The sequence below is a fragment of the Streptomyces sp. NPDC007189 genome (genome assembly GCF_040703635.1).
Classification (GTDB): domain Bacteria; phylum Actinomycetota; class Actinomycetes; order Streptomycetales; family Streptomycetaceae; genus Streptomyces.
In genome coordinates this window covers 111,447-165,910 of sequence record NZ_JBEYEY010000006.1, presented here as the reverse complement: position 1 = coordinate 165,910, position 54,464 = coordinate 111,447, and the positions used below count along the sequence as shown (strand labels likewise).

Here is a 54,464-nt window from a genome sequence, read left to right as displayed (position 1 = left end):
GGCACACCGTCGCGAGCGCGACCACCGCGGCCGACGGCTCCTTCCGCTTCTCCGGGCTGCGCGCCGGCTCCTACACGGTGAAGCTCCCGGCGTCCAACTTCGCCCAGCCCTACCAGGGCGTCTCCTGGCTCGGGCCGACGCTCGTCACCCCGGCGATCATCGGCGCCTACCTGTGGATCTGGACCGGCTTCGCGATGGTCCTGATCGGCGCCGGACTGTCCACACTGCCCCGGGACGCGCTCGAGGCGGCACGGATGGACGGAGCCAACGAGTGGCAGATCTTCCGCAGGATCACGGTCCCCCTGCTGGCGCCCGTCCTCACGGTCGTCTTCGTCACGCTCGTGATCAACGTGATGAAGGTCTTCGACCTCGTCTACATCATCGCGCCCGGACCGGTGCAGGAGGACGCCACGGTGCTCGCCACCCAGATGTGGCTGGTGTCCTTCGGCGGCGGCAACAACCAGGGCCTGGGCAGCGCGCTCGGCGTGCTCCTGCTGCTGCTGGTGATCCCCGCGATGGTCTTCAACGTCCGGCGTTTCCGAAGGAGTCAGCGATGAGGAGTCAGCGATGAACGCGATCAGGCGGGGTCTGGGCAACGGCCTGGTGCAGGCCTTCCTGGTGGTGATCGGCCTGGTCTGGCTGACCCCGCTGGCCGGACTCTTCCTGTCCTCCCTGCGCTCGGCCCAGGACACGGCCAAGGGCGGCTGGTGGACGGCGTTCACCAGCCCCGGCCAGCTGTCCTTCGACAACTACTCGGCGCTGCTGAAGAACTCCGGCATGGTGCAGTCCTTCTGGAACACGGTGCTGATCTCGGTGCCGGCCACCGCGCTGGTCGTGGTCATCGCCGCGCTCGCCGGATACGCCTTCGCCTGGCTGGACTTCCCGCTGCGGGAACCCCTCTTCCTGCTGGTGGTGGCCCTGCTGGTGGTGCCCGTGCAGATCGGCCTGCTGCCGGTGGCCAAACTCTTCGGCGCGCTGGGCCTGTTCGGCACGATCCCCGGCGTCGTCCTCTTCCACGTCGCCTACGGCCTGCCCTTCGCGGTGTTCCTGCTCCGGAACTACTTCGCGGAGATGCCGAAGGAGATGCTGGAGGCGGCCCGGATGGACGGCGGCAGCGAGTGGCGCATCTTCACCCGGCTGGTGCTGCCGGTGGGCCGTCCCGCGATCGCCTCGCTCGCCATCTTCCAGTTCCTGTGGGTGTGGAACGACATGCTGGTGGCGCTGCTGTTCGCGGACAGCTCCTCGCAGCCGCTGACGGTGGAACTCCAGTCCCAGATCCGGCAGTTCGGCAGCAACATCGACGTGCTGGCGCCGGGCGCCTTCCTGTCCCTGATCGTGCCGGTGGTGGTGTTCTTCGCCTTCCAGCGGCACTTCGTGCAGGGCGTGATGGCGGGCTCGGTCAAGTGACCGAGCCCGCCCGGCTCACGCGTACGTCCACCGCCAGGCGCTGCCGCTGTAGGAGCACCTGATCGGCGTGCCGCCCGCGGTCATGGTCGTCGCCCCGTGGTCGCTGCTGCGGCAGAACTGGCCCGCCTGGTAGCAGTTGCCCGCGTTGGAGATGATCGAGCAGGTGCTACTGCCGCTGCCGCCGCCGGTGCCGCCACTGCGCACGGTGCCGGAGGCGGCCCGGGTGACGGTGACGGTCGGTCCGGGCGCCCGGACGGTCTTCGTCCGGGTGACCGTGGGTCCGGGCTCCGGCTCCGCGGTCACGGTGGCCGTCGCCGTGACGGTCACGGTGGGCTGGGGCGTCGGCGCCGACGCCTTGGCCGCGCCGCCGGACTGGCCGCAGCCGGCCGTGCCGGCGGCCAGCAGCGCGACGCCGGCCGCCCACAGGCGCACACGCCGGTACGGGCGCTTGTACGGGTTCACCCTCACCCTCCCCGGGCCGCGCGGGGTCAGCCGTGGAAGGTGATGTAGCCGTTGCCGTCCCGGTCGTCGCGGGACTTGGTGTAGGCGTGCGTGTCCGCGTGGGCGCCGGAGGGCTTGTAGAGGTAGATGGTGTCCTTGTCGTTGTTCCAGAGGAAGTTGCAGTTCTGGCGGTAGACGACGTTCTTCGCGTCCGAGTCGGTGCCGTGGCCGCCGCGCAGCTTCACGTAGTCACCGGGCTCGAGGTAGTGGGTGGACGGGAAGGTGAACCGGTTGCCGGCGGCGTCCTTGACGACGTAGCCCTTGAGGTTGACGGTCGTGCCGTGCGAGTAGTTCTTGATCGTCAGGTACTCGTCGCGGGTGTTGCCCGTCGAGCAGCTGTTGGAGTCCCGCCCCGGGGCGTCGTACTGGACGCCCTTGATCTTCAGGGCGGAGGAGTACTCGGTGGCCTGGGCCGGGGCCGCCACGACGACGGCGAGCGTTCCGGCCGTGACGGCGGCGGCGAGCGCGAAGCGTATGCGCATGATGAGGTCCCCCCTCAAATGGTGCGGATGCAGCGCATGGAGCTTACACAAAAGTTGACCGGTACATGGATGTCCGGTGGAGATTGTGTGAAGTGCCTTCGAGGGGGGACCTCAGTGGATCACGGCGACGCCGGCGGATACAGCGACCTCGGCAGCTGTGAGGCCGCCGCCGAGTCCAGCAGCCACAGCGTGCGCGAGCGGCCGTACGCCCCGGCGGCGGGGGCCTGGATCTCGCCCGCGCCCGACAGGGCGATGGCCGTGGCCTCCGCCTTGTCCTCGCCGGCCGCGAGGAGCCAGACCTCACGGGCCGAGCGGATCGCCGGCAGGGTGAGGGAGATCCGGGTGGGCGGCGGCTTCGGCGCGCCGTGCACGCCGACCACCGTCCGCTCGGTCTCCCGTACGGCCGGCAACTCCGGGAAGAGCGAGGCCACATGGGTGTCCGGGCCGACGCCCAGCATCAGCACGTCGAAGGTGGGCACCGCACCGTGGTTCTCCGGTCCGGCCGCCTTCGCCAGCTCAGCCGCGTACGCCTCCGCCGCCGCCTCGACGTCCGTGCCGTACGGGCCGTCGGAGGCGGGCATGGCGTGCACGCGCTCCGGGTCCAGGGGCACGGAGTCCAGCAGGGCCTCGCGGGCCTGCGTGACATTGCGCTCGGGGTCGCCCTCGGGCAGATAGCGCTCGTCGCCCCACCACAGGTCCAGGCGGCCCCAGTCGATGGCGTCCCGGGCGGGAGCCGCCGCCAGCGCGGCCAGCAGGCCGTTGCCGTTGCGGCCGCCGGTGAGGACCACGGACGCGGTGCCCCGGGAGGCCTGCGCGTCCACGATCTTCGTGATCAGGCGGGCCGCGGCAGCCTGCGCCATCAGCTCCTTGTCGCGGTGGACGACCAGCTGCGGAGTGCTCACTTCGCCGTCGCCTTCCTCGCCGGTGCCTTCTTCGCGGACCTGGCCGCCGCCTTCTTCGCCGGCGCCTTGGCCGCCTCCTCCACGGGCTCCGGCTCGGCGACCGGCTCACTCGCCGGAGAGTGCTGTTCCGGCACCGTGTTCAGCCGCTCCACGCCGTAGCGCAGCGCCGACGCGTAGGTGTCGTCCGGGTCGAGCCGGCGCAGCTCCTCCGCGATCAGCTCGGCGGTGTCCCGCCGCTTCAGCGCCACCGCGCGGCTCGGCTGGCCCTGGACGGACAGCGTGGCCAGCGTGCCGTCCGCGCGGTCCAGGACGATCGGGCCGCAGGTGGTGTCCATGCGGACCGCGGTGAGCCCCGGGCCGCCCGACAGCGACCGCTTCACCGGGACGTCCAGCCGGTCCGCGAGCCACATCGCCAGCAGCTCGCAGCTCGGGTTGAACTCCTCGCCCTCCACCTCGACGGCCCTCACCTCGCACGCGACCTGGTCGAGCGCGGCCGCGAGCATGGAACGCCACGGGGTGATCCGCGTCCAGGACAGGTCGGTGTCGCCGGGCGTGTAGGCCGCGGCGCGGGCGGACAGCTCCCGCACCGGCTGCTCGGCGGCGTAGGTGTCGGTGACCCGGCGCTGGGCGAGCGCGCCCAGCGGGTCCTTCGCCGGATCGAGCGGGGCGTTCACCGGCCACCACACCACCACCGGCGCGTCCGGCAGCAGCAGCGGCAGTACGACCGAGTCGGCGTGGTCCACGACCTCGCCGTACAGCCGCAGCACGACCGTCTCGCCGGTGCCCGCGTCCGCGCCCACCCGCACCTCGGCGTCCAGCCGCGAGGACGTGCGGTCGCGCGGGGTGCGGGACACCCGCTTGATGACCACCAGCGTGCGCGAAGGGTGCTCGCGCGAGGCGTCGTTGGCGGCCTTCAGGGCGTCGTAGGCGTTCTCCTCGTCGGTGACGATGACGAGGGTCAGCACCATGCCGACGGCGGGCGTGCCGATGGCGCGGCGGCCCCGCACGAGCGCCTTGTTGATGTCGCCGGCGGTGGTGTCGGTCAGATCGATCTTCATGGCCGGCGCCAGCTCCGTCCGTCTCGTGCGAGCATCTCGTCCGCCTCGGCCGGCCCCCAGGTGCCCGACTTGTACTGCGCGGGCCTGCCGTGCTTGTCCCAGTACTCCTCGATCGGGTCGAGGATCTTCCAGGACAGCTCGACCTCCTCCGTGCGGGGGAAGAGGTTGGCGTCGCCCAGCAGCACGTCCAGGATGAGCCGCTCGTACGCCTCCGGGCTGGACTCCGTGAAGGACTCGCCGTAGGCGAAGTCCATGGACACGTCCCGGATCTCCATCGAGGTGCCCGGCACCTTCGAGCCGAAGCGGACCGTGACGCCCTCGTCCGGCTGGACGCGGATGACGACCGCGTTCTGGCCCAGCTCCTCCGTCGCCGTGGTGTCGAAGGGGGAGTGCGGGGCCCGCTGGAAGACGACCGCGATCTCCGTCACCCGGCGGCCCAGACGCTTGCCGGTGCGCAGGTAGAACGGGACGCCCGCCCAGCGGCGGTTGTCGATCTCCAGCTTGATCGCCGCGTACGTGTCGGTCTTCGACTGCGGGTCGATGCCCTCTTCCTCGAGGTAGCCGATGACCTTCTCGCCGCCCTGCCAGCCGCCCGCGTACTGGCCGCGGACGGTGTTGCCGCCCAGGTCCTGGGGCAGCCGTACCGCGCCGAGCACCTTCTCCTTCTCCGCGGCCAGCGCGTCCGCGCCGAAGGAGGCCGGCTCCTCCATGGCGGTGAGCGCCATGAGCTGCAGCAGGTGGTTCTGGATGACGTCGCGGGCGGCGCCGATGCCGTCGTAGTAGCCGGCCCGGCCGCCGATGCCGATGTCCTCGGCCATGGTGATCTGCACGTGGTCCACGAAGGACCGGTTCCAGACCGGCTCGAACATCGTGTTGGCGAAGCGCAGTGCCAGGATGTTCTGGACGGTCTCCTTGCCGAGGTAGTGGTCGATCCGGAACACCTGGTCCGGCTCGAACACCTCGTGCACGACCTTGTTCAGCTCCTCGGCCGACTTCAGGTCGTGTCCGAACGGCTTCTCGATGACCGCGCGCCGCCAGGAACCGCCCGACTGGTCGGCCAGACCGTGCTTCTTCAGCTGCTGGATGACCACCGGGAACGAGCGCGGCGGCACCGACAGGTAGAAGGCGAAGTTGCCGCCCGTGCCCTGTGCCTTGTCCAGCTCCTCGATGGTGCCGCGCAGCCGCTCGAAGGCCTCGTCGTCGTCGAAGGTGCCCTGGACGAAGCGCATCCCCTGCAGGAGCTGCTGCCAGACCTCCTCACGGAACGGAGTGCGCGAGTGCTCCTTCACCGCGTCGTGCACGACCGCGGCGAAGTCCTCGTGCTCCCAGTCGCGGCGGGCGAAGCCCACCAGCGAGAAGCCCGGCGGCAGCAGACCCCGGTTGGCGAGGTCGTACACCGCGGGCATCAGCTTCTTGCGGGACAGATCGCCGGTGACCCCGAAGATGACCAGGCCCGACGGCCCCGCGATCCGCGGGAGCCGTCGGTCGGCCGGGTCACGAAGCGGGTTCGCTCCCGAACCGGAAAGGGGTGACAAATCAGCCCTCCGAAGGAGCGAGGCGCTCGAGCTCCGCCTGGGTGGACTTCAGCAGGTCGTTCCAGGACGCCTCGAACTTCTCGACGCCCTCGTCCTCCAGCACCTGCACCACGTCGTCGTACGGGATGCCGAGCTTCTCCAGCGCGTCCAGGTCGGCACGCGCCTGCTCGTAGGTGCCGGCGATCGTGTTGCCGCCGATCTCGCCGTGGTCCTCGGTGGCCTCCAGCGTGGCCTCCGGCATGGTGTTGACCGTGTTCGGCGCGACCAGCTCGGTGACGTACAGGGTGTCCGGGTACGCCGGGTCCTTCACGCCGGTCGACGCCCACAGCGGACGCTGCTTGTTGGCGCCCGCGTTCTCCAGCGCCTGCCAGCGGCTCGAGGAGAAGACCTCCTCGTACGCCTGGTAGGCGAGGCGCGCGTTGGCGACGGCGGCCTTGCCGCGCAGCGCCTTGGCCTCGTCGGTGCCGATGCCGTCCAGGCGCTTGTCGATCTCGGTGTCCACGCGGGACACGAAGAAGGACGCCACGGAGTGGATCAGCGACAGGTCCAGGCCGCGCTCCTTGGCCTTCTCCAGGCCGGAGAGGTAGGCGTCCATGACGGCCCGGTACCGCTCCAGGGAGAAGATCAGGGTGACGTTGACGCTGATGCCGAGGCCGATGGTCTCGGCGATCGCCGGCAGGCCCGCCTGGGTGGCCGGGATCTTGATCAGGGTGTTGGGCCGGTCCACCAGCCAGGCCAGCTGCTTGGCCTCGGCGACGGTGGCGCGGGTGTTGTGGGCGAGACGCGGGTCGACCTCGATGGAGACCCGGCCGTCCTTGCCGCCGGTGGCGTCGAAGACGGGCCGCAGGATGTCGGCGGCGTCGCGGACGTCCGCCGTGGTGATCATGCGGATGGCCTCTTCCACGGTGACCTTGCGGGCCGCGAGGTCCGCGACCTGCTGGTCGTAGCCGTCGCCCTGCGAGATCGCCTTCTGGAAGATCGTCGGGTTGGTGGTGACGCCCACGACGTGCTGCTGGTCGATCAGCTCGGCGAGGTTGCCGGACGTGATCCGCTTGCGCGACAGGTCGTCCAGCCAGATCGCCACGCCTTCCTCGGAGAGGCGCTTGAGTGCGTCTGTCATGGAATTACATCTCCTACGTGTCGTATATGAGCGTCAGCGCTGGGCGGCGGCGATGGATTCCCGGGCCTTGGCGGCCACGTTCTCGGCAGTGAAGCCGAACTCGCGGAAGAGCACCTTGCCGTCGGCGGAAGCACCGAAGTGCTCCAGGGAAACGATGCGGCCTGCGTCCCCGACGTACCGGTACCAGGTCAGCCCGATACCCGCCTCCACGGCCACGCGGGCCTTCACGGACGGCGGGAGCACGGAGTCCCGGTACCCCTGGTCCTGCTGCTCGAACCATTCGACGCACGGCATCGACACCACGCGCGTCGGAACGCCCTCGGCCTGGAGCTGCTCCCGCGCCTCGACCGCGAGGTGCACCTCGGAACCGGTGGCGATCAGGATGACCTGCGGCTCGCCGCCTTCGGCCTCGAACAGGACGTAACCGCCGCGCGCGGCGTCCTCGTTCGGCTCGTACACCGGCACGCCCTGGCGGGTGAGCGCGAGGCCGTGCGGCTGCCCCTTGCCGAACTCCTTGGTCCAGCGGCGCAGGATCTCGCGCCAGGCGATCGCGGTCTCGTTGGCGTCGGCCGGGCGCACGATGTTCAGGCCCGGGATGGCGCGCAGCGAGGCCAGGTGCTCGACCGGCTGGTGGGTGGGGCCGTCCTCGCCGAGGCCGATGGAGTCGTGCGTCCACACGTACGTCACCGGCAGGTGCATCAGGGCCGACAGGCGCACCGCGTTGCGCATGTAGTCGGAGAAGACGAGGAAGGTGCCGCCGTAGACCCGGGTGTTGCCGTGCAGCGTGATGCCGTTCAGCTCGGCGCCCATGGAGTGCTCGCGGATGCCGAAGTGGATCGTGCGGCCGTACGGGTTGGCCTCGGGCAGCGGGTTGCCCGCCGGCAGGAACGAGCTCTCCTTGTCGATGGTCGTGTTGTTCGACCCGGCGAGGTCGGCGGAGCCGCCCCACAGCTCGGGGATCACCGCGCCGAGCGCCTGCAGCACCTTGCCGGAGGCGGCACGCGTCGCGACGCCCTTGCCCGGCTCGAAGACCGGGATCTTCTCCTCCCAGCCGGTGGGCAGCTCGCCCCGGCTGATGCGGTCGAACTCGGCGGCGCGCTCGGGGTTGTCGTCCCGCCACACCTGCAGGGTCTTCTCCCACTCGGCGCGCGCCTGGGCGCCGCGCTCCAGGGCCTTGCGGGTGTGGGCGATCACCTCGTCGTCGACCTGGAAGTGCTTGTCGGGGTCGAAGCCGAGGACGCGCTTGGTGGCCGCGACCTCCTCCTCGCCCAGCGCCGAGCCGTGCGCGGCCTCGGTGTTCTGGGCGCTCGGGGCCGGCCAGGCGATGATCGAGCGCATCGCGATGAAGGACGGCTTGTCGGTGACCTTCTTCGCCTCCTGGATCGCGGCGTGGATCGCCTGCGGGTCCAGGTCGCCGTCGGCTTTCGGCTCGACGCGCTGCACGTGCCAGCCGTACGCCTCGTACCGCTTGACGGTGTCCTCGGAGACGGCCGTCTCGGTGTCGCCCTCGATCGAGATGTGGTTGTCGTCCCACAGCAGGATCAGGTTGCCGAGCTTCTGGTGGCCGGCCAGCGAGGAGGCCTCCGCGGAGATGCCCTCCTGCAGGCAGCCGTCGCCGGCGATGCAGTAGACGAAGTGGTCGAAGGGCGACTCGCCCTGCGGCGCCTCGGGGTCGAACAGGCCGCGCTCGTAGCGGGCGGCCATCGCCATGCCCACCGCGTTGGCGACACCCTGGCCGAGCGGACCGGTGGTGGTCTCGACGCCCTTGGTGTGCCCGTACTCCGGGTGGCCCGGGGTCTTCGAACCCCAGGTGCGGAAGGACTCCAGGTCCTCGAGCTCCAGGCCGAAACCGGCCAGGTAGAGCTGCGTGTAGAGGGTCAGGGACGAGTGGCCGGCGGACAGCACGAAGCGGTCGCGCCCGACCCACTCCGGGTCGGCGGGGTCGTGCCGCATCACCTTCTGGAAGAGGGTGTACGCGGCCGGGGCCAGGCTCATCGCCGTACCGGGATGGCCGTTGCCGACCTTCTGTACGGCGTCGGCGGCCAGGACTCGGGCGGTGTCCACGGCCCGCTGGTCCAGCTCGGTCCACTCAAGGTCTGTGGTGGTCGGCTTGGTGCTCACCCTGGGTCAGGGCTCCTCTCCACATGTCGGTCGCCGGTCGTCGGGGCATACGCCCACCCGGCCGCCGGCGTGCTTGTCGCCCGCCGGCCGCTGACGAGCCTACCCCCGTGAGGACGTGCGTTTTTTCGAGTGTTTACAGACTGCCGGGACTCCGCGTCATCCGCCTCCCGACTGGCCGACAGGGGCATTTGGCACATGAATACGGAGGTGGTCATCTGAGCGCTCAATCGAGTGCCGTGTCCCCTCTTATGGCGGGTGTGCCAACACGACCCCACCCCCGCGAAGGCCGGGGTATGGGCAACGTCTAAAGTGGCGTGGTACGCGCGAGCCTTTACCGGCACTTCCCAGGGGGAGGCTCGCTGGGAGTCTCTGTCAGGGGTGTGCGTGACGGCCGTCGAATCACGTCCAGCGGGCGTGCTGGGTGGTGCGAGCCAGGGCCCGGTTCACCGGCCGTTCGGGGCCCGTGTCAAGGCGTTCGTGGCTCTGACCAAGCCGCGGATCATCGAGCTGCTGCTCATCACCACCGTTCCGGTGATGTTCCTGGCCCAGCAGGGCGTGCCGGACCTGAAGCTGGTCCTGCTGACCTGTGTCGGCGGCTACCTCTCGGCGGGCGGCGCCAACGCGCTGAACATGTACATCGACCGGGACATCGACGCCCTGATGGACCGCACCTCGCAGCGGCCGCTGGTGACCGGCATGGTCAGCCCGCCCGAGTGCCTCGCCTTCGGCATCACGCTGGCGGTCGTCTCGACGCTGCTGTTCGGACTCACCGTCAACTGGCTGAGCGCGTGGCTCTCGCTCGGAGCGCTCCTTTTCTACGTCGTCGTCTACACGATGATCCTCAAGCGGCGTACGTCGCAGAACATCGTGTGGGGCGGCATCGCGGGCTGCATGCCCGTGCTCATCGGCTGGTCGGCCGTGACCGACTCCCTGTCCTGGGCCCCGGTCATCCTCTTCCTCGTCATCTTCTTCTGGACCCCGCCGCACTACTGGCCGCTGTCCATGAAGGTGAAGGACGACTACGCGCGCGTGGGCGTGCCGATGCTGCCGGTCATCGCCTCCAACAAGGTCGTCGCCAAGCAGATCGTCATCTACAGCTGGGTCATGGTCGCCGTCTCCCTGCTGCTCACCCCGCTCGGCTACACCGGCTGGTTCTACACGGCCGTCGCGCTGGCCGCCGGCGGCTGGTGGCTGTGGGAGGCGCACGCGCTGCAGAACCGGGCCAGGTCCGAGGTCACCGGCGCGAAGCTGAAGGAGATGCGGCTGTTCCACTGGTCCATCACCTATGTGTCGCTGCTGTTCGTGGCGATCGCGGTGGACCCGTTCCTGCACTGACGCACACCGGGCGCACGTCACAGAGCCCTGCCCTCGCCAGTCGATCTACCCGCGAGTAGCATCCTGGCCATGGCAGACACGCAGCAGGTTGACGCGAGGGCCGAGCGCAAGGTGGCCAAGCTCGCCCGGGAGATCAGCGCCTTCGCCAGGGCCCACGGCGGCGCCGAGGGCCAGGTGGCCTACATCGGCGAGCGCGGCGCCCGCATCGTCCTCGTCGGCGAGGACGGCGGCTGGGGCGACCTCGTGGCCCCCACGTACGCCGTCGCCGAGCAGGCGGTGGAGAAGTCCGGCATCACCCGCCACGAGTCCTTCGACGGCGAACTCGCGGCGAAGGTGAAGACGAGCACGTACGAGTGGAAGCGAATGGCCGGCATTCAAGTAGGCGGCTGAACAGCGCGCCCCAAAGGGGCGCGGGGCTGTGCCGATGTGCGGCTCCGCCGCGTGGGCGCGAGAATCCAGCGACGGCCCGCAGCCGGCCGATGAACGCGCATTCCCGAGCCGAACCGCCACCTGAAACCCCGTTCACCCGTTAGGCCGTTGAAGCCGAGCGCAGCGGGGAGGCCGGGAATGATCGAAACGCCGTCCCTCGTGGACCAGTACTGCCACGGCGTACTGAGAAAGGAGCTGGGCCTCGGCACCTTCGAGGCCCAGCTCGCCCGCACCGAGGGACCGCCCGCGCCCGGCACCACCCTCTTCGACACCCAGACCGGCTTCGCCGTACGGCGCTGGTGCCCGCCCCTGCTCGGCCTGGAACCGCACTGCCCGCCCGCCCGCTATCTGGCCCGGCGCCGGGAACTGGGCGTGCTGGAAGCGGGCCGCAGGCTGCTGCGCGGCAGCGGCATCACCACCTACCTGGTCGACACCGGCCTGCCCGGCGACCTCACCGGCCCCGGCGAGATGGCGTCCACCGGCGAGGCCGAGGCCCGCGAGATCGTCCGGCTGGAGCAACTCGCCGAGCAGGTCGCCGACACCTCCGGCACCGTCGAGTCCTTCCTCGCCAACCTCGCCGAGTCGGTGCACGGCGCCGCCGCGAGCGCCGTCGCCTTCACCTCCGTCGCCGGCGTCCGGCACGGCCTCGCGCTGGTGCCCGAGCCACCGGGGCCGGGGGAGGTGCGGGGCGCGGCGGGGCGCTGGCTGGCCGGACGCCGGGTCGGCGGGCCGCTCACCGACCCGGTGCTGCTGCGGCACCTGCTGTGGATCGCGGTCGCCTCGGGCCTGCCCCTGCAACTGCACGCCGGGCTCGGTGAGCCCGGCTCCCGCATCGACCGCACCGACCCCGTGCTGCTCACCGACTTCGTGCGGGCCACGGCCGGTCTCGGCACCGATCTGATCCTGCTGCACGGCTATCCGTACCACCGCAACGCCGCCCACCTGGCCGGCGTCTTCCCGCACGTCTACACCGACGCCGGCGCCGCGCTCGTGCGCACCGGCGCCCGCGCGGCGACCGTCCTCGCCGAGATCCTGGAGCTGGCGCCCTTCGGCAAGATCCTCTTCTCCACCGGCGCCCACGGTCTGCCGGAACTGCACGTCGTCGGCGCCCGCCTCTTCCGCGAGGCCCTGGCCCGCGTCCTGGGCACCTGGGTCGCCGACGGCGCCTGGTCCCTCGAGGACGCCCAGCGGGTGGCCCGCATGGTCGCGGCGGACAACGCGCGCCGGGTGTACGGGCTGACCTGAGGTGCCCACACTGGGCGGATGCCGACCGCATCGCTGCTTCACCGGTTCCTGGACGAACTGCTGCCCCTGCGACCGCGCGGGGTGTGGGCACACGGCTCATTCGCCGGCGGTGACTACCAGGAGGGCCGCAGCGACCTCGACCTGATCGCCGTACTGCCGGGCCCGATGCGCCCGGCGACCGTGCGGCGGCTGGTCGGCCTGCACCGCAGTCTGCGCGCCGTGCCGCTCGCCGGGAAACTCCATTGCACCTATCTCACCCCGGCCACTCTGGAGGACCCGGACCGCTCGCATCTCACGTGGGCACACGGCCGCGTGCTGCGCCGCCCGGTCACCCCCGTCACCCGCCGCGAGCTGCGCGACTTCGGCCGGGTGCTGCACGGTGAGCCACCGGCCGGGCTGATCCCGGCCGTGCCGGAGCGGCAGCTGAGCGACTTCGTCGTACGGGACCAGCGTGACTACTGGCGCCCGGCGGTGGACCGGGCCCGGCTGTGGCGGCAGGACGTGTGGGTGGACCTGGGACTGCTGACCTTCGCCCGTGCCACCGTGACGCTGCGGGACGGGCGGCTGATCTCCAAGCGGGAGGCTCTCGCCGAACTCCCGGCGCTCGGTGCTCCCGTCGAGGTCGTGGAGGACACCGCCCGTCGGCGCTACGGCGCCGCTCCCGCCCCGGCCGGCGGGGACTGGCTGGTCCGCCGTGCGGAGCTGACCCGCGCCTACCTCGCCCCGGCGATCGACACGCTGGTCGCCGCCTACGGGTGACTCACGCGCGCGTGCCCACCGTCACCTCGGCCGAGGGGCCGGGGAGGCTCACGTCGTTCCCGGGACGTTCGCGGAGGGCCAGCAGGACGCGCAGGACGCCGATCCACACCAGGCAGGAGCCGAGCATGTGCAGGCCGACCAGCAGCTCGGGCAGGTGGGTGAAGTACTGGACGTAACCGATCACGCCCTGGGCGAGCAGGATGAGGAACAGGTCGCGGGTGCGGGCGAGCGGTCCCTTCGGCGCGTCCACCGCCTTGAGCACGAACCACAGCGCGAACGTCAGCGTCACCACGATCCAGGCGAGCACCGCGTGCAGCTTGGCCACGGTCTCCCAGTCGATGGGGATCCGCTTGACGTCACTGGAGTCACCCGCGTGCGGCCCCGCTCCGGTGACCACCGTGCCGACCGCGATGAGCAGCAGGGACGCCGCCACCAGGAACCACACCAGCTGCTGCACGGCCTTGCCGACCAGCGGCCGGGGCGCGCCGTCGCCCTCGCGGGTGCGCTGCCACATCACCGCGGCGACGGTGACCAGGGCCGTCGCCAGCAGGAAGTGGGCCGCGACGGTGTACGGGTTGAGGCCCACGAGCACCACGACGCCGCCGAGGACCGCGTTGCTCATGACCAGCCAGAACTGCGCCCAGCCCAGCCGGGTCAGGCTGCGCCGGCGCGGCTTCTCGGCGCGGGCGGCGATGATCGCCCAGCCGACGGCGGCGCACAGCACGTACGTCAGCATGCGGTTGCCGAACTCGATCGCGCTGTGATAGCTCAGCGCGGTCGTCGGGGTCAGCGAGCCGTCCGTGCACTCCGGCCAGGTCGGACAGCCGAGGCCCGAGCCGGTGAGGCGGACGGCGCCGCCGGTGACGACGATGACCACCGACATCACGAGTGCGGCGAGGGCCGCCCGCTGGACCGTCCGGGGGGCCGGGGTCCAGCGTTCGGCGATGAAGGCGAGTGGGTTGCGCACGGCCGCTGCGGCGTCCGCGGGGTTCAGCTTGGGCACGCCCACCATCGTAGGCCGCCGCTTGTGCACGCGTTCACGAGGGTCCACTGTGCACGCGTTCACGAGGGTCCACCGTGACGGCTCACTCCCAGCGGAAGAACTTCCCGGCCGCGGCGAGGGCGACGACGGCCCAGACGGCCAGGATCCCCAGGTCGCCCCACGGCATGCCGGCGCCGTGCTGGAGGACGTCCCGCAGGCCGTCCGACAGCGCGGAGATGGGCAGCAGTCCCAGGACGTGCTGCGCGCCCGGGCCGAACTTCTCCAGCGGCACGATGACCCCGCCGCCGACGAGCAGCAGCAGGAAGACCAGGTTGGCGGCGGCCAGGGTCGCCTCCGCCTTCAGCGTGCCCGCCATCAGCAGGCCCAGGCCGGAGAAGGCGGCCGTGCCGAGGATCAGCAGGAGCAGGACGGCGGCCACGCTTGTCAATGTCCCAGCCCCGTGCGGACTCCAGCCCAGCGCGAAGGCGATGACCGTCAGCAGGACCACCTGCAGGACCTCCGTGACCAGCACGGACGCCGTCTTGGCGGTCATCAGGCCCCAGCGGGGCAGCGGCGAGGCGGCGAGTCGCTTGAGCACGCCGTAGCGGCGCTCGAAGCCGGTCGCGATGGCCTGCCCGGTGAACGCCGTCGACATCACGGCGAGGGCCAGGACGCCGGGGGTGAGGAAGTCCACCGCCTTGCCCTTGCCGGTGTCCACGATGTCGACCGAGCTGAAGAGCACCAGCAGCAGGGTCGGGATGACCACGGTCAGCAGCAGCTGCTCGCCGTTGCGCAGCAGCATCTTCGTCTCCAGCGCCGCCTGCGCCGCGATCATGCGGGAGAGGGGCGCCGCACCCGGCTTCGGGGAGTAGGTACCCGTGGCGGTGGTCATGAGCGCAGCTCCTTGCCGGTCAGCTCCAGGAAGACGTCCTCCAGCGTGTGCCGTTCCACCGAGATGCGGTCCGGCATCACGCCGTGCTGGGCGCACCAGGAGGTCACGGTGGCCAGCAGCTGCGGGTCCACCTTGCCGACGACCCGGTAGCTGCCCGGGGTCAGCTCGGCGGCGGTGCAGGAGGCCGGGAGGGCCTTCAGCAGGGAACCCACGTCGAGGCCGGGGCGGCCGGTGAAGCGCAGGGTGTTCTCGGCGCCGCCCTTGCACAGCTCCTCCGGGGAGCCCTGGGCGATGACCCGGCCGCCGTCGATGATCGCCACGTCGTCGGCGAGCTGCTCGGCCTCTTCCATGTAGTGCGTGGTGAGGATCACCGAGACGCCGTCGGCGCGCAGGTCCCTCACCAGGTCCCAGGTGGCCCGGCGGGCCTGCGGGTCCAGGCCGGCCGTCGGCTCGTCGAGGAAGACCAGCTCCGGGCGCCCGACGACGGCCATGGCGAGCGCCAGCCGCTGCTGCTGCCCGCCGGAGAGCCGCCGGTAGGAGGTCCGGCCGCAGCTGCCCAGCCCCAGCCGCTCGATCAGCGCGTCCACGTCCAGCGGATGCGCGTGCAGCTTGGCCACGTGCCGCAGCATCTCGTCGGCCCGGGCGCCGGAGTACACGCCGCCGGACTGGAGCATCACCCCGATCCGGGGCCGCAGCTCGGCGGACTGCCGTACCGGGTCGAGGCCCAGGACGCGCACCGTGCCGGAATCCGGCTTCCGGTACCCCTCGCAGGTCTCGACCGTGGTCGTCTTCCCGGCCCCGTTCGGACCGAGTACGGCGGTCACGCCCGCCTCGGCCACCAGGTCGAGGCCGTCCACCGCGGTCTTCGTGCCGTACCGCTTCACCAGGGCGTGGACCTGGACCACGGGCTCACTTCGCATGGGTCCAGAGTCTAGGGAGACCGCTTGCCGGTCAGGCGGCCGGGTAGGAGAACTCACTCCTCCCGGGGCCGGTGCACCGGCAGCCACCGCTCGGCATAGGCCACGGCGTCCGCCACGGGGAACAGCCGTACGTCCGCCGCGCCCACCTTTCCGCGTACGACCGGCCGGTCCCGCTCGAAGTCGTGGCCCAGCTCGTCGAAGCGGTCGGAGCTGATCGACACCTCCGTCACCGTCTCCCAGCCGCCGCCCGGCGCGGGCCGGCCCACCTGGACCAGCGGCGCGGGGATGCGGTACTCGGCCAGGTGGAAGCTGGTGCAGGCGTCGTAGCCCGCGCCGAGCAGCAGCACCCGGGCGCCGAGCTTCTCCAGCCGGGCCAGCGGGCTGCGCTCGCCGAGCCGGCAGTCGGGGGCGTGGCCGTCGGTGATCTCCCGCGCGTGCGGGCCGAGTGCCGCGAAGGAGGTGTGCGGATGCGCGCTGCGCAGGGCGCCCGGCCAGGTCCGCACGGTTTCCGGGATCACGCCGACCCCGCGCGAGGGCGTGATCAGCGGGTCGTACGGCGGCATGGTGGCCCGGATCCGGTCCCACCACTGCGGCGGCACGGGCGGCCTGCTCCACAGCGCGGGGTCGGACAGGTCGGCCGACTGGGTGGGGACGACGAGGGTGCCCGAAAGGCCGAGGGCGTCGAGGAGCCCCTGGACGACGGCGACGGCGCCTCCGTTCACCCAGCCGAGTGAGCGGAGCGAGGAGTGCACCAGGAGGATCTCGCCGGGCCCGACGCCCAGCAGGCGCAGCTGTGCGGCGACGGTGTCCCGGGTGACGAGAGGGCCGGTCGGAGGGGGTGTCGGCATGGTGGGGAGTCTTCCCGGACGGGTGGCGGGGTGTCACCCGGTTATCGGACGACTGATCGATCAAAGATCGTTTCCGCAGGTCGCATTAGGCATGCCTAAGTGACGCAGGGCACCGCCCGGTGATCCGGACGCCGCTTGTCAGGCTCTCGGGAATTACGCAACAATGGCGTTGTGAAAAACGTCGGCGAGGCTCGGGAGACCCCCCTGGGGGCCCCTCAGGAAGAGTTCGCGACCGGTGAGCGCTCCACGCGCAACCGCGTCGCGCGCTCCATCCTGGACCACGGCCCGTCGACCGTCGCCGAACTCGCCGGCCGGCTGGGACTCACCCAGGCGGCCGTACGGCGCCACCTGGACGCGCTCGTCGCGGAGAACGTGGTGGAGGCCCGCGAACAGCGCGTGTACGGCACGCGCACGCGCGGGCGCCCCGCCAAGGTCTTCGCGCTGACCGACTGCGGCCGGGACGCCTTCGACCAGTCCTACGACAAGCTCGCCACGGACGCGCTCCGCTGGATCGCCGAGCAGGGTGGCGGACCCGAGGCCGTCGCCGCCTTCGCCCGCGCCCGCATCGCGGCCCAGGCGAGCGCCTACCGCAAGGCGATCGAGGCGGTCGGCCCGGACAAGCGGGCCGAAGCGCTGGCCAAGGCCCTGAGCGTGGACGGGTACGCTGCTACGGCGCGCAGCGCACCGGTCGGCGAGCAGCTGTGCCAGCACCACTGCCCGGTCGCCCATGTCGCGGAGCAGTTCCCGCAGCTGTGCGAGGCGGAGACGGAGATCTTCGCCGAGCTGCTGGGTACCCACGTCCAGCGACTGGCGACCATCGCGCACGGCGACGGCGTCTGCACGACGTTCATCCCCAAGACATCCACCGACGCACCTGCAAGCACGGCCGGGAGGAACCCCGCATGACTCTCCCCACGGAGACTGCCCACCCCGAACTCGAGGGCCTGGGCAAGTACGAATACGGCTGGGCCGACTCCGACGTGGCCGGTGCCTCCGCCAGGCGTGGCCTGAATGAGGACGTCGTCCGCGACATCTCGGGGAAGAAGTCCGAGCCGGAGTGGATGACCAAGCTGCGCCTGAAGGGCCTGAAGCTCTTCGAGAAGAAGCCGATGCCGAACTGGGGCTCGGACCTCTCGGGCATCGACTTCGACAACATCAAGTACTTCGTGCGCTCCACGGAGAAGCAGGCGGAGTCCTGGGAGGACCTGCCCGAGGACATCAAGAACACCTACGACAAGCTGGGCATCCCGGAGGCCGAGAAGCAGCGCCTGGTCGCCGGTGTCGCCGCCCAGTACGAGTCGGAGGTCGTCTACCACCAGATCCGCGAGGACCTGGAGGAGCAGGGCGTCATCTTCCTCGACACCGACACCGCGCTGAAGGAGCACCCGGAGCTCTTCAAGGAGTACTTCGGGACCGTCATCCCCGCCGGTGACAACAAGTTCGCGGCCCTGAACACCGCGGTGTGGTCCGGGGGCTCCTTCATCTACGTGCCGAAGGGCGTCCACGTCGAGATCCCGCTGCAGGCCTACTTCCGCATCAACACGGAGAACATGGGCCAGTTCGAGCGGACCCTGATCATCGTCGACGAGGGTGCCTACGTGCACTACGTCGAGGGCTGTACCGCCCCGATCTACAAGTCGGACTCGCTGCACTCCGCGGTCGTCGAGATCATCGTCAAGAAGAACGCCCGCTGCCGCTACACGACCATCCAGAACTGGTCGAACAACGTCTACAACCTGGTCACCAAGCGCGCCGTGGCCTACGAGGGCGCGACCATGGAGTGGATCGACGGCAACATCGGCTCCAAGGTGACGATGAAGTACCCGGCCGTCTACCTGATGGGCGAGCACGCCAAGGGCGAGACCCTGTCCATCGCCTTCGCGGGCGAGGGCCAGCACCAGGACGCCGGCGCCAAGATGGTCCACATGGCGCCGAACACCTCGTCCAACATCGTCTCCAAGTCGGTGGCGCGCGGTGGCGGCCGTACCTCCTACCGTGGTCTGATCGAGATCGGCGAGGGCGCCGCCGGGTCGAAGTCGAACGTGCTGTGCGACGCGCTGCTCGTCGACACCATCTCCCGGTCGGACACGTACCCGTACGTCGACGTCCGCGAGGACGACGTGTCCATGGGCCACGAGGCCACCGTCTCCAAGGTCTCCGAGGACCAGCTCTTCTACCTGATGAGCCGTGGCCTGTCCGAGGACGAGGCGATGGCGATGATCGTGCGCGGCTTCGTCGAGCCGATCGCCAAGGAGCTGCCCATGGAGTACGCGCTGGAGCTCAACCGGCTGATCGAGCTGCAGATGGAGGGCGCGGTCGGTTAGTCACCGGCCCGCAGTCCCCCCGTCAAGCCACTGACCTGAGAAAGCGAGCAATACGACAGCCATGGCTGAGGCCCAGAACATCCCCGTGGGTTCCACCACCGCGGGCTCCATCGCGGTCGCCGCGGAGTCGACCGTCGTCTCGCGCATGAGCGCGCCCCCCTCCTTCGACGTGGCGGACTTCCCGGTCCCGCACGGCCGCGAGGAGGAGTGGCGGTTCACCCCGCTGGAGCGCCTGCGCGGGCTGCACGACGGCACCGCCGTCGCGAACGGCGGGGGCGTGAAGGTCACCGTCCAGGCCCCCGAGGGCGTCGTCGTCGAGACCGTCGGCCGCGACGACGCGCGGCTCGGCAGGGCGGGCACCCCGGTGGACCGGGTCGCCGCCCAGGCGTACTCGGCGTTCGAGAAGGCCGGCGTGGTCACCGTCCCCAAGGAGACGGTGCTCACCGAGCCGATCCGGATCGCCGCGCACGGCGAGGGCGGGGTCGCCTTCGCCCACCAGGTGATCGAGCTGGGCGCCTTCGCCGAGGCCGTCGTCGTCATCGACCACACCGGTGACGCCGTGCTCGCCGCCAACCTCGACTACATCCTGGGCGACGGCGCCAAGCTGACCGTCGTCTCCGTCCAGGACTGGGACGACAAGGCCGTCCACGTCGCCCAGCACAACGCGCTGATCGGCCGGGACGCCTCCTTCAAGTCGGTCGTCGTCACCTTCGGCGGTGACGTGGTCCGCCTGCACCCGCGCGTGACGTACGCCGGCCCCGGCGGCGAGGCCGAGCTGTTCGGCCTGTACTTCACCGACGCCGGGCAGCACCAGGAGCACCGCCTGCTGGTCACCCACAACACCCCGCACTGCAAGTCGAACGTCGTCTACAAGGGCGCGCTCCAGGGCGACGACGCGCACGCGGTCTGGATCGGCGACGTGCTCATCGAGGCCAAGGCCGAGGGCACGGACACCTACGAGATGAACCGCAACCTCGTCCTCACGGACGGCGCGCGCGTCGACTCGGTGCCGAACCTGGAGATCGAGACCGGTGAGATCGTCGGCGCCGGCCACGCCTCCGCCACCGGCCGCTTCGACGACGAGCAGCTCTTCTACCTGATGGCCCGCGGCATCCCGGAGCACGAGGCCCGCCGCCTGGTGGTCCGCGGCTTCTTCGCCGAGCTGGTCCAGCAGATCGGTGTCCCGGACATCGAGGAGCGCCTGCTCGCCAAGATCGAGGAGGAGCTGGAGGCTTCGGTCGCATGAGCTTCGTACGCGTCTGCGGGCTGAGCGAGCTGGAGGAGGACACCCCGAAGCGGGTGGAGATCGACAGCACGCCGGTCTCGGTCGTGAAGACCGAGGGCGAGGTGTTCGCCATCCACGACATCTGCTCCCACGCGAACGTCTCCCTCTCCGAGGGCGAGGTCGACGACTGCCACATCGAGTGCTGGCTGCACGGCTCGCGCTTCGACCTCCGCTCCGGCAAGCCCGACAGCCTTCCGGCGACGCGCCCCGTCCCCGTATACCCCGTCAAGATCGAAGGGGACGACGTTCTCGTCTCCCTCACCCAGGAGTCCTGAGGCACCCATGGCAACGCTTGAAATCCGAGACCTGCACGTCACCGTCGAGGCCGACAACGCCACGAAGGAGATCCTCAAGGGCGTCGACCTCACCGTGAAGCAGGGCGAGACGCACGCCATCATGGGCCCCAACGGCTCCGGCAAGTCGACCCTCGCCTACTCCCTCGCGGGTCACCCGAAGTACACGATCACCAGCGGCACCGTCACCCTCGACGGCGAGGACGTCCTGGAGATGTCCGTCGACGAGCGCGCCCGCGCCGGTCTGTTCCTGGCGATGCAGTACCCGGTCGAGGTCCCCGGCGTCTCGGTCTCCAACTTCCTGCGCACCTCCGCCACCGCCATCCGCGGCGAGGCCCCGAAGCTGCGCACCTGGGTGAAGGAGGTCAAGGAGGCCATGGAGCGCCTTCACATGGACCCGTCCTTCGCCGAGCGCAACGTCAACGAGGGCTTCTCCGGCGGTGAGAAGAAGCGCCACGAGATCCTCCAGCTCGAGCTGCTCAAGCCGAAGATGGCGATCCTGGACGAGACCGACTCCGGCCTGGACGTCGACGCCCTGCGCATCGTCTCCGAGGGTGTCAACCGCATCCGCGAGACCGGCGAGGTCGGCACCCTGCTGATCACGCACTACACGCGCATCCTGCGCTACATCAAGCCCGACTTCGTCCACGTCTTCTCCGCCGGCCGGATCGTGGAGTCCGGTGGCGCCGAGCTCGCCGACAAGCTGGAGGACGAGGGCTACGAGGCATACACGAAGGGTGGCGCATCCGCGTGACACAGCTGCCGGGCCTCCTCGACACCGAGGCGATCCGCAAGGACTTCCCCATCCTGGACCGGCTGGTCCATGACGACCGGAAGCTCGTCTACCTGGACAACGCGGCGACGTCGCAGAAGCCGCGCCAGGTGCTGGACGCCCTGAGCGAGTACTACGAGCGCTACAACGCCAACGTCCACCGCGGTGTGCATGTGCTCGCCGAGGAGGCCACGGCGCTGTACGAGGGCGCGCGCGACAAGGTCGCCGCGTTCATCAACGCGCCCAGCCGCGACGAGGTGATCTTCACCAAGAACGCCTCGGAGTCGCTGAACCTCGTGGCGAACATGCTGGGCTGGGCCGACGAGCCCTACCGGGTGGACCACGAGACCGAGATCGTCATCACGGAGATGGAGCACCACTCCAACATCGTGCCGTGGCAGCTGCTCGCGCAGCGCACGGGCGCGAAGCTGAAGTGGTTCGGTCTCACGGACGACGGCCGCCTGGACCTGTCCAACATCGACGAGATCATCACGGAGAAGACGAAGATCGTCTCCTTCGTGCTGGTGTCGAACATCCTGGGCACGGTCAACCCGGTCGAGGCCATAGTGCGCCGGGCGCAGGAGGTCGGTGCGCTGGTGTGCATCGACGCCTCCCAGGCCGCCCCGCACATGCCGCTGGACGTGCAGGCCCTGCAGGCCGACTTCGTGGCCTTCACCGGCCACAAGATGTGCGGCCCGACCGGCATCGGCGTGCTCTGGGGCCGCCAGGAGCTGCTGGAGGACCTGCCCCCGTTCCTCGGCGGCGGCGAGATGATCGAGACCGTCTCGATGCACTCCTCGACGTACGCCCCGGCGCCGCACAAGTTCGAGGCGGGCACGCCGCCGATCGCGCAGGCGGTCGGTCTCGGCGCGGCGATCGACTACCTCCAGTCGATCGGCATGGAGAAGATCCTCGCCCATGAGCACGCGCTCACCGAGTACGCGGTGCAGCAGCTGCAGAAGGTCCCGGACCTGAGGATCATCGGCCCGATGACGGCCGAGGACCGGGGGGCCGCGATCTCCTTCACGCTGGGCGACATCCACCCGCACGACGTGGGCCAGGTCCTGGACGAGCAGGGCATCGCGGTCCGCGTCGGCCACCACTGCGCCCGTCCGGTCTGCCTCCGGTACGGAATTCCTGCGACCACGCGAGCGTCGTTCTATCTGTACTCCACGCCGGCCGAGATCGACGCTCTGGTCGACGGACTGGAGCACGTACGGAACTTCTTCGGCTGAGAGGCGTGAGCTGAAACCGTGAAGCTGGACTCCATGTACCAGGAAGTCATCCTGGACCACTACAAGAACCCGCACGGGCGTGGTCTGCGGGATGGCGACGCCGAGGTGCACCATGTGAACCCGACGTGCGGCGACGAGATCACCCTCCGCGTGAAGTACGACGGCACGCAGATCGCGGACGTCAGTTACGAGGGCCAGGGCTGCTCGATCAGCCAGGCCTCCGCCTCCGTGCTGAACGAGCTGCTGGTCGGCAAGGACCTGGCCGACGCGCAGAAGATCCAGGAGACCTTCCTGGAGCTGATGCAGTCCAAGGGCAGGATCGAGCCGGACGACGCAATGGAGGACATCCTGGAGGACGCGGTCGCGTTCGCCGGTGTCTCCAAGTACCCCGCGCGGGTCAAGTGCGCCCTCCTGAGCTGGATGGCGTGGAAGGACGCGACGGCCCAGGCGCTGGGTGGCGCCGACGCCGAAAGGAAGACGGCATGAGCGACACCGCTGAGATGAAGCCGGTCTCGGAGGAGGAACTCCGCGAGGCCCTGATGGACGTGGTCGACCCCGAGCTGGGCATCGACGTCGTCAACCTCGGCCTGATCTACGGCATCCACATCGACGACTCCAATGTGGCGACCGTCGACATGACCCTGACCTCGGCGGCCTGTCCGCTGACGGACGTCATCGAGGACCAGGCCAAGTCCGCCACGGACGGCCTCGTCAACGAACTGCGCATCAACTGGGTCTGGATGCCCCCGTGGGGCCCCGACAAGATCACGGACGACGGCCGCGAGCAGCTTCGGGCGCTCGGGTTCAACGTCTGACACCAAGCGAGCGAAAAGGGGCCGCGGCAGCACGCCGCGGCCCCTTTTCGCGTGCCCGGATCCAACTCCTCGGCCACCAGGCGTCCGGCGGCCGATGCGTACGGCCGTACGCAACGTTGTGTACGCTCGTACACATGGGATATCTGACGCTCGCCGGCGCCATCGCCGCCGAGGTCGCCGCGACGACGGCGATGAAGTACAGCGAGGGATTCAGCCGGCTGTGGCCCTCCCTCGTGACGGCCCTGGGCTACCTGGTCTCCTTCGCGCTGCTCGCCCAGACGCTGAAGACCGTCCAGATCGGCACGGCGTACGCGATCTGGTCCGGCGTCGGCACCGCCGCCATCGCCCTGCTCGGCCTGCTCCTCTTCGGGGAGGGGCTGAGCCTCGCCAAGGTCGGCGGCATCCTGCTGATCATCGGCGGAGTGGTCGTGCTGAACCTCGGCGGGGCGAGTCACTGATGGGGCGGCGCTACGACCCCGAGCGGCGGCAGCGGATCATCGACGCGGCCCTCAGGGTGGCCGCCCGCGACGGCATCGCCGGGCTCAGCCACCGTACGGTCGCCGCCGAGGCGGACGTCCCGCTCGGCTCCACCACCTACCACTTCGCCACCCTGGACGACCTGCTGGTGGCCGCCCTGTGCCAGGCCAACGAGGGGTTCGCGCGGGTGCTCGACGCGAGCGGCGTCCTGGCGGACGGCGGCGACGACCTCGCGGCCGGCCTCGCCCGGGTCCTCGGCGAGTGGCTGGGCCGCGACCGGCCGGGCGTCGAGCTGGAGTACGAGCTGTACCTCGCGGCCCTGCGCCGCCCGGCCCTGCGCCCCGTCGCCGCCCAGTGGGCGCAGGAGACGGCGGGCCGGCTGGCCGCGCGGGTGGACGAGGTGACGGCGCGGGCGCTGGTGGCCCTGATGGACGGGATCTGTCTGGAGGTGCTGCTCACGGGCGGTTCCTACGACGAGGAGCGCGCGCGTGAGGTGCTGGCTCGGCTGATCCCCTGAAGCGGCGCCCGGCACGTGAGACGCGGTTCGCCCTGACCACCCCGCCCACGTTAGGTTTTGTTCCATGACCGAGTCTGCTACCCGCACCACCGGCGCCGTCGCCGCCGGCCTCGCCACGATCGCCTCCGACGGCACCGTTCTCGACACCTGGTTCCCGGCCCCCGAGCTGGTCGAGGAGCCGGGCCCGGCCGGCACCGAGCGGCTCACCGCCGAGCAGGCGGCCGAGCTGCTGGGCGGCGGCGCGACCGCGGCGACCGGCCCGGACGCCCGCCGGGGCGTCGAGGTGGTCGCGGTCCGTACGGTCATCGCCTCGCTGGACGAGAAGCCGATCGACGCCCACGACGTCTACCTGCGCCTGCACCTGCTCTCGCACCGCCTGGTCAAGCCGCACGGCCAGAGCCTGGACGGCATCTTCGGCCACCTCGCCAACGTCGCCTGGACCTCGCTCGGCCCGGTCGCGGTGGACGACATCGAGAAGGTGCGCCTGAACGCCCGCGCCGAGGGCCTGCACCTGCAGGTGACCTCGATCGACAAGTTCCCGCGCATGACGGACTACGTCGCCCCGAAGGGTGTCCGCATCGCCGACGCCGACCGGGTCCGCCTCGGCGCGCACCTCGCCGAGGGCACCACCGTCATGCACGAGGGCTTCGTCAACTTCAACGCCGGCACGCTCGGCACCTCCATGGTCGAGGGCCGGATCTCCGCGGGCGTCGTGGTCGGCGACGGCTCCGACATCGGCGGCGGCGCCTCCACCATGGGCACCCTGTCCGGCGGCGGCAACGTGATCATCTCCATCGGCGAGCGCTGCCTGATCGGCGCTGAGGCGGGCGTGGGCATCGCCCTCGGCGACGAGTGCGTGGTCGAGGCCGGCCTCTACGTCACCGCCGGCACCCGGATCACCATGCCCGACGGCCAGATCGTCAAGGCCCGCGAGCTCAACGGCGCCTCCAACATCCTCTTCCGCCGCAACTCGGTCACCGGCACGGTCGAGGCCCGCCCGAACAACGCGGTCTGGGGCGGCCTGAACGACATCCTCCACAGCCACAACTGACCCACCACGCGCGCAGCAGCGCCCTCCGCCCCGTGTGGCGGAGGGCGCTGTGTCATGCCGGCACCACCGTGCGCCCGGATTCTCCTGCGGGGTGAGGCATAGCAGGGGGTGGCTGGGGGCGTCGGGAGGGGTGGAGGGGCCGGATGACGGGGCCCCGGGGGAAGAGAAGGTGACGATGGATGCCGAAGCGCAGGAGAATTTCCGGCAGTTCGTGGCCGGCAGGTCGTCCGCGCTGCTGAGGACCGCCGTCCTGCTGACCGGCGGCGACCGGCACGCCGCCGAGGACCTGCTGCAGAACGCGCTGGTCAAGGCGGCCGGACGGTGGCAGCGGATCGACGAGCCGGAGGCGTACGTCCGGCGTGTCCTGTACCGGCAGCAGATCAGCCGCTGGCGGCTGAAGTGGCCGCGGCGGGAGGTGACCGTCGCCGAACCGCCGGAGGACTCCGTGGCCCCGGACGCGTCCGGCGCCGCCGAGCTGCGGCTCGTGCTGCGCGCGGCCCTCGCCCGGCTCACCGCCCGGCAGCGCACCGTGCTGGTGCTCCGGTACTTCGAGGACCTCCCCGAGGCCGACGTGGCCCGGATCCTGGGCTGCTCCGTCGGCACCGTACGGTCCACCACCCATCGCTCCCTGGCCCGACTCCGGGAACTCGCCCCCGAGTTGGCGGCCCTGGACCCCGGCCGGGACCAGCCGTCCCGTGACTTCTCGCCCGTGGAGGTGCGCCCGTGAGCGTCGAGGACCTCGTGCGCGACGCCCTGCGCGAGCAGGCCGCGCAGCAGCCGCCGGCGCCGGCCGGGTTCGCCGACCGCGTGCTCGGCGCCCGCCGGCGCCGCCGGACCCGCCGGCTGGCGTCCGTGGCGGTCGCCACCGCCGCCGTGCTCGCCGTCGGCATCGGAGTGCCGCTGCTGGACTCCGGCGGGAAGACCGACGTACGGCCGTCCGGTGTGCTGGACTCCCGTGACGTCGTCGCCCACCCCGACCAGGGGCCGCCGCGCGAGCTGATCGCGGCCGGGCGGTCCGCGATGGCCGCGTACTACACCGTGCAGATCGTGCCGCGCGGCTCCGGCCACGCCACCGGCGAACGCACGTACTGGCTGCTGAACCCCGGGACCGGCCGGTACGAGAAGGACGACCGGTGGTCGTTCGTGGCCGTCGCCCCGGGCCTGAGGACCGCCGCCGTGCTGGAACGGACGCTGCCCGCCCCCCGGATCGGCCTGCTCGACCTGGCCACGCGAAAGGTCGAACGATGGATCCCCGTGTCGCACGGCATCGGCGGACTCGCCTTCTCCGGCGACGGCCGCCGACTGGTCGCCACGACCTACGCGGACAATCCCGACGGGTTCCAGGAGGTTCTCGACTCGCGGACCGGCCGCTCGGAGTGGGGACCGGTGTTCGACGGCTTGTCCCGCACCGGCTTCGCCGTCGTGGACGTGGCCACCGGCAAGGGCACCTGGGTCGCCGTCGCGGCGGGCCGGGAGTTCCCGGGCCGCGAGGACTTCGCCTTCAGCCGCGCCGGTGACCTGCTGTACTCGCGGATCGTCGGACCGCGGGACGGCATGCAGCAGTTCTACGACTTCCGGGGCAGGAAGGTCGCCGCACCCGCGAACGAACGCCACCTGCGGTCGGACGTGAGCGCCAGACTGTCCCCGGACGGGCGGCTCGCCGCCTGGGGTCTGGTGGCCGAGCCCCACCACACGTCGTACTCCTCCATCCGCGATCCGCTCACCGGCAAGGAGATCATCCGCGTGCGCGGCGCCCAACTCGTCGCCTGGTCGGACGACAAGCGGCTCGTCGCCTGGGAGCGGGATCCGAACGTGGAGCGGTACCGGCCGCGGCTGGTGCTGGTCACGATCGGCAGCGGCGAGGTCGTGCCGCTCAGCGGCTTCCAGGAGCCGAATGACTGGTACGGCGACAGGGACTGGGAGCCGGTGTTTGCCGAGCGGTGAGTTGTGTGGGGGCGGGGGCGGCGCGGGTACGGGTGCGGAGACGTGCGGGTTCGGGTTCAGGTGGTGGGTGGGCTCTCAGGTGGTGGTGAGTTGCTTGTATCGGGTCAGTAGGTCGTCGGTCCTCTCGCAGTCCGCGGGCAGCAGGGGAGCGCGTACCGGGCCCGCGGGGCGGCCGAGGCGTGCCAGGAGTGCTTTGGCGGTTACCGTACCGGGCAGGCCCGCGGCCATCATCGCCTCGATCAACGGCGTCGCCCGCAGCTGGAGTTCGGCCGCCCGGGCGGTGTCGCCGGCGTCGAACGCGTCGAGGATCGCGGCGATCCGGCCGGGTACGGCGTTGGCGACCGTGCTGACGCAGCCCGCGGCGCCGACCGCGTACAGCGCCAGTACGTGTTCGTCGCAGCCCGCGTAGTACGCGAGATCCGTGTGCGCCAGCACCTTCTGGGTGCCGAGGAAGTCGTACGAGCAGTCCTTGACCGCGACGATCCTCGGGTGCTCGGCGAGGCGGATCACCGTCCGCGGCTCGATCCGGGTGCCGGTGCGGCCCGGGATGTCGTACAGCATCACGGGCAGCCCGCTCGCGTCGGCGACCTGGCGGAAGTGCGCCTCCAGCGCCTCCTGCGGGGGCCTGCTGTAGTACGGCGTCACCACCAGCACCCCGTCGGCGCCCGCCTTCTCGGCCGCGCGGGCCAGCTCCACGGTGTGCCGGGTGTCGGCCGTGCCCACCCCGGTGACCAGGGAGGCGCGGTCGCCGACGGCCTCCCGGACGGCCGCGACCAGTTCCGTCTTCTCCGCGTCCGTGGTGGTGGGCGACTCGCCCGTGGTGCCGTTCAGCACCAGGCCGTCGCAGCCCTCGGCCACCAGCCACTCGGCCAGCTCGCGGGCGCCGTCCAGGTCGAGGGCGCCCTCCTCGGTGAACGGCGTGATCATCGCGCAGAGCGTGCGGCCGAAGGGGCGGCGGGTGGTGGCGGGCGTGGTCGTCATGACGGTAGTGTCGGCGGACTCAAGGTGAAGCTCTACTTAATTCTGCTAAGTGGTATTAGTAAGCAGTGCTGAATGGAGTGGGTGGCCGGCGAAGGCCCTGTGTCCAACTCGGCCCCTCATGGGTCACTATGGCCGGAGGGTCACCGACGTCCGTCATGGGAGGCACCATGAAGCTCGGCAAGGCACTGGCCACCGGATACGCCGAGGAGCGGCCGCGCGGCGAAGAGGCTGTCCGGGAGGAGGTCGTCCGCGAGGAGCGGGGACCGCTTGCTGAGGACACCGCCCGCGTCGTAGCGCCCGAGCCGGGCCGCGAAGAGGTTCCGGCCGTCCGATGAGACTGCGGCTCCCCGCGGAACGCCCGACGGAGCCGCCGACCGGTTACAAGATCGCCCACCCGGTGCTGTCCCAGGACGGCACCCGGGCCGGGTTCACCGGAGTGTCGCTCGGCGGCGCGCTGCCGTACGGCGTCCTCGACGACGCCGCCTGCGTCTACGGACGCCGGCACCGGCCGCCGGCCCGGCTGTGCGACTGCGGGTTCCACTGCGTCCACGACCGTGCCGCCGCGGAGGCCATGCTGTGCGCCGGCGAGCACCGTACGGCCCTGCTGCTGGAGGTCTCCGTGCTCGGTGCGTACATCCGCTTCGAGCGCGGGTTCCGGTACGGCCGGCAGCGGGTGCGTACGGCCCTCGCCGGGCCGTGTGCCTGCGGCGGTACCGCCGTCGCGCTCGCCGACGCCGGGTGGGGCAGGCCGGGGTGGCGGGGGCTCGCCCCGGTGTGCGCCGGTTGTGTGCGCGGGCGTACGTCCGTCTCGCTCGCCGGGTTCGCCCGGCTGGCCGGGGAGGGGCTGCGGGTGGTTGCGCGCGGTGGGGGTACGGGGCTTGGCTCCGCCGAGTTGGCGGCGGGGGCGGAGCTGGGAGTGCCCGAACTCGTGGCCGAGGCCGCGTTGTTGCAGGCTCGGCTCGACTGGTTCCAGAGTCAACTCGCTCGGCTCGGTGAGCGTGGGGGTGGGGGTGGGGGTGCGGGACCGGGGCTCGGGTGACACGGTCTAACGGTCGGCTCTCCGGGTACCCGCTGGCTTGAGGCGGTCTGGTCGGTGCGTCTTCGGCGCGCGGGTCACTGCGGGTGCGTCGTGCGTTCGATGCCTGCGGCGGCCCGTGCGGGTGCGTCGTGGCCGGGGGCGCGCCTACGGTGGTCTGTGAGTCGGTGCCGCGCCGGGTGGTGTCCGTCCTCGGTCCGGCGGGCTGCCTGCCGTAGGGGTACCCGGCGTGTGCGCCGGCCGCCGCGGGCGGACACCACCCGGCACGTCCCCTCCCGCCGTACGCGGCCTCAGGAGACGGACACCGACGCGATCAGGGAAAGGGCACACCGATGAAGCACAGGATTCCGCATCGCACGGGGGCCAAGGGGCCCGACGAGCTGCGGCAGCAGATCGAGCACGCCAGGCACCAACTCGGGGGCACCGTGGCCCAGTTGGTCGGCAAGGCCGACATGAAGGGGCGGGCCCGGGTGCGGGCCGCCGATCTGCGGGACAAGGCCGGCGCCATGACCGTGCAGCTGCGGGTCAGCGCCGCCCAGGCCGGGCATGCGGTGCAGGGCAAGGCCGCGCACGCCGGGCACGTCATGCAGGGCAAGGCCGCCCATGCCGGGCATGCCGTGCAGGGCCGGATGGCTGACGTGGGGCATGTCGTGCAGGGGCGGGTCGGGCACGCCGGGCATACGGCACAGGGGCAGGCCGTCGCTGTTCAGGGCAGGGCCACGCGGATCCTCGTACGGCTGCGGCGGCCGGCGGTGATCGCGGGCGTTGCGGGTGTCGCCGCCGCGGTCGCCGCGGGTATTGCGCGGATGAGGCGACGCTGACCTGCGCCCCACCGTGGACAAAAAAAGTTTTCGGTGGGAGGGTGTGGGCATGCTGGACGTGACCGTGATCGAGGACCCCGAGGCGGCGGCCGTGTCGCTGGACCCCATCCGGGCCCGGCTGCTCGCCGAGCTGGCCGTGGAGCCCGCCTCGGCGACGATGCTGGCCGGCAAGGTCGGACTGCCCCGGCAGAAGGTGAACTACCACCTCAAGGCGCTGGAGCGGCACGGCCTGGTCGAGCTGGCCGGGGAGCGCCGCAAGGGCAACGTCACCGAGCGGCTGATGCGGGCGACCGCCGCGTCGTACGTCATTTCGCCCGCCGCTCTTCCGGGCGTGCAGCCGGATCCCGACCGCTTCCGGGATCAGCTGTCCGCGCGGTGGCTGCTCGCGCTCGGCGCCCGGCTGGTGCGGGACGTCGGCGCGCTGATCACCGGAGCCGCGCGGGCCCGGAAGGGGCTGGCGACCTACGCGCTGGACGGGCAGGTCCGCTTCGCCTCGGCCGCCGACCGGGCCGCCTTCGTGCAGGAGCTGACGGCGGGCGTGAGCGCGCTGATCCGCAAGTACGACGCCCCGGACGCCGAGGGCGGGCGCGACCACCGGATCGTCGTCGCCCTGCATCCCACGGTCAAGGTCCCCGCACTGGACCAGTGAGCAGGAGTCCCGACATGCCCGAGGAATTCGAGATCGTCCGCGAGTTCGAGGTGGACGTGCCGCCCGAGAAGGTGTGGGAGGCCGTCACCACCGGCACCGGCGGCTATCTGTGGCCCATGGACCCGCCCGAGCCCCGGGAGGGCGGCAGGGGGCCGTTCGGGTCCACCGTCACCGCCTGGGATCCGCCGCACCGCTACAGCAGTCGCAGCGAGAACGTCGGCATGCCGACCCAGTCGGTCAACCAGCTCGACTACACCATCGAGCCCCGCGACGAGGGCCGCCGCGCCTGGGTGCGCTATGTGCACAGCGGCATCTTCACCGACGACTGGAACAACCAGTACGACGGCGCCAGCAAGCACACCAACTTCTATCTGCACACCCTGTGCGAGTACCTCACCCACTTCGCGCCCCGGCCGGTCGCCTTCGCCCAGGTGAACGGGCCCGCGGCCTCGGCGAGCCCGCGGGCGCTCGCCGCCGCCGCGCGCGCCCTCGGGCTGGGGGACGACGCGGCCGCCGGTGCGAAGGTGAGCGTCCGAGGGCCCGGCGGGCCCCTGGACGCCGTACTCGACTACCGCAATCCGTACTTCATCGGGCTGCGCACCGACCACGCCCTCATCCGCTTCTTCGGGCGCGGCCACTGGGGCGCCCCGCTCGGCATCAGCGTCCACGACTTCGCGCCGGACGCCGACGCCGAGGCGAACGAGGCCGCCTGGCACGACTGGCTGAACGGGGTGTTCGGCCGGTCCTGACACAGGTCACGGGCGCAAGCGCAGCACCTGCGGGTCGTGGTCGCTGATCTGGTCGTTGAACTCCGAGTTGATGTGCACGCTGTCGTACTCGAAGTCGCAGCCGCGCCGGATCGCCGGGCTGATCAGGATCTGGTCCAGCACCTGCTCGTTGCCCTGGTAGTCGTAGGTGTAACGCTCGCTCTTCGGCAGCGACTTGATCGCCGACCACAGTTCGCCGTCGCCCTCGAGGAGCTGCGCCGTCTCGGAGAACTCGAAGTCGTTCATGTCGCCCAGTGCGATGACGTTCGCGTTCTTCTGGACCTTGAGGATGTCGTCGACGAAGGCGTTCACCTCGGTGGCCTGCGCGTGGCGCTGGATCTCCGAGCTGCGCGTCGGCGGCTGGTACTGGGAGGTCAGGCCCTGGTCGCCGCCCTTGGAGATCAGGTGGTTGGCGATCACGAAGACCGTCTTGCCGCGGAAGAGGAACTGGCCGACGAGCGGCTTGCGGCTGTCCTTCCAGGCGGCGTTCGTCGGGTCGATGCGGCCCGGGGAGGCCGTCAGCCCGGCCTTGCCGTTCTCCTTGGTGACGCCGACCGCGGTGGTGGAGCCGCCGCCCGCGCGGTCCACGAAGGACACCCGCTCGGGGTTGAACAGGAACACCTGGCGGATGTTGCCGCCCGGCTCGCCGCCGTCCTGGTCGTTGACCGGGTCGATCGAGCGCCAGTCGTACGTCGGGCCGCCCGCCGCGACGATCGCGTCGATCAGCTTGTTCACGGTGACGCTCGCGTCGACCGTACCGTCGTCCGTGGCGCCGTTGTCGTCCTGGATCTCCTCCAGGGACACGATGTCCGGCGACTGCAGGTTGTTCACGATCGCGGACGCGTGCTGGGCGAAGGTGCTGTCCGAGGGGTCGAGGTTCTCGACGTTGTAGGTCGCCACCGCCAGCTCGCGGCCCGCCTGCTTCCGCGTCGTCTCGCGCTCCAGGCCGGCGCTCTTCAGCGTGCCGAGCTTGCTCGCGACGAGGGTGTAGCCGCCGTACTGGTTGAAGTCGAGCGGGCCGGTGGTGGCGCCCTCCAGGGTGTCGCCGACGTTCGCCTTCGGGAAGTCGGCGGTGGAGCCCAGCGACTGGATCTGCAGGCGGCCGGTGTTCTGGGAGTCGTAGGAGCCGTAGACCGTGCCGCCGCGGCTGCCGGCGTGCTCCTGCGGCTTCACCGTGACCCACAGCTCGCTGTAGGGGTCGGTGGCGGTGACCACGCGGGTGTCGGCGACCTGGACGTTCATGCCCTCCAGGGACTCGTAGTAGTCCAGGGCGTACTTCGACGGGTCCAGGGGGAGGGTGTTGACCGAGCCGCCGGCCGCGGTGTCGCCCTGCGGTGTGTACGCGTCCGGCACCGCGTTCTCGTCGATCACGACCGGCGCGGGGACCGGGTTGCCGGTGGAGACCGTGGTGATCACCGGCTTGGTGATCTCCGTCAGGGACTGGTTGCCGGTGGAGGCGCCGCCCGGGACGTACTCGGAGACCATGCCGGTCACCGTCACCGAGTCGCCGACCGCGACCTTCGGCGTGGAGCTGGTGAAGACGAAGACGCCCTCGCTGGTGGCCGGGTCGTCGTCCGGGGTCGGGTCCTGGAGCCAGAAGCCTCTGGAGGAGCCGTACGTGCGCGTGGCCGTGACGATGCCGGGCACGTCCGTCACCTTCTGCCCGGCGAACGGCGATATTCGGGTCGTGCCCTGGATGTCGTGGACGCGCACCGAGTCGGCGTGCGCGGGGGAGGTGAGGGCGACGGCGGACGCCGCGCTGCAGACGGCGGCGACGGTGAGCGCGGCGAGGCGCGTGGAAGACCTGCTCGGCAAGGGATCCCTCCGGGGACGTGACGATGCGCCGGGACGAGGGTGGTACGGGTGCGTGTGGGGGTCGTAGCCCTCCGTGACACGCGTAGAGCCGAGTGAACGGTCGTCCCCCCAACTTCTACGCGCGTCAATCTCCTGCCTGCGCCGGGGAGTTGTCAAGGTTTCAGCCATGTACGGCCGCTGACGGGGAGATGAACCGGGCGGCATGGGGCGAAATCCGTCTAGGCTGAGCGGCTGAGCCCGTTTCACGCTCCGAGGAGATCCAGCCGATGTCAGACAGCTCCCCCCTGCCGCCCGTACGGCTGCACTCCGAAGCGGAGCTGGCCCGCGCAGCGCTGTCCACGCCGCTGCTCTCCCGTGCCGCCCGCCTCGCCCGCTGGGCCGGGCCCGGCACCCGGGTGGACGCCGGCGGCGCCCTGGTCGAGGAGCAGCTTCCGGCCGCCGCCGAGCTGCTCGGACTGAGCGGTGACGACGCCGCCGCGGACGCCAGCGAGGCCTGGCGGGTCGCCGTGGACACGGGGCTGGTCGAGATCGTGGACGAGGAGGCCGGCACGGTCCGGGCGGGCGAGGAGCTGAAGCTGCTCACCGGCGGCTCCCCGGCCGACGTGCTCTCCGTGTGGCTGACCGCGCTGGAGACCGTCGTCGCCGACGCGAGCGTGCCCGATCTGGACGGTCTGGCCGACGCCCTGGACGAGGGCGGCAAGGTCGATTTCCCGTCACTCGGCTGGGACCCGGACGCGGAGGCCGCGTTCCTCGACGGCGTCCTCGGCAATCTGTATCTGCTGACGGTGAGTGAGGGCGGCCCCGGCGACGCGCCGGTCCCGCTGCCCGCCCTCGCCGCCTCGGTGATCGTCCCCGACGGCCCGGGCGAGCCCACCGACGACGTCCTGCAGCAGGTCTCGGACGCGATGATGCGCCTGGACGACCAGTTCCGGATGCTGGAGCCGGTCGGTCTGGTGGAGTACCGGCCGGTGGACGAGGCGCTGATGGCCGACCCGGAGGAGGAGCCGGGCGCGCCGCTGGACGACACCGACGTCGCGCGCTACGGCATGGTCCGGCTCACCCCGCTCGGGGTGTACGGGCTGCGGGCGCGGCTGCTGGACGCCGGGTTCGCGGCGCCGGCGGTCGGCGAACTCGCCGACAAGGGCGCGGACGCGCTGCTCGACGGCATGGCCGGCTTCGGTCAGGCCGCGGCGCGGGCCGAGACCGAGCAGTGGCTCGAACGGCGTGAACCGCTCGCCGCCGCCCGGGAGTTGCTCGCCGCGGCCCGGGGCACGGACGCGGGCGCGCCGCTGCGCAGGCTGCGCTGCCAGCAGGCCCTGTCCCTGGTCGGCGCCGAGGCCGAGCCCGCGTTGCGGGAGGTGCTGGACGATCCCGAACTGGGCGGCCTGGCCCGCGTCTGGCTGAGCGAGCGGGGGATGGCCGGGGTGCCGGCGCCGTCCGAGGAGATGGTGTTCTGGCTGACCGTCGACACGCTGGCCGCGCAACTGGCCGCCGAGGGCAACTCGGAGGAACTCCAGGCGCTGGTCGAGGGGCTGGCCGCGCAGCACAGCGGATTCTTCTCCGCCGCGTGGCGGGTGGAGCACCCGGCCACGGCCGACGTGCTGGAGGCGATGGGACGGCTGCACCCGGACAAGAAGGTGGCGAAGGAGGCGCGGAAGGCCGCGTTCAAGGCGCGGTCGCAGCAGGGGGCCTGAGGCCCTCGCGGTACGGCCGGTTTCTCCTCGGCGTTGTGAGCGAGCGCCGTCGCGGCGGGTCGCCTTTGGGGCGGCCATGGGGTGCGCCATACGGATTCTTGAACAAGGGCCTTTGAAGCAGCCCGCCGTTCAACTCCCGTTCAAGGTGTGGCGGGAGCGTGTGCGCCGAACCGAGGTCCGCCACCCTCCACGGCACTCCCACCGTCTGTAGGAGACACACCATGTCGCTCACCCGCAGGGACTTCGCCAGAACCTCCGCGATCACCGGCGCCGGGATCGCCCTGGCGGGCAGCGTCGGGGCGCTCGCCACCGCGCCGAACGCCCTCGCCGCGACGGACGCCGACAGCGCCGGGGCGGAGCCGGCGCACGGCGGACACGGCGTCGGCTACGGCCCGCTGGTCCCCGACCCGAACGGCATCCTCGCCCTGCCCGCGGGCTTCAGCTACCAGATCGTCACCTACAGCGGCAAGACCACGCTGGAGTCCGGCGAGTTCACGCCGTCCAACCACGACGGCACCGCCGCCTTCGCGGGTCCGCGCGGCACCACCCTCCTCGTCAACAACCACGAGCTGAAGGGCCCGCGCGCCAACTGGACGTACCCGGTGCCGCTCACCGAGGGCCTCGTCTACGACCCCGCCGCCTCCGGTGGCTGCACGGTCGTCGAGGTGCGCCGCGACCATGTCGCCGAGTGGGTCGGCATCGCCGGCACCTCCACCAACTGCGCGGGCGGTTCCACCCCCTGGGGCACCTGGCTGACGTGCGAGGAGACCGAGGACCAGGCCGGCCAGAACGGCATGACCAAGGACCACGGCTACGTCTTCGAGGTCGACCCCGAGGACCGCCGGGCCAACCGCGACCCCGAGCCGATCAAGGCCTTCGGCCGCTACGCCCACGAGGCGGTCGTCATCGACCCCAAGCGCGGGCACGCGTACCTCACCGAGGACGCGGCCGGCCCCAACGGCCTGCTCTACCGCTGGACCCCGCCGCAGGGCTTCCGCCACGGCCGCGGCAAGCTGCGCACCCTCGCCGACGACGCCGGTGTGCTCCAGGCCTTCAAGTGCTTCGACTCCGGCGGCCAGTTCGTCGACGACCTCTCCCGCGCCACCAGGATCGGCACCGTGTACGGCGTCGACTGGGTGGACGTGCCCGACCGCGACGCGAGGACCGTCTCCGTGCGCAAGCAGTTCGCCGCCGGCCAGGTGACCCGCGCCCGCAAGCTGGAGGGCATGTGGTGGGGCGACGGCGGCGCCTACATCGTCTCCTCCTACGCCCGCGAGGAGAGCCCCGTCCAGCACGACGGCCAGGTCTGGTTCTACGACCCGGGGCGCCGCACCCTCACCCTGAAGGTGCTGCTCGGCGTGAATCCGGACCCGGCGCAGGACGGCGCCTTCGACGGCCCGGACAACATCACCGTCTCCCCGTACGGCGGCCTCGTCATCGCTGAGGACGGCGAGGGCGTCCAGCATCTGTTCGGCGCCACCGACAGCGGCCGCACCTACCCGATCGCCCGCAACGAGCTGAACATCGGCACCGAAGCGGAGCCGGAGTACAGCGAGTTCACCGGCGTCACCTTCTCGCCCGACGGCAGGACCCTGTTCGCCAACATCCAGACGCCCGGCATCATGCTCGCCATCACCGGGCCGTGGAAGCGGCAGAAGCAGTAACCGCCGGGACCCCCGAGCCGCTCCCCGTCTCGCCTGGGAGACGGGGAGGGGCGTGGACGGCTCAGGTCCGGTGCGCGGTCCGGGGTTTGCCGCCGGTGAGCACGGACGCCGCCACCGCCAGCGCGGCCAGCGCGATCAGCGAGCCGAAGCCGAAGGCGCGGGACGCCCCGTGGACGAGGGTCCGGGCCGGACCGCCCCTCGCGTGCCGGGTGGCCGTGCCGTACACCGTGACCAGCACGGACAGCCCGACCGTGCCGCCGAGCCACTGCAGGGTCTGCAGCAGTCCCGAGGCCGCGCCCGCCTCCCCCGGCTCGACGGCGGACAGGATCGTCGCGTTCAGCGGCATGAAACTCAGGCCCACGCCCAGGCCCAGCAGCAGGAGCGGGCCGAGCAGTCCGGCGAGGTATCCGTCCCCGGGCCCGAGCCGCCACAGCCAGCCGGTGCCCGCGGCGATCAGCGTCATGCCGGTCAGCAGCACCGGCTTGACGCCGAAGCGGGCCAGCAGGCGCGGCACCAGCCGTACGGTCGTGAACATCACGAGCGTCATGGGCAGAAAGGCGCACCCCGCGCGGAACGGGCTGTAGTGCAGCACCCGCTGGCAGATCAGGGTGAGGAAGTAGAAGGCGCCGAACATGCCGGCCGGCAGCAGCAGGATGCTCGCGTAGCCGCCCGCCCGGTTCCGGTCGGCGAACAGGCGCAGCGGCATCACCGGCCCGCCCGCCCGCGCCTCGACCAGCACGAAGCCGGCCAGCAGCGCGGCCGCGGCGGTGAAGCCGAGCTGGGCCCGGGTGTCGCTCCAGCCGGCCCCGGACACCCGGATGAACCCGTACACCAGCGAGGTCGTCCCGGCGGTGCCGGTCAGCGCGCCGGCCAGGTCGAACCGGCCCGCGTGGCGCGGGGTCTCCGCGACGCAGCGGGGCAGGGCGAGCGCCACGGCGATGCCCAGGGGCACGTTGATGAGCAGCGCCCAGCGCCAGGACGCCCAGGAGGTGAGCATGCCGCCGAGGACCAGGCCGACGGAGCCGCCGATGCCCGCCATGGAGGAGTAGACGCTGAGCGCGCGGTGCCGGGGCGGTCCCTCGGGGAAGCCGGTGGTGATCAAGGCGAGGGTGCTGGGCGCGATGAGGGCGCCGCCGAGGCCTTGCAGCGCGCGGGCCGCGAGCAGCCAGGCGCCGCCGGTGGCCAGTCCGCCGAGCAGGGAGGACGCGGCGAAGAGCAGGACGCCCGAGGTCAGGGCGCGGCGCCGGCCGAGGATGTCGCCGGCGCGTCCGCCGAGCAGTAACAGGCCGCCGAAGGCGAGGGTGTAGGCGTTGAGCACCCAGGACAGGGCGGTGGGGCTGAAGTGCAGGGCCTGCTGGATGTCGGGCAGCGCCACGTTGACGACGGTGGAGTCGACGCCGACCATCAGGTAGGCGGTGACGATGACGAGGAGTGTGGTGCCGGGCCTCGCGGACGGCGCGGGCGCGGCGGGCGCGAGGGCCGTGGTGGCCGGTGTGGACGGGGTGGACATGGCGGTCTCCCGGTCTGGGCGTCCCCGGGCACGCGGCGTCGGTGGGCAGGGGTGAGGCGGCGTACGGCAGAGTCGAGGCATGGGTGAGCTGCCCACGGAGCACGACGGCGTTAAGCGGGGACTGTCTCCGTTTAGTGCTCGATAAGATACGGAGAGAGTCCCCGCTTTGCAAGGAGTTACTGCATGACGCAGGTCAGGCCCATGCGCGCGGACGCTCGGCGCAACTACGAGCGGTTGCTGAAGGTGGCGGCGGAGGCCTTCGCCGAGCATGGGGAGAAGGCGTCACTCGACGACATCGCCAAGCGGGCGGGCGTCGGCTCCGGCACGCTCTACCGGCACTTCCCAACCCGGCAGGCGCTGCTGGAGGCGGCGTACGTGGACCGCATCGAGGCGCTGGGGGCGCGGGGGGCGGAGCTGGCGGAGCAACTGCCGCCCGGTGAGGCGCTGGTGGAGTGGCTGAACGAGCTGTGCGTCGCCACGATCCAGGTGCGCGGGATGAAGGCGCTGCTGGGCTCGGCGGTCGCGGACGGCAGCTCGGCGGCGCTGACGGCGTGCGGGACGACGGTGAAGGGCGCGGCCGCGAGGCTGGTCGAGGCGGCACGGGCGGAGGGAGCGCTGCGGGACGACGTCGAGCCGATCGACGTGCTGCGGCTCGCCCACGGGGTTGCCACGGCATCCGAACTCGCCGACGGGCAGGGGCGGGAGATCCGGCGGTACCTGACCCTGCTGGTGGAGGGGCTGCGGGGCCGGCCGTACCGAAACGGCTAGCCCCGCACCAGGCCACGGCGGCACCGGCCGGCCCCCCGGCGGCGATGCGCCCCGGTCTCCCGCCCCCTACCGCCTACAGCGCCCGTGCCCCCGGGTCCGCCATGTTCCGCACCGTGCGGGCCTTGACGAAGTCGCCCAGTGCCGTCATGTCCCACTCGCCGGAGTACTGGCGGACGAGCTTGGCCATCAGCACGCCGGTCTGGGGCTCGGCGTGGGTGAGGTCGAAGCGGACCAGTTCCTCGCCGGTGGTGCCGTCCAGCAGGCGGCAGTAGGCCTTGGCGACCTCGGTGAACTTCTGGCCGGAGAAGGAGTTCACCGTGAAGACCAGGCCGGTGACGTCCTGGGAGAGGCGGCCGAGGTCGACCGTGATCACCTCGTCGTCGCCCGCGCCCTCCCCGGTGAGGTTGTCACCGGAGTGCCTGATCGCGCCGTTCAGGATCGTCAGCTTGCCGAAGTAGCAGCTGTCGATGTGGTTGCGCTGCGGGCCGTAGGCGATGACCGAGGCGTCCAGGTCGATGTCCGCGCCGCGGAACGCCGGCTCCCAGCCGAGCCCCATCCTCACCTGGGAGAGCAGCGGACGGCCGCCCTTGATCAGGGAGACGGTCTGGTTCTTCTGGAGGCTGACCCGGCCCTTGTCGAGGTTGATCTTCCCGGCCCCCGGAGCGGGCGCGGCCGGGGCCGGGGGAGGCGACACCGGCGGGGCGGGCGGGGTCACCGGGGTCTGCATGGCGGGCGGCGGCGGAGCGGCGGGCTGGGGCGGCGCCGCCGGTGGTGCCGCCGGGGCGGCCGGCTGCGGCGGGGCCGACGCGGTGGCCGGTTCCTCCACCGTCACGCCGAAGTCCGTCGCGATGCCGGCCAGTCCCTCGGCGTATCCCTGGCCGACCGCGCGGGCCTTCCACGCGCCGCCCCGGCGGTAGATCTCCACCACGATCAGCGCGGTCTCGGTGCCGAGCTGCGGCGGGGTGAACGTGCCCAGCACCGTGCCGGCGTCCGCGTCGCGGATCGTGGCCGTCGGCTCGATGCCCTGGAAGGTCTGGCCGGCCGCGTCCGGGCTGGCCGTGACCACGATCTTCTCGATGTCCGGCGGGACGGCGGCGGTGTCGACCGTGATCGCGTCGGGGGCCGTACCGCCCCCGGACGCGTGGTTCACGCCCGGTCCCACCGGCTGGTTGTAGAAGATGAAGTCGTCGTCCGAGCGCACCTTGCCGTCGGCCGTGAGCAGCAGGCCCGACACGTCGAGCCGCACGGGCGCGGACACGTCCACCGTGACACGGGCGGCCGACAGAGGGATGTTCGAGCCAGGGGTCATAGCTGTCATGCCGGGTGAACGAACGACATCGCTTTACCGTTCCCTTACCAGCGGAAACCCGCCGAACGGCCTACGGCACCACCACGATCTTGCGGCCCACCCCCGCCGCGAACTGCTCCAGCGCCTGCGGGTACTGCTCCAGCGGGATCCGGTCGCTGATGAACACCTCCGGGTCCAGCACTCCGTTCGCGAACAGCTCCGCCGCCCGCTCGAAGCTGTGCAGCACCGCCATGGAACCGGTGATGGTGATCTCCTGGTTGTAGATGCGGTACGGGTCGATCGTCACCCGGGTCGCGTAGTCGGCCACCCCGAACTGCAGGAACGTGCCCGCCTTCGCCACCCGGTCCAGGCCGTCCTGGATCGCCGCCGCGTTGCCGGTCGCGTCCACGACCACGTCCCAGCCCTGCGGGCGGTCCAGTTCGTCCGCGTTCGCCGCCGAGGCCGACACGCCCAGCTGCCGGGCCGTCTCAAGCCGCGCCGGGTTCACGTCGACCACGTCCACGCTCGCCGCGCCGGTCCGCTTGGCCAGCTCCAGCATCATCAGGCCCATGGTCCCGGAGCCGTAGATCAGCACGTGCGCGCCGAGGCGGGAGTTGAGCACGTCGTAGCCGCGCACCGCGCAGGACAGCGGCTCCACCAGGGCCGCGTCCTCGGTGCGCACGTGCTCGGGCAGCTTCACGCAGTTCGCCACGGGGGCGACCGCGTACTGCGCCGCCCCGCCCGCCGTGGTCACGCCGATGGCGGCCCAGCGCTCGCACAGGTTGTTGTGGCCGGTACGGCAGTAACGGCACTCGTAGCAGTACAGGGAGGGGTCCACGGCCACCCGGTCGCCGACCGCGACCTCGGTGACCTGGCTGCCGACGCCGACCACCTCGCCCGCGAACTCGTGTCCGGGGACGATCGGCAGCTTGGGCGCGAACTCGCCCTGGAGGATGTGCAGATCGGTGCCGCACAGCCCGCAGGCCGCCACTTCGACGACGACCTCGCGCGGCCCTGGCGTCGGGTCCGGGACCTCGGTGACGACGGCGCGGCCCACGGACTCGATGACGGCGGCCTTCATTTCACGGCTCCCAACGACAGGCCCTGGACCAGCTTGTCCTGGGCGGCGAACCCCGCGGCGAGCACCGGCAGGGAGATGACGAGCGACGCGGCGCACACCTTGGCCAGGAACAGCCCCTGGCTGGTGATGAAGCCGGTCAGGAAGACGGGGGCGGTCTCGGCGACCACGCCCGTGAGGACCCGGGCGAACAGCAGCTCGTTCCAGCTGAAGATGAAGCAGATCAGGGCGGTGGCGGCGATGCCGGGCAGGGCGATCGGGGTGACCACGCGCGCGAGGATCGTCGGCAGCCGGGCGCCGTCGATCTGCGCCGCCTCGATCACCGCGACGGGCACCTCGGCGAGGAACGACTGCATCATCCACACCGCGATCGGCAGGTTCATGGAGGTGTAGAGGATGACCAGGAGCCAGATGTTGTCGAGCATCCCGGTGTTCTTCGCGAACAGGTAGACCGGCAGCAGGCCGGCCACCACCGGCAGCATCTTCGTGGACAGGAAGAAGAACAGCACGTCCGTCCACTTCCGCACCCGGCGGATCGACAGCGCGTACGCGGCCGGCAGGGCGAGGAGCAGCACGCACAGCGTCGAGACGACCGAGGCCACGGTGGAGTTGATCAGCGCCGGCCAGGGGCTCGCGCCGCCGCCCGACCCGAAGAACTCGCGGTAGCCGTCGAGGGTGAGCGACGCGGCGAAGGACGGCGGATTGGTGGCCGCGTCCGCCTCGGAGTGGAAGGACGTCAGCGCCATCCAGGCGATGGGCAGGAAGAACGCGATGCCGGCCAGCCAGGCCAGCAGGCCCAGCCCGCCTCGGCGCAGTGCGGCGTTCATGCGCGGGACACCTCCTCGCGGAACAGGGACGACACCACGCGCAGGGCGAAGGTCGCGATGATGATCGAGCCGATGACCACCAGGACGCCGGCGGCCGAGGCGAGGCCGTTCTCGTGGGCCTGGTAGAAGCTCTGGTAGACGGTGTAGGGCAGGTTGGCGGTGCCCAGGCCGCCGGACGTGATGGTGAACACCGCGTCGAAGTTCTGGACGATGTAGATCGAGCCCAGCAGGGCGCCGAGTTCCAGGTAGCGGCGCAGGTGCGGGAGCGTCAGGTGGCGGAAGATCTGCCAGTCGCCGGCGCCGTCCACCCGCGCGGCCTCGATCTGCTCGTGGTCGCGGCTCTGCAGTCCGGCCAGCAGGATCAGCATCATGAACGGCGTCCACTGCCACACCAGGGAGGCCTCGACGGCGAGCAGCGGGTTGTTCGAGATCCAGTCGGGCTGGGGACCGCCCACATAGTGCAACAACCCATTGAGCAGGCCGTACTCAGGGTTGTAGAGCACATGCTTCCAGAGCAGGGCGGCGGCCACCGGGACGACGAGGAACGGCGCGATGAGCAGGGTGCGGACGATGCCCCGGCCGCGGAACCTGCGGTCCAGCAGCAGCGCCAGCGCGAGGCCCAGGACCAGGCTGACCAGCACCACCGTCGCGGTGAGCAGGACGGTCGTCCAGACCGAGTGGCGCAGGTCCGCGTCGGTGAGGACCTGGCGGTAGTTGTCGAGGCCGGTGAAGTGGCGGGCCTTGGGATAGAGGGCGTTCCAGTCGAAGAAGGAGATCACCAGCGTGGCCACGAACGGCAGCTGGGTCACCACGATCAGGAAGACGAGGGCGGGCATGAGGGGGGCCCGGGTGGCCCAGGCGCGCAGGCGGGCGGAGGGCCGCCGCGCGGCGCGTACCGGTGCGGTGGCGAGGGGTGCTGTGGTCGCGGTCATCGTCCCTCGTACTCCTTGGAGATCTTCTCGGCGAGCTTCTGGGACTTCTTCAGGGCCGACTCGACGGACTGGCGTCCGGCGACGGCCGCGCTGATCTCCTGGGAGACCTTGGTGCCGAGGTCGGTGAACTCGGGGATGTCGACGAACTGGATGCCGGGCGCGGGGCGCGGCTGCACCCCGGGGTCGGTGGGCCGGGCGCTCTCGATGGCCTGCTTCGTCATGTCCTGGAAGGCGGCGGCCGACTTGCGGTACGCGGCGTTGCCGTACGTCGACGCCCGCTTGCCCGCCGGGACGTTCGGCCAGCCGCTGGTCTCGCCGACGAGCTGCTCGTAGCCCTTGCCGGACGCCCAGGACACGAACTTCCAGGCCTTGTCGGGGTTGCGGGAGGCCTTCTGGATGCCCCAGGCCCAGGTGTAGAGCCAGCCGGAGGACGGGGTCTTCTCCACGGGGGCGGGGGCGTAGCCGAGCTTGCCCTTGACGGGGGAGCCGTTCGCCTCCAGCAGGCCGGCCGCGGAGGTGGCGTCGTACCACATGGCGACCTTGCCCTGGGTCATGTTGTTGAGGCACTCGGCGAAGCCGGACTGGGCGGCGCCGGACTCGCCGTGCTTGCGCACGAGGTCGACGTAGAACTTCGTCGCCTTCTCGAACTCGGGGGAGTCCAGGCGGGCCTTCCAGTTCTTGTCGAACCAGGTCCCGCCGAAGGTGTTCACCACCGTGGTCAGCGGCGCCATCATCTCGCCCCAGCCGGGCAGGCCGCGCAGGCAGATGCCCCTCATGCCGGGTTTCGCGCCGTCCACCTTGGCCGCGAGGTCGGCGACCTGCTGCCAGGTGGGGTGGGCCGGCATGGTCAGGCCCTTCGCCGCGAACACGTCCTTGCGGTACATCAGGAAGGACGACTCGCCGTAGAAGGGCTGGCCGTAGAGCTTGCCGTCGGAGGCGGTCAGGGACTGGCGCATGGGGGCCAGCACGTCCTTCTCGTCGTACGACGGGTCCTTGGCGACGTACGAGTTCATCTCGTGCAGCCAGCCGTTGCGGGCGTAGATCGGTATCTCGTAGTTGCTCAGGGTCGCCACGTCGTACTGGCCCGCCTGGTTGGCGAAGTCCTGGCTGATCTTGTCGCGGACGTCGTTCTCGGGCAGGACCGTGAAGTTGACCTTGATGCCCGTCTCCTTGGTGAAGTGCGCGGCGGTCAGCTTCTGCAGCTCGGTCATCTGGGGGTTGTTGACCATCAGCACGTTGATGGAGTCGCCACCGCCGGTCCCGCCCGCGCCGACCCAGCAGCCGGAGAGCAGCGGGGCGAGCAGCGTCCCTGCGGCGGCCATGGCGAGCGTGGCTCGCGGCCTCCGTCGGCTCTGGGTTCGCATGGATCGCTCCTGGAGATATCGGGATATAAGGGGCGCTTGGAGGTGTGAAGCGCCCGCAAGGGGGAGTGAGTTGACTTTCAGACCCGGATGACCTGCGGGCCCAGCAGGGAGTAGCGGTGGGCCTCGGCGGCCGGGAGCTGGGTGCTCGTCACGATCGTCTCCAGCGCGCCGACCTCGGCGAACCGGCAGAAGCTGACCGCGCCGAACTTGGTGTGCACGCCCACGAACACGGTCCGGCGCGCGGCCCGCATCGCCTGCGCCTTGACCTCGCTGACCGCCGGGTCGGGGGTGGTCAGGCCGTGCTCGCGGGAGATGCCGTTGGCGCCGATGTAGGCGAGGTCGATGACGAAGCCGGCGAGCATCTTCGTCGTCCAGTGGTCGACGGTGGCCAGGGTGCCGGCCCGGACCCGGCCGCCGAGGAGCAGGACCTGGGTCTTCCCGCTCTCGGCGAGGGCGCCCGCGACCGGCAGGGAGGCGGTGACCACGGTCAGCGGCCGGTCGGCGGGCAGGGCCTCGGCGATGAGCTGCGGGGTGAAGCCCTCGTCCACGAACACCGTCTCGGCGTCCCCGACCAGCTCGGCCGCGGCGGCCGCGATCCGGCGCTTCTCGGGCACATGGCTGGTGGCGCGGAAGGCGAGCGTCGTCTCGAAGCCGGCGCTCTCCACCGGGTAGGCGCCGCCGTGCGTACGGCGGACCAGCCCGTGGTCCTCCAGGGCGCGCAGGTCGCGCCGTATGGTCTCCTTGGCCACGCCCAGCTCGACGGCGAGCGCGGTGACGTCGACCGAGCCGGTGGCCCGCGCGGCCCGCACGATCTCACGCTGGCGTTCTTCCGCCGTCCTTGCGCCCATGTCGTCACCCACCTTCCGCGGAACTGCCCGTTCGGGCTTCATGGGGGAAGTTCTACAGCGGGTGCGCGGTGGTGACCAGGTCTGTTGCGGGCCCGATACTGCCCGTTTGTGTCCGTTCACCCAGGGCGGTGCCCGGCGCGGACCTGCGCGACCGTGTCCGGCCGTGCGGGAACGGGCAGCCCGGATGCCCGAACACGCCGACGGGCGGGCCCGTTCGGTGCCCGCCCGCGTGTGTGAGCGATCGTTTTCCGTCCTACGGAGCCTCCGCCGGGCTCGGTACGGCCAGGCTCAGTACGGCCAGATCGGCGGGTCGGTCACGAAGTGCCCGCCGAGGTGGCTGTGCGCCGGGTTCCCAGGGTCCAGCTCGCCCTGCTCGGCGATCAGCTTCTCGGCGTACGGTTCGGAGTCGTCCCGCGGCTCGTAGCCGAGCGCCCGCGCGCTGGTCAGGTCCCACCACAGCCGGGTGTTGGCGGAGGAGCCGTAGACGACCGTGTGGCCGACGCCCTCGGCGGTCAGGGCCGCGTGGAAGAGGCGGGCGCCGTCGGCCGGGCTCATCCACACCGAGAGCATGCGCACGCTGGTCGGCTCCGGGAAGCAGGAGCCGATGCGGACCGAGACCGTCTCCAGGCCGTGCTTGTCCCAGTACAGCTGGGCGAGGTCCTCGCCGAAGGACTTGGACAGGCCGTAGAAGGTGTCCGGGCGGCGCGGGGTGTCGACCGGGATCGGCGGCTCGCCCGGGCGCGGCGCCGGGGTGAAGCCGACGGCGTGGTTGGAGGAGGCGAAGACGATCCGGGGCACGCCCTCCTGGCGGGCGGCCTCATAGAGGTTGTAGGTGCCCTCGATGTTCGACTTCAGGATCTTCTCGAAGGGGGCCTCCAGGGAGATGCCCGCGAGGTGCAGGACGGCGTCCACGCCCCGCACGGCCTCGCGCAGCGCCGCCGTGTCGGTGAGGTCGGCGGTGATCGCGTCCGGCTCGCCCTCGATGGGGCGCACGTCGAACAGGCGGAGCGTGTAGCCGTACTCGGGCAGCAGGGACCGCATCAGGGTGCCGAGGCCTCCGGCGGCGCCGGTGAGCAGAACGGTGCGGGGAGCGGGCATCCTCGGTTCTCCTTGTGTCCGATATTCACATACGTGGACACGCTAGAGACTTTCGCCGTGCACCGTCAAGTGTCGCGTGATCTCCGTGAATTCGCTCCTGGTGTTGCGAGTTTCATTGCTTGACCTGCGGCGAAAAGGCCCCGTAGCGTGGTCGCGTTCAGAAATATAGACATGGATCAGAGACATGCACCGCGTGTCCCAAGGGAGAGTCCGTGACGCCAGCCCCTCTCACCGAACGGCTCAGTGATCCGCGCGGGCCGCTCTTCTTCCCCGTCACGGCCTACGGCCCCGACGGCTCCGTCGACCTCGACGTCTACCGCACCCATGTCCGCCGGGGCGTCGCCGCCGGCGCCGCCGCGGTGTTCGCCTGCTGCGGCACCGGGGAGTTCCACGCGCTGCTGCCGGAGGAGTTCGAGGCCTGCGTCCGGGTGGCCGTGGAGGCGGCCGAGGGGCGCGTCCCGGTGGTCGCGGGCACCGGCTACGGCACCGCGCTCGCCGTACGCTACGCCCGGCTCGCCGAGCGGGCCGGCGCCGACGGCCTCCTCGCCATGCCGCCGTACCTCGTCCTCGCCGGCCAGGAGGGGCTGCTGCGGCACTACCGGGAGCTCGCCGCGGCCACCGCGCTGCCGGTGATCGTCTACCAGCGCGACAACGCCGTGTTCACCCCGCAGACGGTGGTGGAACTCGCCCGCACCGACGGGATCACCGGCCTCAAGGACGGCCTCGGCGACCTGGACCTGATGCAGCGGATCATCAGCGCCCAGCGCACCGAGGCCCCCGGCGACTTCCTGTACTTCAACGGCCTGCCCACCGCCGAGCAGACCCAGCTCGCCTACCGCGCCCTCGGCGTCACCCTGTACTCCTCGGCCGTCTTCTGCTTCGCCCCCGAGATCGCCCTCGCCCACTTCCGGGCGCTGGAAACGGGCGACACGGCGACCGTGCGACGCCTGCTGGACGGCTTCTACCGCCCGTTCGTGGAACTGCGCGCCCAGGGCCGCGGCTACGCCGTCTCGCTCGTCAAGGCCGGCGTACGGTTGCGCGGCCTGGACGTCGGCGAGGTCCGCCCCCCGCTGCACGAGCCGGCGGAGGACCACGTCAAACAACTCGCCCAGCTCATCGAGCGGGGCTACGAGCTGCTGGAGGAGGACGCGTGAACGAAGGTCCGTGCGGCGTGCGGGAGGCCGCGTGAAGGCGTCGGCGTTCGTCTACCCCTGGGACGTCAACGGGGACCCCGAGGCCCCCGCGCGCATCGCCGGGCTCGGCGTGGAGCAGGTGACCCTCGCCGCCGCCTACCACTCCACCCGCGCCCTGACCCCCCGTCACCCCCGCCACCGCATCGTCACCGCCGAGTACGCGGCCGTCCTCTACCCGCCGGGCGACCGCTGGGCGGGCCGGGGACTTCGGCCCTACCGCGCCGGCCGCTGGGCCCCCGGCGACGCCTACGGCGAGGCGGCCCGCGCCCTTGCCGCGGCCGGCCTGGAGGTGCACACCTGGGTGGTGCTCGCCCACAACTCCCGCATGGGCGCCGAGCATCCGGACACCTCGGTGGTCAACGCCTACGGCGACCCCTACCCGTGGGCGCCCTGCATCGCCCAGCCCGCCACGCGCGCGTACCTGGTCGACCTGGCCGCCGAGGCCGCCGTACGCCCCGGCGCGCACGGCACCGAGCTGGAGTCCCTCGGCTGGTACGGGCTGCAGCACCTGCACGCCCACGACAAGACCTCCGGGGTCGCCCTCGGCGAGGCCGGGCAGTACCTGATGTCCCTGTGCTTCTGCCCGTCCTGCCGCGCCGGGTACGGCGAACAGGGCCTCGATGCGGACGAGTTGGCGGCCTCCGTGCGGGCCGCGCTGGACCCGCTGTGGCGGGGCGCGGCGGACGACGAGGGCTGGCCGACGGTCGCGAAGCTGCTCGGCGAGGACGCGGCGGCCCGCACGCGCGCGTGGCGCGACGAGGTCGCCGGCAGCCTCCAGGAGGAGGCCGTCGCCGCCGTACGCGCCGCCGCGTCCGCCGGCTTCCAGGTCCTGCTGCACGCCGACCCGGTCTCCTACCACTGCGGCGCCAACGCCGGCGTCGACCCGGCCCGCGTCCTGGCCGCCGCCGACGGCGTGGTGGTGCCCTGCACGGGCGGTACGGCCCTGCTGGCGCCCTTCGCCGAGCAGGCCCGGCAGGGGACGGTGCTGGCCGCCAACCTCACCGTCGTCTCCGGCATGGGCGGCAGCCCCGGCACCCTCGCGGCGGACGCGGCACGCGCGCGTGCCCGGGGCGCGACCGAACTGCGGCTCTATCACGCCGGGTTGGCGTCGGACGGCGACCTCGCCGCGGTGCGCGCGGCGCTGTCGGCGAGCTGAGCCAGCGAGGCCGCCGTCACCAGCAGGGCCACCGAGTACAGCGGCAACGGCAGGACCGCGGACGCGGCACGCGCGCGTGCTCGGGGCGCGACCGAACTGCGGCTCTATCACGTCGGGTTGGCGTCGGACGGCGACCTCGCCGCGGTGCGCGCGGCGCTGTCGGCGCGCTGAGCCAGCGAGGCCGCCGTCACCAGCAGGGCCACCGAGTACAGCGGCAGCAGCAGGACCGGGGAGGCGAGTTCGATCAGGCCCGCGCCCGCGCCCAGGCCGATCACGTTGGGGGTGAAGACCAGGGTGCCGGCGGTGGCCGTCGCCCGGCCGAGCAGCGGGCCGGGCGTCTCCCGCTGCACGGCGGTGAACGCGGCGACGAGGACACAGGGCAGGCCCAGCCCGCCCGCCAGGGACGCCGCGAGCGCCACCGCGTCCGAGGGCACGGCACGCGCGGCCACCGACAGCGCCGTCAGCACGATCCCCGCCGCCGCGAACCGGCGCGCGCCCAGCCGGCGCAGCGCGGCCCCCGAGAGCAGCCCGGCCGTCACCGAACCGGCGCCCTGGACGGCGTAGAGCACGCCCGTGTAGGCGGGGGAGTGGCCGAGCCGGTCGACGACGGCGTACAGCGTCGTGCTGCTGAGGGAGGCGAGGAGCATCGTCGCACCGCCCGCCCGGACCAGCGGGCGCAGCCGCGGGTGCCCCCACAGGTGCCGCACGCCCTCCACGGTCTCCTCGCGCCAGGTGCTCCCCGAGCGGGCCGGGGGTTCCTCGCGCACCCGCAGCAGGGCGTACAGCACGGCGGCGACCGCGAAGGTGACCGCGTCCAGGCAGGCGACGGCCGGCCCGCCGAAGGCCGTGTAGAGGCCGGCGCCGGTCAGCGGGGCGACGAGCTTCATGCCCTCCGTGACGGCCATGCGCAGCCCGTTGAAGTCCCCGAGCCGCTCCGCGCCGACCGCAGCGGTCACCAGCGCCGACTCGGCCGCGTCGTGCACGACCTCGGCGGCGCCGTAGGCCAGCAGGACGGCGAAGAGCAGCCACAGGCCGCCCGCGGAGCGCACGGTGCACAGGGTGAGCAGCAGGACCGCCAGGCCCGCGTTCAGGCCCACCAGCAGCGGCGCCCGCCGCACGCGGTCGGCGATCGTGCCGAGGAGCGGGCCGGCGACGGTGGGGGCCCACATGGCGAGCATGCACAGGGCGGCCAGGCCGTCGGACCCGGTGAGGTCCTTCACCCACACGCCCGAGGCCAGGAACAGCGCGGAGTTGCCGAAGCCCGACACCACCACGGCCGCCAGATACAGCCCCGCGTTGCGGTCGCGCAGCACGCGGAGCACGGTCCAGGAAGTCGTCATGCCCGCTCATCGTGGGTCTAAGGAGGGCCGGCGCGGATCGGCAAGGTGCCTTATCCGGACGGGTCCGGCGGCGACAATCCGTCGGAACCTGTCAGGAATGCCCCTGGGGCGCACGGTTGCGGCTGCATACGGTCGTCCGCATGCGCTACCTCGCCCCGGTCCTGATCGGTCTCGTCTACGTCCTGCTGATGTCCCTGATACCGGAGCCGCACCGGCGCCGCTTCAACGCCGTGATGGTGGCCGGCGCGGGCGCCGCCTATCTCAGCGGCGGCGGGCTCGGCGGCTGGGAGTTCGCGTTCACCGCGGTGGCCACCGTCGTCGCCTACAAGGGCCTGGACTCCTGGGCCTGGACCGGCGCCGGCTGGCTGCTGCACACGGCCTGGGACGTGGTGCACCACCTCAAGGGCCACCCGATCATCCCGTTCGCCCACGACTCCTCCTTCGGCTGCGCGCTGTGCGACCCGGTGATCGCGGTGTGGTGCCTCGGCGGCGGCCGCTCGCCGTGGGCGCGACGGCGCAGGACCGATGAGTTCCGGGACGCCGGCCGGTCTTCCCTGCGGAGCAGGAACGCGATCGTGAAGGAGTGAGCCATGACGATTCCCGACCTCGGCCCGCAGACCCGGATCCTGGCGCGGCTCGCCGAGTCCGTCACCGACGAACAGCTGGCCGCCCCCACCCCGTGCCCGAAGTACGCGGTACGGCATCTGCTGGGCCACCTCCACATGCTCTCGGTGGCCTTCCGGGACGCCGCCCGCAAGGATCTCGGCACCACCACCGCCACCAGCCCGAACGCCGCCGTGCCGGACATCGGCCCCGACTGGCGGGCGGAGCTGCCCAAGGCCCTGGACGAGCTGGCCGACGCCTGGCGCGATCCGGACGCCTGGACCGGCATGACCCGCGCGGGCGGGGTGGACCTGCCCGGTGACATCGCCGGCGCCGTCGTCGCCGACGAACTGGTCCTCCACGGCTGGGACCTGGCCCGCGCCGTCGGCCGGCCCTACGCCCCCGACCCCGCCGCCCTGGACGCGGCCCACGGCTTCCTGCTCGCGGCCGCAGAGAACCCGGACCGCGGCGGCGGCCTCTTCGGCCCGGTCGTCCCGGTGCCACAGGACGCGCCGCTGCTGGACCGGGCGGTGGGGCTCAGCGGCCGGGACCCGATGTGGCGTCCGTGACTGAGTAGGAGGGCATGCGCGAGGTGAGTACGTGCACCGGTGCGGCGGCCCTCTCCGCGCCGGTTCACTGCTCGCATGACGACACAGCGCATCGCACCGTTTCCGGGGCCGGCCGACCAGGGTGAGCGGGACCCCCGTGCCTGGGTGGCCCCGGTGATCTCCACCGTCCTGATGGGCGTGCTCGGTCCGGCCGCCGTCATGTTCGCCGGGCTCTCCGTGATGGCGACGGACAGCTGCGGCCCCGACGACTGCTCGGCCGCGTTGAACACCTCCCTGTCCTGGATCTTCGGCCTGCTCCTCGTCGGCGGCCCGCTGTGCCTCGTCGCCCTGGCCACGGCCTGGGCCCTGCCCTGGAAGCGCCGCTGGACCGTGGCGCGCGCCTGGACGGCGGCCCTCGCACTGGTGCCGCCCGTCGGGGTGCTGTTCCTGGTGTTCACCCTGCCCGCACCGTGAGCGGGGCACGGTCGCCGAAAGAGCCGGGTCCGCCTGTCCGGGCGGGCGACGGCGGCACCGCCCGGGGTCGTAATCTCCCCCCATGCCTCTCACGCTCACCGTCCTCGGCACCGCGTCCCCGCACCCCGGCCCCGGCCGGCCCTGCTCCGGATACCTGCTCGCCGGCGGGGGCGCCGAGGTGTGGGTGGACGCGGGGCCCGGCACGTTCGCCGCGTTGCAGCAGCACACGGACCCGGCGCGGCTGACCGCGATCTGGATCTCCCATCTGCACGCCGACCACAGCACGGATCTGCTGTCGGCCGCCTACGCGTTCGCCCACGGCGGGATGGCCCCGGCCGCACCCGTCCCGGTGTACGCCCCGCAGGACTGCGCCCGCCGCCTGGCCGGCTTCCTCGGGCGGGCGGACGTGGACTTCCTCAAGGACGTCTTCGACTTCCGGGCCCTGTACGACGGCCATGACGTCCGGCACTGGAACCTCCGCCTCACCGCGCGCGCCGTCGCCCACGACACCGAGGCGTACGGGCTGCGCGCCGAATGCCAGGGCAGCGTCCTCGCGTACTCGGGGGACAGCGGACCGTGCCCCGCGCTCGCCGAACTCGCCCTGCGCGCCGACCTGTTCCTGTGCGAGGCCGACATCGACACCCATCGCGAAGGCGAACAGGTCCACCTGACCCCGGAGGACGCCGGCCGCGTCGCCCACCAGGCGCGCGTGCGCCGGCTGCTCGTCACCCACGTCGGCCCCACGCTCACCCGCGAGACGGCCACCGCCCGCGCCGCCGCGGTCTCCGGCCGGCCCACGGCCGCCGCCGTGGAGGGCGAGACCCACACCTGCTGAGGCTCGTCCCGAACCTCAGAAAGCGTTTCCTGTCAGAAGCATTGACGAAACCCGGGCCCCCTCCTACCTTCAACGCGTCGTACTTCGTACGTCATATATGAGACGCGATATGTGAGATCCGAGAGGGCCGCATGACCTCTGTGCCCACGCCGATCCCGTCCCGCACGCAGTACGTGCTGGACGCGATCAAACACCGCATCCTGACCGGGCAGCTGACACCCGGTCAGGCGCTGGTCGAGACGGAACTGGCCGCGCAGTTCGGGGTGTCGAAGACGCCCGTGCGCGAGGCGCTGAAGACGCTCGCCGGGACCGGACTCGTCGTGATGAGCCAGTACAAGGGCGTCACGGTGCGCATGGTGGACGCGGACATGGCACGCGAGGTCTACGACGTGCGGCTGCTGCTGGAGCCGGAGGCGCTGCGCAGGGCCGTTGGGCGGGGCGCCTCGCTCGAGGACGCGCGCGACGCCCTGCACCGGGCCGACGCCGCGACCGACACCGCCGAACGCTCCCTGGCGAACCGGGAGTTCCACCGCGCCCTGTACCTGCCGTGCGGCAACCCGCTGCTCGGCCGGATGCTGGACGAGGTGCGGGACCAGGCCGCCCTGGTGTCCACCGTCGCCTGGGCCGCCGACCCCTCCTGGGAGCGGGAGGCCGCCGAGCACCGGGAGATCCTCCGGCTCGCGCTCGGCGGGGACGCCGACGGCGCCGCGAGCGCCCTGCACGCCCACATCGCCTCCTTCGTGGAGCGCGCGTTCCCCTCGGACACCGGCTCCCACCCACAGGAAGGTCATTGATGAGCAGCGTGACGTTCGAGACCGGGCGGGCGGCCCTGGCCGACGTGGTGGCCATCCCGGTGACCCCCTTCGCCGAGGACGGCTCCGTCGACACCGGCACCCTCCGGGCCCTGCTGCGTCGCCTGCTCGACGGCGGGATCCGCACCCTCACCCCGAACGGCAACACCGGCGAGTTCTACGCCCTCACCCCCGAAGAGCGCCGCCTGGTCACCGAGACGACCGTCGACGAGGCCGGCGACCGGGCCGCGATCCTGGTCGGCGTCGGCCACGACGTGCCCACGGCCGTCGACTCCGCCCGGCACGCCCGCGGCCTCGGCGCCGGGATGGTCATGGTCCACCAGCCCGTCCACCCCTATGTCTCGGCGGCCGGCTGGGTCGACTACCACCGCGCCATCGCCGAGGCGGTGCCCGAGCTGGGCGTGGTGCCGTACATCCGCAACGCCCAGCTGCCCGGCGCCCGGCTCGCCGAACTCGCCGACCACTGCCCGAACGTCATCGGGGTCAAGTACGCCGTCCCGGACGCCGCACGCTTCGCCGCCTTCGCCCGCGACGCCGGCCTCGACCGGTTCACCTGGGTCGCCGGTCTCGCCGAGCCGTACGCTCCCTCCTACTTCTCGGCCGGCGCCACCGGCTTCACCTCCGGCCTCGTGAACGTCGCCCCGGCCGTGTCCCTGAACATGATCGAGGCGCTGCGGTCCGGCGACTACCCGGCCGCCATGAAGGTCTGGGAGCAGATCCGCCGCTTCGAGGAACTCCGCGCCGCCCACGGCTCGGCGAACAACGTCACCGTCGTCAAGGAGGCCCTCGCCGCGCTCGGCCTGTGCCGCCGGGACGTCCGCCCGCCCAGCAAGCCGCTGCCCGAGGACGAGCGCGCCGAGGTCGCCGCCATCGCCGCGGGGTGGTCCATATGAGCAAGCTCAGGAGCCACCAGTGGTACGGCACCGACGGGCTGCGGTCGTTCAGCCACCGGGCCCGGACCCGGCAGCTCGGGTATCTGCCCGAGGAGCATCTGGGCAAGCCCGTGATCGCCGTGCTCAACACCTGGTCCGACATCAACCCCTGCCATGTCCACCTGCGCGACCGCGCCCAGGCGGTGAAGCGGGGGGTGTGGCAGGCGGGCGGGTTCCCGCTG

At 71.7% G+C, this 54,464-nt stretch carries 58 protein-coding genes (2 of these 58 cut by a window edge); 36 read left to right on the top strand and 22 right to left on the bottom strand.

Annotation, left to right across the window (positions count from 1 at the left end):
* Positions 1-557, top strand: the end of a protein-coding gene (locus AB0950_RS14970; protein WP_360150489.1) for an ABC transporter permease subunit. The gene continues 799 nt to the left of window position 1, outside the view; only the last 557 of its 1,356 coding nucleotides appear in the window; its start codon lies beyond the left edge, outside the window; it ends in the stop codon at positions 555-557.
* Between the two features lie 10 nt (positions 558-567).
* Positions 568-1,407 (top strand): carbohydrate ABC transporter permease, encoded by an 840-nt coding sequence (locus AB0950_RS14965; protein ID WP_360571333.1) that lies wholly within the window; start codon positions 568-570, stop codon positions 1,405-1,407.
* A gap of 15 nt (positions 1,408-1,422) precedes the next feature.
* Here AB0950_RS14965 and AB0950_RS14960 read toward each other — a convergent pair whose 3' ends face one another.
* The 7 genes from AB0950_RS14960 to tkt form a co-directional block, all read right to left on the bottom strand.
* Positions 1,423-1,875, bottom strand: coding sequence for a hypothetical protein (locus AB0950_RS14960; RefSeq protein ID WP_366778662.1), 453 nt, complete (start codon positions 1,873-1,875; stop codon positions 1,423-1,425).
* 20 nt (positions 1,876-1,895) lie between these two features.
* On the bottom strand, positions 1,896-2,390 hold the full coding sequence (locus tag AB0950_RS14955; protein WP_360150498.1) for a lamin tail domain-containing protein: 495 nt from the start codon (positions 2,388-2,390) through the stop codon (positions 1,896-1,898).
* Positions 2,391-2,509: 119 nt separating this feature from the next.
* Positions 2,510-3,292, bottom strand: coding sequence for a 6-phosphogluconolactonase (gene pgl / locus AB0950_RS14950; RefSeq protein WP_360150501.1), 783 nt, complete (start codon positions 3,290-3,292; stop codon positions 2,510-2,512).
* Entirely contained in the window at positions 3,289-4,350 is a 1,062-nt protein-coding gene (opcA, locus tag AB0950_RS14945) for a glucose-6-phosphate dehydrogenase assembly protein OpcA (RefSeq protein WP_360150504.1), read from the bottom strand. The genes pgl and opcA overlap by 4 nt, the downstream gene beginning before the upstream one ends.
* A complete protein-coding gene (zwf, locus tag AB0950_RS14940; protein ID WP_360150507.1) occupies positions 4,347-5,885 on the bottom strand; it encodes a glucose-6-phosphate dehydrogenase in 1,539 nt (512 codons plus the stop codon). The genes opcA and zwf overlap by 4 nt, the downstream gene beginning before the upstream one ends.
* 1 nt (position 5,886) lies before the next feature.
* On the bottom strand, positions 5,887-7,005 hold the full coding sequence (gene tal, locus AB0950_RS14935; RefSeq protein ID WP_360150510.1) for a transaldolase: 1,119 nt from the start codon (positions 7,003-7,005) through the stop codon (positions 5,887-5,889).
* A gap of 33 nt (positions 7,006-7,038) precedes the next feature.
* Positions 7,039-9,126, bottom strand: coding sequence for a transketolase (gene tkt / locus AB0950_RS14930; RefSeq protein ID WP_360150513.1), 2,088 nt, complete (start codon positions 9,124-9,126; stop codon positions 7,039-7,041).
* 378 nt (positions 9,127-9,504) lie between these two features.
* Here tkt and AB0950_RS14925 point away from each other — a divergent pair, with 378 nt between their 5' ends.
* The 4 genes from AB0950_RS14925 (at position 9,505) to AB0950_RS14910 (ending at position 12,894) form a co-directional block, all read left to right on the top strand.
* Positions 9,505-10,461: a heme o synthase gene (locus tag AB0950_RS14925; protein WP_360150518.1), complete on the top strand. Its 957-nt coding sequence runs from the start codon at positions 9,505-9,507 to the stop codon at positions 10,459-10,461.
* A 69-nt stretch (positions 10,462-10,530) separates the two neighbouring features.
* A complete protein-coding gene (locus AB0950_RS14920) occupies positions 10,531-10,851 on the top strand; it encodes a hypothetical protein (RefSeq protein WP_360571329.1) in 321 nt (106 codons plus the stop codon).
* Between the two features lie 177 nt (positions 10,852-11,028).
* The gene (locus AB0950_RS14915) at positions 11,029-12,135 is read left to right on the top strand and encodes an amidohydrolase family protein (RefSeq protein ID WP_360150523.1); all 1,107 of its coding nucleotides are present in this window, start codon (positions 11,029-11,031) and stop codon (positions 12,133-12,135) included.
* Between the two features lie 18 nt (positions 12,136-12,153).
* A complete protein-coding gene (locus AB0950_RS14910; RefSeq protein ID WP_366778661.1) occupies positions 12,154-12,894 on the top strand; it encodes a nucleotidyltransferase domain-containing protein in 741 nt (246 codons plus the stop codon).
* A gap of 1 nt (position 12,895) precedes the next feature.
* On the opposite strand, the gene AB0950_RS14905 is transcribed toward AB0950_RS14910, so the two are convergent.
* From AB0950_RS14905 to AB0950_RS14890, 4 genes are all read right to left on the bottom strand, one after another.
* Positions 12,896-13,906, bottom strand: coding sequence for a COX15/CtaA family protein (locus tag AB0950_RS14905; RefSeq protein ID WP_360150994.1), 1,011 nt, complete (start codon positions 13,904-13,906; stop codon positions 12,896-12,898).
* 73 nt (positions 13,907-13,979) lie between these two features.
* On the bottom strand, positions 13,980-14,768 hold the full coding sequence (locus AB0950_RS14900) for an ABC transporter permease (protein ID WP_360150529.1): 789 nt from the start codon (positions 14,766-14,768) through the stop codon (positions 13,980-13,982).
* The gene (locus tag AB0950_RS14895) at positions 14,765-15,688 is read right to left on the bottom strand and encodes an ABC transporter ATP-binding protein (RefSeq protein ID WP_360150532.1); all 924 of its coding nucleotides are present in this window, start codon (positions 15,686-15,688) and stop codon (positions 14,765-14,767) included. The genes AB0950_RS14900 and AB0950_RS14895 overlap by 4 nt, the downstream gene beginning before the upstream one ends.
* A 53-nt stretch (positions 15,689-15,741) precedes the next feature.
* Complete coding sequence (locus AB0950_RS14890; protein ID WP_360150535.1) at positions 15,742-16,536, bottom strand: AAC(3) family N-acetyltransferase; 795 nt, start codon at positions 16,534-16,536, stop codon at positions 15,742-15,744.
* Between the two features lie 171 nt (positions 16,537-16,707).
* Between AB0950_RS14890 and AB0950_RS14885 the strand changes: the two genes are divergently transcribed.
* The 13 genes from AB0950_RS14885 to AB0950_RS14825 all read left to right on the top strand — a co-directional run bounded on the left by AB0950_RS14885 (position 16,708) and on the right by AB0950_RS14825 (position 27,249).
* Positions 16,708-17,442 (top strand): metalloregulator ArsR/SmtB family transcription factor, encoded by a 735-nt coding sequence (locus tag AB0950_RS14885; protein ID WP_366778660.1) that lies wholly within the window; start codon positions 16,708-16,710, stop codon positions 17,440-17,442.
* Entirely contained in the window at positions 17,439-18,860 is a 1,422-nt protein-coding gene (gene sufB / locus AB0950_RS14880; protein WP_014671980.1) for a Fe-S cluster assembly protein SufB, read from the top strand. Before AB0950_RS14885 ends, sufB begins: the two co-directional genes overlap by 4 nt.
* Positions 18,861-18,921: 61 nt before the next feature.
* Positions 18,922-20,106 carry a Fe-S cluster assembly protein SufD gene (gene sufD, locus AB0950_RS14875; RefSeq protein ID WP_360150541.1) on the top strand — a complete coding sequence of 395 codons (1,185 nt, stop codon included), beginning with the start codon at positions 18,922-18,924 and terminating at the stop codon, positions 20,104-20,106.
* On the top strand, positions 20,103-20,420 hold the full coding sequence (locus tag AB0950_RS14870; protein ID WP_360150544.1) for a non-heme iron oxygenase ferredoxin subunit: 318 nt from the start codon (positions 20,103-20,105) through the stop codon (positions 20,418-20,420). Before sufD ends, AB0950_RS14870 begins: the two co-directional genes overlap by 4 nt.
* A gap of 7 nt (positions 20,421-20,427) precedes the next feature.
* A complete protein-coding gene (gene sufC, locus AB0950_RS14865) occupies positions 20,428-21,192 on the top strand; it encodes a Fe-S cluster assembly ATPase SufC (RefSeq protein ID WP_360571327.1) in 765 nt (254 codons plus the stop codon).
* Entirely contained in the window at positions 21,189-22,445 is a 1,257-nt protein-coding gene (locus AB0950_RS14860) for a cysteine desulfurase (RefSeq protein WP_360150550.1), read from the top strand. Before sufC ends, AB0950_RS14860 begins: the two co-directional genes overlap by 4 nt.
* Before the next feature lie 18 nt (positions 22,446-22,463).
* Positions 22,464-22,931 carry a Fe-S cluster assembly sulfur transfer protein SufU gene (gene sufU / locus AB0950_RS14855; RefSeq protein ID WP_330340759.1) on the top strand — a complete coding sequence of 156 codons (468 nt, stop codon included), beginning with the start codon at positions 22,464-22,466 and terminating at the stop codon, positions 22,929-22,931.
* Positions 22,928-23,260 (top strand): metal-sulfur cluster assembly factor, encoded by a 333-nt coding sequence (locus AB0950_RS14850; RefSeq protein WP_330340760.1) that lies wholly within the window; start codon positions 22,928-22,930, stop codon positions 23,258-23,260. The genes sufU and AB0950_RS14850 overlap by 4 nt, the downstream gene beginning before the upstream one ends.
* A 134-nt stretch (positions 23,261-23,394) precedes the next feature.
* Positions 23,395-23,718, top strand: a complete 324-nt coding sequence (locus AB0950_RS14845; RefSeq protein ID WP_360150554.1) for a multidrug efflux SMR transporter — start codon at positions 23,395-23,397, stop codon at positions 23,716-23,718.
* On the top strand, positions 23,718-24,254 hold the full coding sequence (locus tag AB0950_RS14840; RefSeq protein ID WP_360150557.1) for a TetR family transcriptional regulator: 537 nt from the start codon (positions 23,718-23,720) through the stop codon (positions 24,252-24,254). Before AB0950_RS14845 ends, AB0950_RS14840 begins: the two co-directional genes overlap by 1 nt.
* 64 nt (positions 24,255-24,318) lie before the next feature.
* On the top strand, positions 24,319-25,305 hold the full coding sequence (gene dapD, locus AB0950_RS14835; protein ID WP_360150560.1) for a 2,3,4,5-tetrahydropyridine-2,6-dicarboxylate N-succinyltransferase: 987 nt from the start codon (positions 24,319-24,321) through the stop codon (positions 25,303-25,305).
* 175 nt (positions 25,306-25,480) lie between these two features.
* Positions 25,481-26,032: a SigE family RNA polymerase sigma factor gene (locus tag AB0950_RS14830; protein ID WP_360571321.1), complete on the top strand. Its 552-nt coding sequence runs from the start codon at positions 25,481-25,483 to the stop codon at positions 26,030-26,032.
* Positions 26,029-27,249, top strand: a complete 1,221-nt coding sequence (locus tag AB0950_RS14825; RefSeq protein WP_366778659.1) for a WD40 repeat domain-containing protein — start codon at positions 26,029-26,031, stop codon at positions 27,247-27,249. Before AB0950_RS14830 ends, AB0950_RS14825 begins: the two co-directional genes overlap by 4 nt.
* 75 nt (positions 27,250-27,324) lie before the next feature.
* Here AB0950_RS14825 and dapA read toward each other — a convergent pair whose 3' ends face one another.
* The gene (gene dapA / locus AB0950_RS14820; protein ID WP_366778658.1) at positions 27,325-28,230 is read right to left on the bottom strand and encodes a 4-hydroxy-tetrahydrodipicolinate synthase; all 906 of its coding nucleotides are present in this window, start codon (positions 28,228-28,230) and stop codon (positions 27,325-27,327) included.
* A 167-nt stretch (positions 28,231-28,397) separates the two neighbouring features.
* On the opposite strand from dapA, the gene AB0950_RS14815 reads away from it, so the two are divergent.
* The 5 genes from AB0950_RS14815 to AB0950_RS14795 all read left to right on the top strand — a co-directional run bounded on the left by AB0950_RS14815 (position 28,398) and on the right by AB0950_RS14795 (position 31,485).
* Positions 28,398-28,565, top strand: coding sequence for a hypothetical protein (locus AB0950_RS14815; RefSeq protein WP_360150572.1), 168 nt, complete (start codon positions 28,398-28,400; stop codon positions 28,563-28,565).
* Entirely contained in the window at positions 28,562-29,269 is a 708-nt protein-coding gene (locus AB0950_RS14810; RefSeq protein WP_366778657.1) for a hypothetical protein, read from the top strand. The genes AB0950_RS14815 and AB0950_RS14810 overlap by 4 nt, the downstream gene beginning before the upstream one ends.
* A 329-nt stretch (positions 29,270-29,598) precedes the next feature.
* Positions 29,599-30,087 carry a DUF3618 domain-containing protein gene (locus AB0950_RS14805; protein ID WP_366778655.1) on the top strand — a complete coding sequence of 163 codons (489 nt, stop codon included), beginning with the start codon at positions 29,599-29,601 and terminating at the stop codon, positions 30,085-30,087.
* Between the two features lie 49 nt (positions 30,088-30,136).
* Positions 30,137-30,736, top strand: a complete 600-nt coding sequence (locus tag AB0950_RS14800; protein ID WP_361983900.1) for a helix-turn-helix domain-containing protein — start codon at positions 30,137-30,139, stop codon at positions 30,734-30,736.
* A 14-nt stretch (positions 30,737-30,750) separates the two neighbouring features.
* Positions 30,751-31,485 carry an SRPBCC domain-containing protein gene (locus AB0950_RS14795; RefSeq protein ID WP_360150584.1) on the top strand — a complete coding sequence of 245 codons (735 nt, stop codon included), beginning with the start codon at positions 30,751-30,753 and terminating at the stop codon, positions 31,483-31,485.
* A 6-nt stretch (positions 31,486-31,491) separates the two neighbouring features.
* On the opposite strand, the gene AB0950_RS14790 is transcribed toward AB0950_RS14795, so the two are convergent.
* Positions 31,492-33,318, bottom strand: coding sequence for an endonuclease/exonuclease/phosphatase family protein (locus tag AB0950_RS14790; RefSeq protein WP_366778654.1), 1,827 nt, complete (start codon positions 33,316-33,318; stop codon positions 31,492-31,494).
* Between the two features lie 266 nt (positions 33,319-33,584).
* On the opposite strand from AB0950_RS14790, the gene AB0950_RS14785 reads away from it, so the two are divergent.
* A complete protein-coding gene (locus AB0950_RS14785; RefSeq protein ID WP_366778653.1) occupies positions 33,585-35,012 on the top strand; it encodes a hypothetical protein in 1,428 nt (475 codons plus the stop codon).
* A 221-nt stretch (positions 35,013-35,233) separates the two neighbouring features.
* A complete protein-coding gene (locus AB0950_RS14780; RefSeq protein WP_366778652.1) occupies positions 35,234-36,676 on the top strand; it encodes an alkaline phosphatase PhoX in 1,443 nt (480 codons plus the stop codon).
* Between the two features lie 61 nt (positions 36,677-36,737).
* Here AB0950_RS14780 and AB0950_RS14775 read toward each other — a convergent pair whose 3' ends face one another.
* Positions 36,738-38,186 carry an MFS transporter gene (locus tag AB0950_RS14775; RefSeq protein WP_360571309.1) on the bottom strand — a complete coding sequence of 483 codons (1,449 nt, stop codon included), beginning with the start codon at positions 38,184-38,186 and terminating at the stop codon, positions 36,738-36,740.
* Positions 38,187-38,369: 183 nt separating this feature from the next.
* Between AB0950_RS14775 and AB0950_RS14770 the strand changes: the two genes are divergently transcribed.
* Positions 38,370-38,954, top strand: coding sequence for a helix-turn-helix domain-containing protein (locus AB0950_RS14770; protein ID WP_360571307.1), 585 nt, complete (start codon positions 38,370-38,372; stop codon positions 38,952-38,954).
* Between the two features lie 73 nt (positions 38,955-39,027).
* On the opposite strand, the gene AB0950_RS14765 is transcribed toward AB0950_RS14770, so the two are convergent.
* From AB0950_RS14765 to AB0950_RS14735, 7 genes are all read right to left on the bottom strand, one after another.
* Positions 39,028-40,263: a TerD family protein gene (locus AB0950_RS14765; RefSeq protein WP_360150602.1), complete on the bottom strand. Its 1,236-nt coding sequence runs from the start codon at positions 40,261-40,263 to the stop codon at positions 39,028-39,030.
* A gap of 70 nt (positions 40,264-40,333) precedes the next feature.
* Positions 40,334-41,323 carry a zinc-dependent alcohol dehydrogenase family protein gene (locus AB0950_RS14760; RefSeq protein WP_366778650.1) on the bottom strand — a complete coding sequence of 330 codons (990 nt, stop codon included), beginning with the start codon at positions 41,321-41,323 and terminating at the stop codon, positions 40,334-40,336.
* A complete protein-coding gene (locus AB0950_RS14755) occupies positions 41,320-42,147 on the bottom strand; it encodes a carbohydrate ABC transporter permease (RefSeq protein ID WP_360150608.1) in 828 nt (275 codons plus the stop codon). The genes AB0950_RS14760 and AB0950_RS14755 overlap by 4 nt, the downstream gene beginning before the upstream one ends.
* The gene (locus AB0950_RS14750) at positions 42,144-43,079 is read right to left on the bottom strand and encodes a sugar ABC transporter permease (protein ID WP_366778649.1); all 936 of its coding nucleotides are present in this window, start codon (positions 43,077-43,079) and stop codon (positions 42,144-42,146) included. Before AB0950_RS14750 ends, AB0950_RS14755 begins: the two co-directional genes overlap by 4 nt.
* The gene (locus tag AB0950_RS14745; protein WP_360150614.1) at positions 43,076-44,443 is read right to left on the bottom strand and encodes a sugar ABC transporter substrate-binding protein; all 1,368 of its coding nucleotides are present in this window, start codon (positions 44,441-44,443) and stop codon (positions 43,076-43,078) included. Before AB0950_RS14745 ends, AB0950_RS14750 begins: the two co-directional genes overlap by 4 nt.
* A 77-nt stretch (positions 44,444-44,520) precedes the next feature.
* On the bottom strand, positions 44,521-45,291 hold the full coding sequence (locus AB0950_RS14740) for a DeoR/GlpR family DNA-binding transcription regulator (protein ID WP_360150617.1): 771 nt from the start codon (positions 45,289-45,291) through the stop codon (positions 44,521-44,523).
* A 288-nt stretch (positions 45,292-45,579) separates the two neighbouring features.
* A complete protein-coding gene (locus tag AB0950_RS14735; RefSeq protein WP_360150620.1) occupies positions 45,580-46,389 on the bottom strand; it encodes an NAD(P)-dependent oxidoreductase in 810 nt (269 codons plus the stop codon).
* Positions 46,390-46,601: 212 nt separating this feature from the next.
* On the opposite strand from AB0950_RS14735, the gene AB0950_RS14730 reads away from it, so the two are divergent.
* On the top strand, positions 46,602-47,543 hold the full coding sequence (locus AB0950_RS14730; protein WP_360150623.1) for a 5-dehydro-4-deoxyglucarate dehydratase: 942 nt from the start codon (positions 46,602-46,604) through the stop codon (positions 47,541-47,543).
* Positions 47,544-47,574: 31 nt separating this feature from the next.
* On the top strand, positions 47,575-48,738 hold the full coding sequence (locus tag AB0950_RS14725; protein WP_366778648.1) for a hypothetical protein: 1,164 nt from the start codon (positions 47,575-47,577) through the stop codon (positions 48,736-48,738).
* Between the two features lie 107 nt (positions 48,739-48,845).
* Here AB0950_RS14725 and AB0950_RS14720 read toward each other — a convergent pair whose 3' ends face one another.
* On the bottom strand, positions 48,846-50,078 hold the full coding sequence (locus AB0950_RS14720) for an MFS transporter (protein ID WP_366778647.1): 1,233 nt from the start codon (positions 50,076-50,078) through the stop codon (positions 48,846-48,848).
* Positions 50,079-50,218: 140 nt separating this feature from the next.
* Between AB0950_RS14720 and AB0950_RS14715 the strand changes: the two genes are divergently transcribed.
* The 7 genes from AB0950_RS14715 to araD all read left to right on the top strand — a co-directional run.
* Positions 50,219-50,665 carry a DUF6010 family protein gene (locus AB0950_RS14715; protein WP_360571299.1) on the top strand — a complete coding sequence of 149 codons (447 nt, stop codon included), beginning with the start codon at positions 50,219-50,221 and terminating at the stop codon, positions 50,663-50,665.
* Positions 50,666-50,668: 3 nt separating this feature from the next.
* Positions 50,669-51,250, top strand: a complete 582-nt coding sequence (locus AB0950_RS14710) for a TIGR03086 family metal-binding protein (RefSeq protein WP_366778646.1) — start codon at positions 50,669-50,671, stop codon at positions 51,248-51,250.
* A gap of 75 nt (positions 51,251-51,325) precedes the next feature.
* Positions 51,326-51,703: a hypothetical protein gene (locus AB0950_RS14705; RefSeq protein ID WP_360571297.1), complete on the top strand. Its 378-nt coding sequence runs from the start codon at positions 51,326-51,328 to the stop codon at positions 51,701-51,703.
* An 82-nt stretch (positions 51,704-51,785) separates the two neighbouring features.
* Positions 51,786-52,538, top strand: a complete 753-nt coding sequence (locus tag AB0950_RS14700) for an MBL fold metallo-hydrolase (RefSeq protein WP_366778645.1) — start codon at positions 51,786-51,788, stop codon at positions 52,536-52,538.
* Between the two features lie 131 nt (positions 52,539-52,669).
* Complete coding sequence (locus tag AB0950_RS14695) at positions 52,670-53,332, top strand: GntR family transcriptional regulator (protein WP_366778644.1); 663 nt, start codon at positions 52,670-52,672, stop codon at positions 53,330-53,332.
* Positions 53,332-54,243 (top strand): dihydrodipicolinate synthase family protein, encoded by a 912-nt coding sequence (locus AB0950_RS14690; protein WP_360150647.1) that lies wholly within the window; start codon positions 53,332-53,334, stop codon positions 54,241-54,243. The genes AB0950_RS14695 and AB0950_RS14690 overlap by 1 nt, the downstream gene beginning before the upstream one ends.
* Positions 54,240-54,464: the beginning of an L-arabinonate dehydratase gene (gene araD, locus AB0950_RS14685; protein WP_360150650.1), read on the top strand. The gene runs 1,488 nt beyond the window's last position; only the first 225 of its 1,713 coding nucleotides appear in the window; its start codon is at positions 54,240-54,242; its stop codon lies off the right edge, out of view. Before AB0950_RS14690 ends, araD begins: the two co-directional genes overlap by 4 nt.

Excerpts from the sequence above, each read along its gene's own strand:
- AB0950_RS14965 (WP_360571333.1), top strand. The coding sequence starts at position 568 with ATGAACGCGATCAGGCGGGGTCTGGGCAACGGCCTGGTGCAGGCCTTC.
- AB0950_RS14955 (WP_360150498.1), bottom strand. The coding sequence starts at position 2,390 with ATGCGCATACGCTTCGCGCTCGCCGCCGCCGTCACGGCCGGAACGCTC.
- opcA (WP_360150504.1), bottom strand. The coding sequence starts at position 4,350 with ATGAAGATCGATCTGACCGACACCACCGCCGGCGACATCAACAAGGCG.
- tal (WP_360150510.1), bottom strand. The coding sequence starts at position 7,005 with ATGACAGACGCACTCAAGCGCCTCTCCGAGGAAGGCGTGGCGATCTGG.
- AB0950_RS14920 (WP_360571329.1), top strand. The coding sequence starts at position 10,531 with ATGGCAGACACGCAGCAGGTTGACGCGAGGGCCGAGCGCAAGGTGGCC.
- AB0950_RS14915 (WP_360150523.1), top strand. The coding sequence starts at position 11,029 with ATGATCGAAACGCCGTCCCTCGTGGACCAGTACTGCCACGGCGTACTG.
- AB0950_RS14910 (WP_366778661.1), top strand. The coding sequence starts at position 12,154 with ATGCCGACCGCATCGCTGCTTCACCGGTTCCTGGACGAACTGCTGCCC.
- AB0950_RS14905 (WP_360150994.1), bottom strand. The coding sequence starts at position 13,906 with ATGGTGGGCGTGCCCAAGCTGAACCCCGCGGACGCCGCAGCGGCCGTG.
- AB0950_RS14900 (WP_360150529.1), bottom strand. The coding sequence starts at position 14,768 with ATGACCACCGCCACGGGTACCTACTCCCCGAAGCCGGGTGCGGCGCCC.
- AB0950_RS14895 (WP_360150532.1), bottom strand. The coding sequence starts at position 15,688 with ATGCGAAGTGAGCCCGTGGTCCAGGTCCACGCCCTGGTGAAGCGGTAC.
- AB0950_RS14890 (WP_360150535.1), bottom strand. The coding sequence starts at position 16,536 with ATGCCGACACCCCCTCCGACCGGCCCTCTCGTCACCCGGGACACCGTC.
- sufB (WP_014671980.1), top strand. The coding sequence starts at position 17,439 with ATGACTCTCCCCACGGAGACTGCCCACCCCGAACTCGAGGGCCTGGGC.
- sufD (WP_360150541.1), top strand. The coding sequence starts at position 18,922 with ATGGCTGAGGCCCAGAACATCCCCGTGGGTTCCACCACCGCGGGCTCC.
- AB0950_RS14870 (WP_360150544.1), top strand. The coding sequence starts at position 20,103 with ATGAGCTTCGTACGCGTCTGCGGGCTGAGCGAGCTGGAGGAGGACACC.
- sufC (WP_360571327.1), top strand. The coding sequence starts at position 20,428 with ATGGCAACGCTTGAAATCCGAGACCTGCACGTCACCGTCGAGGCCGAC.
- AB0950_RS14850 (WP_330340760.1), top strand. The coding sequence starts at position 22,928 with ATGAGCGACACCGCTGAGATGAAGCCGGTCTCGGAGGAGGAACTCCGC.
- AB0950_RS14845 (WP_360150554.1), top strand. The coding sequence starts at position 23,395 with ATGGGATATCTGACGCTCGCCGGCGCCATCGCCGCCGAGGTCGCCGCG.
- AB0950_RS14840 (WP_360150557.1), top strand. The coding sequence starts at position 23,718 with ATGGGGCGGCGCTACGACCCCGAGCGGCGGCAGCGGATCATCGACGCG.
- dapD (WP_360150560.1), top strand. The coding sequence starts at position 24,319 with ATGACCGAGTCTGCTACCCGCACCACCGGCGCCGTCGCCGCCGGCCTC.
- AB0950_RS14830 (WP_360571321.1), top strand. The coding sequence starts at position 25,481 with ATGGATGCCGAAGCGCAGGAGAATTTCCGGCAGTTCGTGGCCGGCAGG.
- dapA (WP_366778658.1), bottom strand. The coding sequence starts at position 28,230 with ATGACGACCACGCCCGCCACCACCCGCCGCCCCTTCGGCCGCACGCTC.
- AB0950_RS14815 (WP_360150572.1), top strand. The coding sequence starts at position 28,398 with ATGAAGCTCGGCAAGGCACTGGCCACCGGATACGCCGAGGAGCGGCCG.
- AB0950_RS14810 (WP_366778657.1), top strand. The coding sequence starts at position 28,562 with ATGAGACTGCGGCTCCCCGCGGAACGCCCGACGGAGCCGCCGACCGGT.
- AB0950_RS14805 (WP_366778655.1), top strand. The coding sequence starts at position 29,599 with ATGAAGCACAGGATTCCGCATCGCACGGGGGCCAAGGGGCCCGACGAG.
- AB0950_RS14800 (WP_361983900.1), top strand. The coding sequence starts at position 30,137 with ATGCTGGACGTGACCGTGATCGAGGACCCCGAGGCGGCGGCCGTGTCG.
- AB0950_RS14795 (WP_360150584.1), top strand. The coding sequence starts at position 30,751 with ATGCCCGAGGAATTCGAGATCGTCCGCGAGTTCGAGGTGGACGTGCCG.
- AB0950_RS14785 (WP_366778653.1), top strand. The coding sequence starts at position 33,585 with ATGTCAGACAGCTCCCCCCTGCCGCCCGTACGGCTGCACTCCGAAGCG.
- AB0950_RS14780 (WP_366778652.1), top strand. The coding sequence starts at position 35,234 with ATGTCGCTCACCCGCAGGGACTTCGCCAGAACCTCCGCGATCACCGGC.
- AB0950_RS14775 (WP_360571309.1), bottom strand. The coding sequence starts at position 38,186 with ATGTCCACCCCGTCCACACCGGCCACCACGGCCCTCGCGCCCGCCGCG.
- AB0950_RS14770 (WP_360571307.1), top strand. The coding sequence starts at position 38,370 with ATGACGCAGGTCAGGCCCATGCGCGCGGACGCTCGGCGCAACTACGAG.
- AB0950_RS14765 (WP_360150602.1), bottom strand. The coding sequence starts at position 40,263 with ATGACCCCTGGCTCGAACATCCCTCTGTCGGCCGCCCGTGTCACGGTG.
- AB0950_RS14760 (WP_366778650.1), bottom strand. The coding sequence starts at position 41,323 with ATGAAGGCCGCCGTCATCGAGTCCGTGGGCCGCGCCGTCGTCACCGAG.
- AB0950_RS14755 (WP_360150608.1), bottom strand. The coding sequence starts at position 42,147 with ATGAACGCCGCACTGCGCCGAGGCGGGCTGGGCCTGCTGGCCTGGCTG.
- AB0950_RS14750 (WP_366778649.1), bottom strand. The coding sequence starts at position 43,079 with ATGACCGCGACCACAGCACCCCTCGCCACCGCACCGGTACGCGCCGCG.
- AB0950_RS14745 (WP_360150614.1), bottom strand. The coding sequence starts at position 44,443 with ATGCGAACCCAGAGCCGACGGAGGCCGCGAGCCACGCTCGCCATGGCC.
- AB0950_RS14740 (WP_360150617.1), bottom strand. The coding sequence starts at position 45,291 with ATGGGCGCAAGGACGGCGGAAGAACGCCAGCGTGAGATCGTGCGGGCC.
- AB0950_RS14735 (WP_360150620.1), bottom strand. The coding sequence starts at position 46,389 with ATGCCCGCTCCCCGCACCGTTCTGCTCACCGGCGCCGCCGGAGGCCTC.
- AB0950_RS14720 (WP_366778647.1), bottom strand. The coding sequence starts at position 50,078 with ATGACGACTTCCTGGACCGTGCTCCGCGTGCTGCGCGACCGCAACGCG.
- AB0950_RS14715 (WP_360571299.1), top strand. The coding sequence starts at position 50,219 with ATGCGCTACCTCGCCCCGGTCCTGATCGGTCTCGTCTACGTCCTGCTG.
- AB0950_RS14710 (WP_366778646.1), top strand. The coding sequence starts at position 50,669 with ATGACGATTCCCGACCTCGGCCCGCAGACCCGGATCCTGGCGCGGCTC.
- AB0950_RS14705 (WP_360571297.1), top strand. The coding sequence starts at position 51,326 with ATGACGACACAGCGCATCGCACCGTTTCCGGGGCCGGCCGACCAGGGT.
- AB0950_RS14700 (WP_366778645.1), top strand. The coding sequence starts at position 51,786 with ATGCCTCTCACGCTCACCGTCCTCGGCACCGCGTCCCCGCACCCCGGC.
- AB0950_RS14695 (WP_366778644.1), top strand. The coding sequence starts at position 52,670 with ATGACCTCTGTGCCCACGCCGATCCCGTCCCGCACGCAGTACGTGCTG.
- AB0950_RS14690 (WP_360150647.1), top strand. The coding sequence starts at position 53,332 with ATGAGCAGCGTGACGTTCGAGACCGGGCGGGCGGCCCTGGCCGACGTG.